We start from the raw sequence: 53821 nt of genomic DNA, 5'->3' as shown, positions 1-53821 counted from the left end.
CCGAGTTCCACACCCACGAGATCGCCGCGCCGAGGGCATCCCATACCGGCTTGATCACTGATTCGTATGCCCACCGGAACGCGTCACCGAGCAGGCCGAGACCTGCCTTCATCATTTCCCAGTACGGCGAGATAACCGAGTCCCACGCCCACGTCACAGCTGCGGAGATCGCATCCCACGCAAGCATGAACGGCACGACCAGCGCAGTGGAAATCACCGCCATCAGCACGCGAGCTGCAGTGCTGATGAAGTTGAACACCGGTGAGATCACCGACGTCCACAGCCAGTTCGCCTTGTCGCCCAACCAGCCGACCGCAGTCGTGATCCCATTGAATGCCGGAACGAGCGCCGAGTTCCACAGCCAGACAGCCTTGTCGCCGACCCACTGGAACGCGCCGACGATCCAATCGATGGTCGGCTTGAGCACGTTGTCCCACGCGGCCGAGGCAGCGTTCTTGATGCCCTCCCAGGCGCCCTGCACGATATTCCGGAACGTCTCAGACTTCTGATACGCGAGCACCAGCGCAGCGCCGAGAGCGACAACACCGGCGATGATGAGCCCCACAGGGTTCGCCTTCATCGCAATGTTCATCGCCCACTGCGCCGCAGTACCCGCCTGCGTCACCGCGGTCCACGCCGCCTGCGCGATCGTGATCGTCTTCGTCACCGCCGCGTACGTCGCGATACCCGCGACGACAGGGGCCAGCACCAGACCGACAGTCTTGAGCGTGTCAGCGTTGCGCATCAGGAACGACGCCATCGTGTTCAATCCATCGAGCAACTCGCCGGTGATCTGACGTTTGAACGTCTCGAACGCCACACCCACACCAGAGTTCAGCGTGTTACCGGCCTCCTCAGCGGAGCCCGCGAATCCGGCCATGTTCTCGCCGGCGCCCGTGAGCCCTTCCAGGAACGCGGGGATCTGGTCGACCGAGAGATCCTCGAGCGGAGTCCCGAACAAGGCGATCGCGGTGTTCGCGCGTTCGGCTGGATCCTCCATGCCGAGCAACGCTTGAGCGGTCGACTGCAGCGCATCCTTCGCGCCTTCGCCGCCCGCTGCGATCTGTGTTGCCATCTGGGTCGCGTCGAGACCGAGGGCCTTGAACGCATCAGTCGACGCAGTCGACATATCGGAACCGCGGATCGTGAATTCCTTCAGCGCATCACCGGTCTTGTCGAGCGCAAACTTGCCCTGCTCCGCGGCCGAGACGAGCAGTGAGAACGACTCCTCGCCGTTCAACCCGAGTGCACGGAAGTTGGTTCCATACTCCTGCAGGATCTCCGGCAACTCCTCACGCATCGCCGCGGGGACACGCTGGAACGACGCGGTCATCAGGTCGAACGCCTCGGTCGAATCCTTCGCCAGCCCATTCGTCACGAGCAGGGACGCGGTCTGGATTGAAGTTCCGACATCCTGGTCGAAGATCGTGGAGAAGTTGAGGGCGCTCTGGGAGATCTCCTCCATCGACTTTTCGCCCTCGAACCCGGCTGTGGTGAATGCCGACGCGACCATGCCGATCGTGTCGGCGGCCTCCTCCATCGACTCACCGAACCCGGCACGGTACAGGGTGCCCGCCTTCACTCCATACTCGGCAGCGAGGTCACCGGTCGCCCCCATCTGGGCGGCAAGCTTGTTGGTGATCTGCTGGTTCTCGATGCCCTGCATCCCCAGCTCGATCGCCGAACCGATACCGACGACCGCGGTCGCGAGGCCGGCCACCTTCCCCGCGGCACCGGACGCAGCCTCCCCGAAGCGACCGAACCCACCCGCCGCCTGATCGGTGGACTCGTCGACGTCGTCGGTCGAGTTCGCCAGATCGGACTGCGCGCGAGACAGATCGTCGACGGACTGTTCACGCCGACGTGTTGCCTGCTCTGCGTCACGCTGAGCCTGCCGCAGGTTCTCCTCGGCACGGATCAGTTGGGATGCTGTCGCGTCTCCGCGAGCTCGCGTTTCGTTGAGTTCCGCCTCTGCGACGCGCGCGCGTCCGGCTGCATCAGCCTCATCTTCGCGGGCCTGCTTCATTCGCTGCGATGCTTGCCGGACCTTACCCTCGGCGCCCTGGACACCGCTGGCTATGTTGTTGCCGACCTGGACGCCGAGCTGCTGCGACTGATTCAGCAGCGGCCGCATCATCTGCTGGAGATTGCCCTGCAGTCCCTGGAGTACAGGGATCACCTGAAGTGACGCGTATCCAACTACCTCAGTCACGGGCTACCCCTCTTCTGTTGAGATTTCCGCATTGCGCGCCATTGCTCGGCGGCGCTTCTCTGCGATCCGCTTGCGTCTGATCTGTGCGCGCCGCGGCGTCTCACGGCGATCGACGCCCTTCTTCGGCTTCGGCCGAGCGGGATGCGGCTTGCCGGACATCACATGAATCAGATCGGCCAGGAGGAACTGTTCGTCATCCCAACGTGGGCGGCCGTCGTTGTACTGCTTGACGATTCGGGAGTCACCCGGAAGGTCTTGGATGTACACCCAAATCTCACGGAGTGTGAGCTTCCGGGTGCCATCGAGGTCGAATCTCCACCGGTCCGAGTAGCGGACCCCGTAGACGCGGCGTAGGTCCGCCTCTACGAGGTCTGCGTGCTCGTCGAGAAGCCGGTAGAGGCTGGTCAGTTTCCCGTCGTACCGAACCCGAACTCTTCGGCGATCTTGTCGCTGAACACGTTGAAGTCACGACGGGTGGGGTTCGTCGACAGGTACATCCCCCACTGGCGCGGGCCGAGCAGATGCTCGATCGCGTCGATGCCGAGGTTCTTCGAGAACGCCTGGATCGCGAGAAGAGGCCAGTCGTCCTGGTCGGCGATGATCTCGAAGGTGCGGCCGGCATGCTCGATGCTGATGAACTCGGCTGCTTCGGCTTCACGCTGCGCGGGCGACTTGTGGTCCTGCGGCTCCGGTGCGTTGTCCATCGCCGGTGCGTTCGTCTTGCGGGTGCGGGGAGTAGTCATGGTGTGCGGGTTCCTTCCGGGGTGCATGCGGGTTACTTGAGGGGGGAGTCAGGGGCGCGGCGAACCCGCACGGCAATACCGCGCCCCTGACGTTTCATTCCTCCGGTGCTTCGGCCGTCACTACTTCGGCCGTCTCCACCTCGGGGGAATCTGTGTGATTCACCCGGCGCGCCACCTTCGATTTCACGAGGTGTTCTGCCGAGTTGTCGTCGTACCAACGGCGTTCCCCCTTGGAGAATCGGCCGTGGTCCTTCGTGAACTGGACCTCGATCACGGCGTCACCGCGGACGCCTGCCGATCGAACACCTCGATGTCGCCACCGACCGGCTTGCCGAAGATGTTCGCGGTGATCTCGGCGCGGGTGATGTCCGACTCGTTGCGGTTGTTCGCCGGCACCGTCAGACGCGACGGCAGGACCGTGAACAAGCGCTCCACGTTGCCGAGATCGGAGGTGGTCTCGAAACCGAGCCACGCATTCACGGGCTTCGGCATCATCAGCTTCGTCGCCGTCGAACCGGGCCACACGACCGCGCGGGTGGCGTCGTTGTCCTCGAGCGCGGACAGCGTTCGGTTCAGCTTGAAGTTCCGGGTGCCGATCTTGATCAGGCCGATACCCCAACCGAAGTGCTCGGTCTCATCGAACGAGCGTTCCTCGCCGAAACCGGCCTCTCCGTCGAGGATGCCGAACTCACCCCAGCCTGTGAGGAAGTCGGTTTCCGTGACCGCCTCGTCAGCAGTCAGCGGAAGTGTCGGACGGGCGGCGGCGAGAGACAGCCACACGCGGGCGTCCTGCCAGATATTGACGTTCTCAGGCGAACGAGCCATGACGAAATCCCCTTCTCGGGTTGGATTGAAAGCTTCGAACTGTGCGGGTTCGATGGCCCACCCCGAGAAGGGGCGGATAGATGGATTCAGACAACAACGGTGCGGGACTTGACCGCCACCGTGAACGACGCCATGACGCCGCCGTTGTCGTCGCGAGCATCAAGGATCGAGGAAGGGTCCCGGACGTGAGCCACGTCCGGGACGTCCAGCGACATCAGCAGGCCGACACATAATGCCGCCAGCTCACGCGCATCCGTACGACCCGATGCCCACACCGTGACGCGGATGCGTGGTTCGGTGAGGATCGGCCACTCCGACGGTCCGCCGTCGTCGAACACGACCACAGCGGGTGGACTCTTCGTCGACCAGGACGACGGCAAAGCGAGCGCGACCGACGGCGCCAACGAGGTGCGGCCGGGAATCTCCTGTTTCAGGAAGTCCCGGACAGCCGACGCTGTATCGTCCGGAACCCGGATCGGCCCCGTCACGGCTTCTGCCTGACCTGCAGTCCGCGCTGTGCCGCGGCACGAGTGAGTGCACCGGACTTCGCCTGCCGCGCCGCCGGAACCTTCACCGACGCAGCAGACCGGTCCGTCGTGTACTCGTCGACCTTCACGCCCTTCGACGAGCCGCCCGCCGCCTGCCCGAGCGCGCGAGCCTCACGGTTCGTCATCTCACGGAACTCAGCAGACTTCAACAGCTTCGCGATACCCGCATGATTCAGGCGAACCCGACCGGGCCGCGGAGGAGTAGCCATACCGATCACCCCACTCTCGAGGTTGCAACGACTTCCATGCCGCCGAATGTGGGATCCCACTGCGGCTTCCACACGCGCACGCGCGCCCGGAACGTGCGTCCACGGATCACGAGTTCGTCGCCGTCGACGACATCCGCCCCGTGTTCGAGGAACACCGTGAACTCCACCTGTTCCCCGTCACGCCCGACAGCGTCCACTTCGTTCGTGGCGCCAGGAGCGATCGCTATCGGGGTGAGGGTGAGTTCGGGTGTGTCAACGACGATCGGGTCGCCGTTTTCATCCCAGCCGCCACCTGTGCGAAGGCGAGTGATGGTTTCCATCACTCCTCCCACAGCGGCTCGCCACCGGTGAGCCACGCTCCGCATGAGCAGTACGTGGCACCAAAGTTCAACGAGCAGATGTCGGCGTGAACGATCCCGCCGCCGGGAATCGTGTCGACCGCGAACGCGCCCGACTTGAGGCTGCACAGTTTCTGCAGTTGCTCGATCTCCGATGGCCAGAACAGCGACTTTCGTGGGTTCGATGTGTCTACGGTCTGCGAGAACGGGCCCGCAGCCTGTGACACGATCGCGCCGGTGCCGGATTCGTTCCAGCGGAGGACTGCGCCGCGGAGGATTGCCTTCGCGGCTCCTGGATTCTCGAATGCTGGATCGAGGATGCACGGTGCGATCACTGCTGCGAGCGCGAGTGCATCCTCGATCATGGCTTCAGCCTTGGCTTCGTCGATGTTCGGGGCGAAGGGAAGGAGGTCGTCGACCGTGATCGTGACAGCGGCCATGGGTCACCTCCTACTCCTCGTCGGGATCAGCGACCTTCTTGCGTGTCGTCCTGCGGGCGGGCTTCGCGTCGGCGGGCTCCCAGTCGCGGCTCAACTTCTCCGCGAGAGCGTCGTCGACGGTCACCACCGCGCCCGTGACCTTGTTCTTCAGACGAGGCATATCAGGCCGCCGCATCCTCGATCACGGCGAAGCGGTCAGCGAAGACGTACCAGCCGTAGACGATTTCCAGGCGCAGCGCGATCTGGTTGCTGCGCTTAAGGTCGCCCTGGCCGTCGGGGTCACCGAAGCGGATGACCTCGAGTGGAATGTCGCGCTGCACACCCCAGCGGATACCGGCGGCGAAGTCGCCGACGATCGCCTTGATGTTGTTGTCGGCCGCTTCCGGCTGCGCCGAGACGGTGTTCGACACCGACGCGTTGATGCCCTGGAAGTTGCTGATGCTCGTACCGAAGCCGAGATCGGGGAACTTCTTGCGTCCGTCCGTGTACCGGGCGGTCGCAAGGGTCCACGCGTACGACGGATCGAGCGCCATACCGTTCACGGACTTCTGGTCGGCGAGCAGGAGACCGACCGCGGTCTCGACGTCGATGTCGGCGCCGGCCGTTCCGATCTCCACGCGCTTCGTGGTGGAGTTCAGGTAGTTGGTCCACCCGGTGATCGCGGTACCGGTGAGCGGATTGATCCGGTAGTACAGGCCCAGATCCAGCGCGCGCGACAGTGCTACCGAGCCCGCGTTCGCGAGTTCGCTGAGGACACCGAGCTGGTAGTCCTCATCAGCCCACTGCACTTCCTCGTTGAATCGCATCGTGACCTGAGCCTTCTTCGGCGTGGCGGTCACGAACCCGAACGAACCGGTCGTGTGCGACTTCTGCGCACCCTCACCGACGAACTCTGCCTTCGGGCTGTCGTTGAACGTGATGATGTCGGTGTTGCCGAAACGCATCGGGGTGCGACCCGACAACGCTGCGACAGTGGAACCGGTGACGGTGTCCTTGACGAGACCGTCAGCGATGTTACGGGGGAGGTTCTTCAGATCTCCTGAACCGAACGTTGCCATGCTGCTTCCCTCCTGGGGGAGTTACTCGCCGCCGAACAGTCCGCGCACGAATTCGCGCTCGTCTGTTTCGGGGCCAGAATTCGGATTGTTGCCCTCACGGGGCACGTGGTTTTTCTTCTGCCGCTTGCCCGACGATTCGACGAGCCGAGTGACCTGCTTGAGCAGGATCTCCGGGTCGTTCGCCGTCAGGAACAGTTCGGCGTCGTCGGCGTCGATATTGTGGAGCGCCACGAGATGAGCCTTCAGTGCGTCCGACACCTTCGCCGGTACACTCGCCGCCTCCGATTCCGCCTTCGCGATACGGTCGGCGGCCTTTTCGGCTTCCGACTTCTGCGCTTCCTCGAGTTCGTCGAGGCGCGACGCCTTCGACTTCAACTCCTTGATCGTCGCCTTCTGCGCCGCCAGAGTCTTCACCAGAGGGTGATCGGAAGGAAGGTCCTGTGACTCCGGCTGCTGCGACTGCTGTTCTGTTCCCTCAGCGCCCGTTTCGGTTGCCTCGGCGTTCTGCTCGGACATGCGGATCCCCCGTTTCGGGTAGGCCCCAACCGTTTCGGCCAGGGAGGTCTATTGGGTTTCGAGCTGCCGCCAAGCGGCCATGATGTCCTTCACGTTCCCTGCGCCAGCCCCGGGCACGGCGCGTGAGGCGTCGATGTACTCCTGCTCGAATCGGAGAACATGATCGGGTGGGTTGTATTCGCGCCCCGGGCGGACCGGGACGACGCGGCAATCGCAGTTGTCGTGGTATGACTTCCCGAGCGCCCGCGACCCACGTGGCCGTGTGCCCTTCGCGATGAACCGTCCCGACGATCGGGTCTCACCGCGCGCGCGGGCACGACGATCCGACGCAGACATCTCCTTGCCGCGGCCAACCACCGATCCGGCGGCTGCCTTCGACGAGTAGTAGGTTCCGGTCGTGACCGCGCGGGTGGATAGCATCTTGCAGAACGGGCACGACGAAGGCCCCGCCTCACGCACCCACCGTGCACCACCCTCCGACTCCGCGTTCTGCGTCATCGTCTCTCGGTCCGCGTCCCACACACCCTTCTGCAGCGCACCTGTCAGCTTCGCGAGAGCCGCCTCCTGATCGTCGAGACCGAGCCCGGACCCGAGAGCCCACGCCGCGTTCTCGCGGTACACAGCAAGCGCCGGCAGTGCCGCAGGGGTGGCAGTGAAGTCCAGCTCCGGTGCCTGCTCCTCGTACCACACCGCCGACATCTCAGCGGCGATCGTCGCGTACTGCGCCGCGATCTCCGGGTACAGATCGAGAACGAACGCGAACGGATCGTCCTCGAGAAGAGCCAACTCCCACAATGCGGCCAAGTCGACGCCGGCGAGCCGCGCCAGCTCCTGCATCAGCTGGTACTGCTCACTCGGCGACGTCATCGTTCACCGCCTCGGGGGCGACCACCTCACCCTGAGGTGGAGCCGTCGCCGGTGCGACCTGCTGGGCGCGCTGCGCTACCAACGCGGACGCCAACTGAGACACGCCCGAGCGACGCTTCTCAGCCATCGCCCGCTTGATCTGAACCTCATCCAGGCCCAGCAGTTCGAGTCCGACCTCAGTCTCGGCGAGCCACGGCACGGTGCCGAGCTGCTTCGACCCGGCATCCGCCTGCGCGGCCCGCGACATGTAGCGCGGATTGCGCCACTTCGTCGTCAACGTCCGCCACTCATCCGGAACCTCATCGAGTTCGTTCGCGATCGCCAGCGCGCGCATCATCGTGCGCCGCACCGCAGGCGACCAATCGTCGGTAGCGCCCTCGGCTTCCGCGACGAGACGGTCCTTCGCGTTGTCTGATCCGTCGATCGTCGTCGTGTTCGTCTCGGCCTGCACACCGAGCGCGGTCACTGGAAGATGTGCCTCTCCGGCGAACAGATTCGCCCACTGCTTCAGCATGTCGATCCCTGGCGCCGGGGACTGTGCAGCGAACTGCTGTACCTGCGCGCGCGGGTTATCCGCCTCGTCGTCGTCCGGGATGCCCTTGATGCGGCCGAGCATCACCTGCCATGACGCCTTCTGTGAACCGTCAGCGTTCTTGAATATCGACTCATCTGCGCCGAGCATCCACAGTTCAGGGAAGGAGTACACGTCCGCGTGACCCTCAAGTCGGATCACCGACCGGACCGCAAGGTCCTGCAGCGACATCAGTGGTCGGGAGATTCGGGATGATCCGAACTCGCGGCCGACCCTATACTTGTAGACCAGGGCCTCTGCGGGTACACCCCACGAATGCTCCTGCAGATCCACTGACCACTTGCCAGCATCACGTTCTGCCGTGATCGTCTTGCCATCCAGGTAGAGAGCCAGGGACGACGGGTGCCCCTCCGCGTCGCGATCTGTGATCGACAGGAGGTTGTCCAGGCGCCGTCTGCGACGGTTCCAATCTCCCGTGGCCGACAACGCGTCCTTCACGTGAATCAGTGACCCCGGCTCGTTACCCACGCCATCGGTGTTCACAAGGAACGAGACGCCGTGAATCAGAGAGGACACAGCAGCGGAGTTCATCTCCGCTCCGAAGAAGTTGTCCTCCCATACCTCTTTCACACCCAGCGAATCGAGGTCGCCGTCCGGCCACACAAAGCCATCGAGGTTGCAGATCCGTGCGAGATCGTCGACAGCCTTCGCTGTCCAGCCGAGAGTGATCCCGAGCCGGTAGTACGTTGGAGGTATCACCGACGTGATCTGCCGCGCCATCCGCTTACCGTCGTAGTACGTGGCACGCAGACGATTCCGTGGGCTCTTCCTCGCGAGCTCATCGAGGAGATGGTTCAGAAGATCGTTCTCGTCGTCTTCGACATCGGGGAGGTAGATCTTCCGCTCGGTCATATCACCACCGCCTCCCTACCTCGACTCGACCGCGAAACGCGACCCGCACTCGAACGACCAGACCGGCCAGCACTCGGAACCTTCTTCGTCACCGTCGCCGCCAACAACGCGAACGTCATGCTCACAATCGGGGAGATGTTCAACGTCTCATCGCTCAAATCCCAACCCCAACCACCAGCAGTACCGATACCGACGCGACGCGCAACAACCATCGCGTCAAACACCGCGCCTTGATTTCCGTGAGTCAACGTCCCCGCCTTGCTGCGGTTCATCAGCAACCCACACGCCTTCGCCATGTCACCGCGCGTGGCCTGATTGACCATCACCTTCCGCGCACGCAACTGGGGGATCAGCGCGGCCGCCGGAGAAGTCCCGTACACCATCACCGGAGTACGACGTCGTGTACGTCCCGCGATCCACGACAGTGCAGCCTGAGAATCGACACCAGCCCACACCTCCTCGACATGCGCGGACTCACCCTCGATCCAGCAGGCGTGCACCGAGATCTCACCATCGGCGGACATGTCCACCGCCAGCGCGTGCGGCCGCACCCCATCCTCCGGTCCGACATCGGACATTGCGTCCCACTGCGCACGACCGAACGCAGCCTTGTGCCGCAACGACTCATCCCACACACCCAACGCTTCGCGGCGGAACGAGTCATCGGACAGGTTCTTCTTCATGCGCAGCATCGCCCGCTCCGAAGTGCGGTGCGGGAAACTCGGGTTCGCCTTACGCCACTGCTCCCGATCGTTCAGATCACCACCGCGATCGGCCGAGAGTTCGATGTACAGCGTCTCGTCCGTCTCGCCGTCCAAGGCCTCTTGCCGCGCGAGGGTGAACACCTCACCCGGATCCTTCGGCCGCGGCGGCGTGCCCGTCAGAATCGTCAGCGGATTTTCAGCGACGTTCTGTGCTGCGATCATGTCCTCGAGTGCGGACTCCGTCAGGATCTGCGCCTCGTCGAAAACGAGGATGTCGACCTTCGTGAAACCACGACCGAAACCCTGCTCGCGTGCACCGAAAAGGATCCGCGAGCCGTTCGCAAACTGGATCGCCTCATCGCCACGCGCACGCACCACGTTCGAGATGTGCGGAGCCACCCGAGGCTGTGCCGCCATCCCCGACATCGACCCGAACGTTTCCTTCGCCGTCTTCACCCGGTGCGCCGTCCAGATCACCGTGAGGTTCGGGAACAGCAGGCACAGTGCGAACACGATCGCACCGAACAGGTACGTCTTTCCGACCTGACGCGGGATAGACACGAGGATCTGATCAGCGGCGTACAGGCCGTCCTTACGTTTCGCCAGGATCAGGCGGCCCGCGCCGTCCTGCCAACCGTCGAATCCCCAACCGAGCCGGGAGCACGTATCGCGCACTGCCGGCCACCCGGTCGACGTGATCTTCTTCGGCGAAATCACATGCCGGGCAACGTCAGATAGCCGAGGAGTCCCACTCTTCGTCGTCACTGTTCGCCACCACCGACTTCTCCTCGCTCTCCGCGAGGTCGATCGCCGCGATCTCATCCGCGATGTCCTGCAACCTGCGTGTCAGTGCCGCCAGATCACGCGGGGGAGTGTCGAGGTTCTCCACGCTCTTCGCCACCCGATCCCGCAGAGCAACGAGCAGTTCACGATGAGTGCCGTTCGCTGCAGCTTGGGATACCGACTTCTTGCGCGGCGGCCGGGCCGGCGTCTCGTTCGGGGCGACCGCGCGGAGGCGTTTCGCTGCCATGAGGCCTCCTCTCGCGGGGGTGGTGGGGGTGGGGGGAAACGTCGGAGGGGGCGGCTGCGTATGCCGGAGGTGGCAAGTCCGCCACCCCCAGGGTCACCTCCCCCTGGGGTCACCAGGTTCGGGCGGTGACGTAGGTGCGGGGCGCGGCGGCAGCGGCCAGTTCCTCGTGGAGCTTGGCGCCTTTGGACTCGTTGCAGGAGCGGTGCGCGGCCTGGATGTTGTCGAGGCTGTCTTCGCCGCCTCGTGCGATGGGGATGATGTGGTCGACGACGTAGGCCATGGGGTTGCGGTAGTGGAGGCTGTAGTCGATCGGTTGGTTGCAGAGTGCGCATGGGGGTTTGGTGCGGCGTAGGTAGCTGCGGTGTTTGTCTCGGGTGGTGGTGTTGCGGGTTGGTCGTGTCACTGGTCGAGTCCGAGGTTTTTCTCGTGTCGGTCAGCGTTTTTGTGTCGTCGTTTGTCCATGCGCGTGTCGTGGTCTGTGCATCCGTTGGCGCGGTCGAGTTCGCGGTCGATGGCTCGTTCGATGATGGTGATGCGTGGGTCGTCGCCTGCGAAGCGTGCGGTGCGGAGTTGGTTTCGGAGGTCGCGGAGGCGGGCTTCGATGCTGGGGTGCAGCATGGTTTTACCTCCGGATGTTGAGTGTGTGGAGGATCCAGGTGAGCCATGGTTTGAGCGCCAATGGTTTCTCCTGTGGAGGTAGGTCGGGCTGCGGCCGCGCGGTCGCTGGGGGGAAGCGGGATCGCGTGGCCGCCCCACTGGGCCGGCAGTCATGGTCGGCTTTGGTGGGTGCCCGATGTACACGAAACGCGACCGTCCGGGGGGTGGACAGTCGCGCTCCGCGTGAGCATATCAAACGGGTGGCTCAGTGCAGGTCACGCACACTCCCCCGGAATCACGCTCATTCACGCTGCATCACGTCTATTCGCGAGATACGCCAGGGCTGACGGTAGCGAGTAGTAGCCGGACGCGATGGTGGTGATGTGGCCGCGTGAGATCCAGTTGTCGAGGTCTTTGCGTGTGACTCGCCTCTTGGTTCGTTCGTAGATCATGATCCGCAGTTCAGTCTTGGTGAGGCCGACCGCTTCGAGGCTCTCGTCTTCGGGTCGTTCGATGGTTTTCTCGCGTGGCCGGTCGACGGATCGTCGTGCGACTCCGATGGCGTAGCGGATTTCGCTGGGTGCTTCTTGGGCGCCTTCGGTGAGGGCGAGGGCGAGGTGCCAGCGGTGGAGCCAGCGGGCGTGGTGGAGGGTGTCGTTGCGGTGGGGTGGTTCGAGGTGTCGTTGTTCGCAGACGGCGCGTACCCATGAGTGGAGGGTGTTGTGGAGGAGGTCTGCGGCGTCGGACGCTTCGGGTGAGAACGGTAGGGGTTGTTCGTCTGTGCCGGTGCGGACTCGGGGCCCGCCGGTGCTGATGCGGTCTTGCTTGGTCAGCGTGATGGCGAGGTCTTCGCAGAGGCTGGGGATTTGTTCGAGGAGTTGCAGCAGCGCGGGGTGGTCGTGTTTGGGGATGTAGAACCCGTCCGAGTCGGTCATGGTCGCCTCCCGAATGCCATGCCGATCGAGATGACTGCGGGCCACGGGATGATCCATCCAAGGGCGACGAACCAGCCGTCGGCGCTGCCGGTTAGTCCGTATGCGGCGCATCCGTATGTGAAGTAGGCGGCGAGTAGTGCCCATGCGGTGAGGTGGAATAGCTTCATGGTCGTTCCTCGTCGTCGGTGTCGTGTGTGGTGGTGAGTTTGTCGGCGATGTCGATGAGCCGGAGTTCCTGCCAGTCGGGGTTGGCGGTGTGCATGCCGTGGATGGCGTCGCGGCGGTCGACGTAGCTTTCGCCGCTGTCGGACACGATTCGGCCGTTCGATGCCTTGCGGTTCCAGCGCCACTCCCCAGCGCGATCGCGATAGAGGGTGAGTGTGTGCTTATGCGGTGCGGTCATGGTGGTCCTCCTCGACGATCCGGTTCAGTGCGTTCGTGAGACCGTGCATCGCGTCCCCGACCTTGGCGAAATGCTTTCGGGTGAGGTCGAGGCCGGTCCGGAATCGGTCGAGGGTCACCTGGAATCCGACGTCCGGCAGCCCGAGGAACCGCCACTGCTCGTCGTAGCTCATGGCGTCCCAGTCGATGCCCCAGTAGTGGCCGCATCGGCATTCGTGGCCGCCGTGGTGGTTGGGTTGGTGGTAGCAGAGGCACCGGTGCGCGGGTGCGCCATCGATCGTCGCCGGGCAGTAGTCGTGGGTCATGGTGTTCTCCCGAGTTCGTGGTAGTTGGGGTCCGCACGAAACAGTGCGATCGTCATACGGGTTTCCTTCGGCAGAACCGACAGGTCCGGCGACTCACAGCTCCAATCCGCCTGCTGTTCGAGCCATCCGAGGAACGTGCGGACCTTGTCGAGATCGACCGCGCGAGGTTCACCGGGGTACTCGACCGGATCTTCCTGGTGCACAAACATCACAGACTTGTTCGACGGAAGGTGCTGGATGTCCCAGTGGTCCGAGCTGAGCGTGAAGTCCCCTGTGTCCTCGTTGTGGAGGATCGCGGGGTGGATGGCGAAGTGCTCGCCTACCTTCTCGGCAGTGACGGTGACATCGCGGACGTTGAGCTGGATGAGGGTCATTCGTTGCTCCCGAGGTGTGTGAGTGCTTGGCCGGCGTAGTCGGTGAGCATCGCCGCGGCCGTCAACCAGCCAGCAGCGCAGAACACGACGAGGCCGAGGACACGGAACGTGGGCTTCACGCCGCGCCTTCTTCCGTGAGGTACTGCTCGGCTGCGGTGTCGAGATCGGTGACGTCGTCGGCTGTGGCGTGAAGTCGCCCGAGCTGGTCGAGCTTGCCGGGCCGGTACCCGGACCAGTGCATGTCACCGGCGGTCACGACGGGCACGGCCTGGTAGCCGAGGAGTTTCACTTCGTCGGCGGCTGCAGGGTCCTGGTCGACGTAGCGGGTCACGTACGGGGTGCTCTGGCGGTCGAGGTGGCGTGCGGTGGCCTTGCACTGCTGGCAGCCGGACGTCTTGGCGTAGAGGGTGATCTGGGTGGGGTTCACTGTGGGTCTCCTGGTCGTCGTCCGGTGATCAGTGCGATGAGGTCGTCGAGGGTCATGAACACGACCTGGTTTCCGGGGTGGGTGGTGCCGCGGCGTTTCGCTGCGACGAGGGCGATGTCGGCATGGTCGTTGTGGCGGGCGGTTTCGGTTTCGCCGAGCCAGGTGCCGACTTCGAAGCGGCCGCCATAGTTTTTGCATTCGACGACGGTGCGCAACCCGTGGACTTTGAGTCCGGTGAGATCACCGCGGTCGTTGATGCCGTTGAGGCGGCGACGTTCGATGCGGTCGTCGATGTGGGTGGCGAGGTAGTCGGCGATGTCGGATTCGAAGCGTTGGCCGGCGGCCTTCGCGGACTTGCGGGTGCGGGTCATTTCAGCCCCTTGAACCAGTAGCCGCCGACGATCGCCTTACGTGGGTCCGCGGTGAGGTGGCGGCGCTCGATCATGCGGCGCCGGAACTCGGTGTCCTGTTCGTCGGTGAGCCGGAACGGTGTTGAGCGGCCGAGCGCGACTCGGCGGGCGAAGCGGTGCGCGTCGGGGGGCGCGATACCCATCTCCTGGAGGATGTGGTTCGCCTCTTCCATGAGCGCGCGGCGATCCTCGGGGAGTGAGTGCAGCTGCTCGAAGTACGCCTCTTTCGCGTGGCGCACGATCGACCCGGGCAGCGGCTTGTATCCGTCGTCGCCTGCTTTGAGGTAGGCGCGGGCTACACCGGCCTCCAGGTCCTCGCAGGCGAGTCCGGACTCGGCGAAGACTTCCGCCCATGCGTGGATGATCGCTTCGCCGCCCTGAGGGAACCAGGGGTCGTTTCCGGCGCACTTGGCGAGAACCTTCCCTGCGGTGTCGATGTAGTAGTCGGTCGTCACATCAGCTCCCGTAGTTCGTTGGTGTTTCGGTTGGCGTTGATTCGTTGTGCGGTGCCGAGGAAGCCGTGGACTTTGGCGTCCTGCTTGGTCATTCCGTTGGGTTCTGAGTTCCGGCCGGGGAGTGGTTCATCGAGCCAGCCGTCTCCGTTGAGCCAGCCCTCCGCGTATTTGGTGAATCGGTCGACGCGGTTCGGGTCTTGGGCGTATCGGATGGCGCCGTCGATGAGTGTTTCGTTGCTGACTCTTCGCACGGCTCGTTTCCATGCTGTGAGTGCTTTTCGCTTCCCGGCCTTGCGTGGGTATTCGTGCCAGAACTCTTCGAAGGTGTCGGGGTAGTCGGTGGGGTCGGGCTGCTCGGATTCGGTGTCGCTCGACGGCGGAGCCGGTGAGCAAATCTCTTCTTCCCCGGTTCCCCTGTTCCCCTGTTCCCCTATTACAGAACCGGAAGTTCCGGCGGCACCAGCGGAATTTCCGCGACTATCCGCGGAAATTCCGCGGGTCTCCGCGAGAGCGTCACCAGCGGACGTCTTCATGGGTGGCGTGTTGAACGAATTACCGCTGGTCACGTCGTAGATTTCACCCTCGGCTGGGAGTGGGTATTTCGACGTGGGGCGGAAATCTTTCGACTGGTGGCGCTTGAAGTTGGGGATCTCGTAGTAGGGGCGTCCGGATACCCGGTAGAACACCACTCCGTAGGCTTCCGAAACCTCTCCGCAGACCTCCGCGAAGCTCCGCCAAGTTCCGGCGGCATCCGCGGAATTTCCGCGACTCTTCCGCGGAAGCTCCGCAACATCGTCATTCGGGAAAACGAACGCCTCCAATTCCTTCATGTTTGCGGTGCCATGACCGGAGTCGTCAGCCCAGTTCCACATGGCCATGAATGTGAGTCGCACCGCCAGATCGGCCTGCGCAGTGCTCGGCGAATCCCAGAACTCAGGCTTGAGTGTCCGAATTCTTGCCATTACTTCACCGCACCCTTCCTGCATTCCCGGCACCATCGGGATCCGGGTGCCGCCGGTTCGCCACACACGCGGCATGCGCGTACCGGCGGCTTGTGGGGGTTGGTGGCGCGCACGATCGCGGCTGCGACCGGGACCGTGCGCACCACCGATGGGTCGGATGTCATGCCGCGTCGTCACCGTCAGGCGACTCGAGGAACGCAATCAGCTGCCCGGCCTGCTCCGCGGTCACATCCGCGGCGGACTTGATGCCCGCACCGAACTGACCCTGCAGGTAGTCCAGCTTCGCGGCCTTCGTTTTCACGCCTTCGGCGTCGAGGAGCTCGGCGATACGCACCTGCTGGTCACGTGTCGCCTTCTCCGGTTCTGCCGTCTTCTTGTCGGGTTCGTCCTGGACAGGTTCGGGGGTGGGTGCCGGGGCGAGCGCAGCCTTCAGGCCGGCGACACCCCGGCGCGGTGGTCGAACCTGCTCGGAGATCACACGGACGGGCTGCTCCAGCTCCAAGTCCTCCACCGAGTGCGCCATACCGAGGAGCACTTCGGGAGCGAGCTTGCGGCACACCTCCGCCGCAGCCTTCGCGTAGAGCATCGCCTGGGGGTCGGTGTCGTACTTCTTGTTCGACGTATACCCGGCCTTCGTGGCCCGGGCGATGTCCCATGTCGAGGTCTCCGCGACGCCGGTACGGGGGTCGTCGCCGGAGACGGTCACCGAGTCGTCGGTGGAGTCCACGGTCCAGATGCGGTAGCCGTGCGACTTGAGGATCGCCACCATCGTGCGAGCGAAGATCGCCGGTGATCCGTGGACGGTGAAGATCTGCTGCATGGACTGGATCGGGGTCAGTCCGATCTCCGCGCCGTACAGGATGGCCGCGGCACCGTCTCCGGGCTTCCCCTTGAAACGCGCGGGGACCATGTCGGTGCCGCAGATGGCGTCGGCGAGTTGCTTGGCTGCGCTCATGGCCTGGGCGTGCTGCATGAGCTGTGCGACTGCGGAGTTCGATGCGGGGGTGGCTGCGAAACTGTCCCCGGCCTGGACTATGTCGTTCTCGGTGAGGGGCTGGATCTCGGTCATGCGTACTCCTCGATGAAGGTGGGTTTGCTGGCGTAGAGGGAGATGGAGTCGCCGCGGCCGTTGCGGCGGTCGGCGATCTTGTGGCCGCGGCACATTGCGAACTGGGCGTTGCCCATGGCGTCGAGCACCCGGGTTTTTAGGCCGCGCAACTCTTTGTCGAGGGTTTTCGACTGGGCGGTGGCGGTGAGGTATTCGACGGCCAGGACTTCGTCGAGTTCCACCTCGAGGTCACGTTCGATGTCCGGATGGAGACGGCGGACGCACTCGTACGTGGTGATCGTGTCGTCCAGATCTGGTGGTGTTCCGGCGCTGATCGACGCAACCCACAGGTAGACGATCTTCAGGATGTCGTCGGCGACCTCTGGGTCCCATTCGATCGGGTAGATGCGTGGTCGCCCGTATTCGGGCCAGAGCACGATGTCGGCCTGGTGGATGCCGGAGATGAGCATCTGCCAGATGACCTGCGCGGTGTAGTCGGCGGGTGCTTCTCCGGATCCGTCGTCGCCCCACTCTTCGAGCGATCGTGCCGACTTGATTTCGACGATCTTCCGGGCGCGGCCGCGTGATGCGCGTCGGTCGACGGTTGCCGCGTTGGGGAACGCGAGATCGTCGAGGTGGAACTGGACTTCGCCGGGGCTGAGTTTCCAGCCGGGGTTGCGGTACTTCCAGTACTCGCCGGCGGCGAGTTCGACGGCGTGCCCGTAGTCGAACATGTCCTGTGACTGGGTGGTGACGGGTGCTGGTTCGACTGCGCCGGCCATCTCGTGCCACAACGCGAATTGACTCTGCCAGCGGGAGATGCCGAGGATGGCGGGCACCTTCGATGCGGTGACCATCCGCTGCCATTCGGGTGAGCCGGGGACGATGGCGGGCATCTTCATTCGTCCCACCCCAGTTCGACTTCGTCGTCGACGAGGTAGCCGCGGATCTGGGATTTGAATTCGCGTCCGTCGATGCGGTCGTTGGCGCATCCGGCGGGTTTGCAGGCGGTGGTGCGGGTGCGGTGGCAGCCTTCGATGTCGCAGATCCAGGTGGGGCCTGGGCCGGTGAACGTCAGTGGGTGTGCGGTGGTGGTGACACCGAGTTCCGAGTCGAGGGCGATCTCGTACGCGCGGTCGTGGTCGATGGCGGTCACTTGCGCACCCCGATCGTGAAATCCCGTCCGTACTGGTAGGCGGGTCCGTCGGGGATCGTCTTTCCCCATTCGGCGCGGTCTTCGTCGCGCTTCGCGAGCACGGCGCGGACGACCGCCCGGTAACAATCCTTTGCCCTGTCGTCAGCACGAGCCCAATTGGTTCCGGACTTGAGGAACACGCCAGCCGCTCGGTACGCCTCCTCGGCGTAGTCGTCGATGCGCTTCTCGTCGGCCTGCTCGCGCTCGATCCGGTCGGCCTCACGGAGCAGCACCCCCGCAGCGGTCACGAGTCCGCAGTCGGTTAGGAGCGCCGCGTTCTGTCGCAGCGATTCGATGCGGTGATCAGTCATTCCACACCGTCCTCGATGACGATCTCGCCGGACTCAGCCAACTTGGTTCCGATGAAGCGCGGTGGCGTCTCGGTGATCAGAGTGAGCTTCACGAACCACAGCGGGTCGTTACCGCTCGGCGGCTCGACGGTCATCTGCTCTCTGGCGATGACACCCGGGAACTTGCGTCCGCCGATCGTGAGTCCATCGCGGGCGATGACGATTTCCTTGCCGAGTTCTTCTTCGATATTCATTCGATTACCTCCACTGGGAGTTCGAGATCGTCGATGGAGCACGGGGTTTCGCCGTGCCACAAACGACCCGGGGTGATGGTGGTGAGGAAGGTGCGTCCTGACTCGACCTCACGGAGTCGGATTCCGGCCTTGAAACGCCACAGGACACGGTCGTCATGAATGACCAGCGGCGGATGAATGGTGGTCATGCTGCGCTCCGATCTCGTTGGACTTGACGCGCGGACGTGCGCAGCCGGATCGCGATGTCCTCCGCAGACAGGCCACGATCTGTGAGATCCCGTACCGCTTCGCGGCGTTCGACCGCACGCCCAACGAAGTCGTCCCGCTTCGTGCGCCGAACCCGATGAGGCTGGGCAGCCGGGTCGTCGATGGATTCCTCGTCCCACTCGAGGGGAAGCGCCCACCCGTACTTGACGGCGAGATTCCGGGCCCGCACCGACGGGCCGCGCTGCATCTGCAGCTCCTCGAACAAGACGCGGATGTCGCGGTCACGACGCACCGTGAGGAAGTCACGCGTCAAATGGGTAGTGGCATACAGGTTGCCTACCGACATACCGAGACGGTTCGCGAGGTACGACTGTGTCCATCCGAGGGCGGTGAGCGCCCGGATGCGGCGGGCCGCGCCGATCGCAGGAACACAGTCGTGGTCGGCGGCCACGAGATGCTTCGCCGCCGGAACCGGAATCGCGAGGATCCGTTCGGCGGTACCACGTCCGATCTTCGTAGCGGTGCGCAGTCGCATCAGTTGGGTTCGATAGATGCCGGCCAACTCTGCGATACGCCGCCACGACGTTCCTGCGGCACGGAGTTTCTGGATGTGCTCGAGGGTTTCGGTGGCGTCGATGAACTCAGGATCGAACCGGCCGTACGCGTGCTGTCGTATGCGCCACTTCTCGTAGCAGGCGTGGCATTTCCCGCGTCGGAGCTGGCCGCCACGGGGGCAGTTGGGGACGCTGCAGATACTCATTCGGCACCACGCTGTGCTGGTCGGATGTAGCAGCCGGCGCACAATCCATTCGCCCCAGGCGAAACAGTGTCGGGGTGCGTCGACAGTGATGTTCGGCGCGGCCGCATCTTCCGGCCACACTCCCTACACCCACCCTCATCGACACCTACGACGGGGATACTGCCCCTTTTCGGCCTGCCGCCTTTCCGGCCGTTCTGGGAGTAGATGCCGTAGATGCGTCGGTCTTCCTCGAACAGATCCCACAGGCGTGGATCGCGCTGCAGAGGCGGCTTGTCGGTGATGGATGCTGCCCACGCGTCGATCACTGCGGAGAGATCACGGTGGTTGAGTAGGTCGGTCATGATGCTTTCCTGGTGAGGTCGACGTAGTGGTCGTGGAGGCGGACGAGCTCGTCGACGACATCGGGGGCGATGATCCGGTCGAGTTCGAGTTGCACGTCTACGGGGCTCAGCAGGTACATGCGGGCCACGGTCAACGCGGGTAGGTTGACGCCTTTTTCGAGTACGTGCTTGCTGCGAGAGATGATGTAGCGGCGCCGGTTGCTGTCACGCTTGGCGTCGAGGCATGCCCGGCATGCGGTTTCGCCGAGTCGGTGGTGGCGTTGATAGCCGGATTCGGTGCCGCATTTCGCGGTTCGCTTCTTCACTTGGCGCCTCCGAGGAAGTCGTCGGCTTCGATGCGGGAGGCGTACTCGTTGGCGCGGTTCGCGATGTTCCACGCCTTCTCTGCCTGCTCGAGCAGTGCCGTGCGGTAGGCGTCGGATTCGGCGGCCTGGATGGTGAGGGTGTCGGCGAGGTACGCGGCGAGGTCAGCGGAGCGGCGTGCTGCGTCGGCGTCGATCTGGCGGACGGGTTCGGAGTGAGGTGTCGGCGTGAGCGTCATGGCAGCATCACCGCGAGGTAGCCGATGGTGCCGAACACGAGCGCGGCGGCGATCCACCAGAAATGCGCCAGGAACACATCCCACCGGGACGGTTCGGGCAGGTCATCGGCGAGGTCGTCACGCCGATCCTGCTGGTAGATGGGGAGAGCACTCATGCCTGCACCGCCTTCGCTGCGGCACGTTCCGCATCCCACGATGCGGCCACCGCTTCGCCGAGCTTGCGGATGTACTTGTACTGCGCGGCCCACCTGCCAACATCAGCCGGATCGCGGTGTGCCCATTCGTCCTTTTCGCGGCGCTTCACTTCAGTCTTGAGTTCGTCGAGGGTTCCGGGTCCCCAGCAGCCGGCTTGGACTTGGTGTCCGTCTGCGGTGCGGTAGAGGGTGACGGTGATGTTTTCGGATCCGACTGGGCCGATGGTGATGTGGTGTTGGGTGTGGGTGAGTTCGGCGTTGCCCCACACGCGGGCGTCGTCCCACACGCTGGCGTCGTCCCACACGCGGGCGTTGCCCCACACGCGGGCGTTGCCCCACACGCGGGCGTTGCCCCACACGCTGGCGTTGCCCCCCACGCTGGCGTTGCCCCCGATCCACGCATCCCCATCCTGAGACAGGTTGGCTTCCTTCTCGATCCAGCCACCCAGATCGCCGGTCTTCACACCGTGACGTGGGATGTCGCGCAGAGCCTTGATGCGGTGCAGGGTGACGCTGTAGTGATCCTTGGTTTCGGTAGTGATCTCGAACTTGGTCATTGCGTTGTCCTTATGCATAGTCGTGCAAAGTTTTTGCGACTTGGAGCCGGTGCGCCCCGCAACCCCTCACGAGGCGCACCGGAGTTTCAGGAGTCGTAGTCGTCGACATCGGCGGCGTAACCGCGCGCGATCTCCGTGGCGACGAACACCCACAGCAGGTGCAGCAACAGTTGGCGGGCGTTCACGACAGCACCGCGAACATGAGAGCAGCGACACCGACCATCACGACCCACAGGACCAGCGCGATCGGCAGGCCGAACACCAGGCCGCGCATCAGTTACCACCGAACTGGGCTTGGAACGCCTCCACCTTCGGTATGTGCTCGTCGCACAAGGCTCCGACCGCAGCGCCCAAGAAGGTGCCGCCGTCCTCCGGGGAGTACTTCTCGAGGGTGACTGCCGCGAGCTGCACCATCGACACACCCGAATCGAGTGCGTCGCACGCCGCATACCCGACCTCGAGGGCCAAGTCCTCGGCACCGCCGTACGGGAAGCGACGCTCATCGAGGACCGCGATGAACAAGGCGTCCTTGTCCGCGGCGGTCGCGGTCGGCGGCGTGTGCGTCGCCGCGACCGGGGAGGCCGGCGCGCTCGCCGGGGCCGACGCGGCGAGCGCGGTGCCCTCCACCTCTGAGCCGGTAGCGGTGCACGCCGCGGCGACCAACGCGCCAGCGAACAGAGACGAGACAACGACGGTGGCGCGGCGCTTGTTCATGCGAGTGAGGTCCTTCAAGTAGTAACGGGCGATCGTGAACTTCGTGGGAGTCACGCGACCTCCGCGTGCTCAGCGACGTAGCGGTCGAGCATGTCGCGGGTCACCTTGCGGCCGCGACCGATTCGAACGAACGGCAAACCGTGATCGCGCCACAGGACGCGCACGGTGCACTCATGGCATCCGAGGTACTCGGCAGCCTCGACGGCGTTGAGGAGCAGCTTCGGGCCGATCGGCGCGGTCATGCCGCACCGCCCTGGATCACACGCAGCGGGCGGCGAAACCGACGCTCCTCGAACTCGATCGGCTTCGATCGGAGCAGCCGCACCTTCGCGCCGTAGCACTCGAGGAGCAGCGCACGATCAACGGCGGCGCTGCGGGAGAGGTAGAAGCGGCGGACGGCCGGCCAGATGAACCGTTCCGTCTTGAACCGCTCGATGTACTCCTCGTCGGGCTCCCAGCCTTCGGGCTTCCAGTCGCCGCGCTTCATGCCTGCGAACCAGGGCTCCGCGTCGTCGGGGTGGTAGCAGTCGGCGGGGTATTCGACGTCGAGCTTCCACACGTACTCGGTCATGCCAACTCCCTCGCTTTTCCGCCTTCGATCGCGAACAGGCCAGCAGAGTTCTCGTTCGCAGACAGACCTTCGTGGGCGAGCTGGTCACGCAACATCAGCTCCCACTCGCCTGGTCGGACGCGCGTGGACTCACGACGCTTACCGCCGTACACGCCACCGGTGTGCAGGTAGAAGAACTTCTTGCCCTTGAATGACGGGTGTCGGTGTTGGGATCCGTCGCGGTGGGTGCCGGCCTTCGGTCCCTCGGTGCGCAGGGAGCCTTTTCCTCGCTGATCGATCAGGTAGCTCTTCAGGTAGAGGTGCTCCATGAAATCCGTCTCGGCGATTGCCGAGAAGTACTTCTTGTGGAAGGCGCGGAGGCTGAGCCCGTCACCGCCTTCGATCGCGCGTTTGAACTTCTCGCCAACCTCCGCCTGGGCCTGCGCTTCGAGAACACGCTTCTCGGCGTCGACGAGTCGGAGTGCGTACTCGAGTGGGGTGAGCGTCTCGATCTGCGCGGGGCGTTCGGTGTCGAGGAGGTAGTCGCGGACTCGGCGGGCGATCTGGGAGTCACGGAGGAGCATCCCGACACGGAGGACGGCGCGCCGCGGGAAGAGTGCGATCCGGCTTGCCGAGGAGGGGACGTTCATATTGAACGTCTCCTCGAATGCCCCCCGCGTAATGACGCGGTATCCGTCGTTATCGAGTTCGTCGCGGTTCCGCTTCACGACGGTCAGGACAGTCTCGCGGTCGACTTCGAAGAAGGTGGCGACCATGTCCGTCGTGCAGTGCATGTCGCCGGGTAGGGACGCAATGATGCCGACCTTGTCGAGTACGTCGGTGCGCGATGCGAGCGAGTCGCGCTGTTCGCGCGCGGCCGGAGCTGTGAGGTCGGTAATCATGCTGGCACCGCCTCGACTGCGAGTTCGCTCACCGGCAGCGAGGTCTTGAGCGGCGATCCGTAGCAGTCGACGATCACGATCGCGTGCGGCACGAGCTCGCCGTCGATCGTCGCCGGGTAGTAGTCGATGACGTCGAGGACGTCGTCGTGCGTCCACTCGTCCGGAGTGGCGGTGCGCAACTTGTATGCTGTGTGTGACACGTGATCTCCAATCTCTTGTCAGTGCCGTCAGCTGTTTGCCCAGCTGGCGGCTTTTTCTATGCGGCTACTGCTGTCTTTCTCTTGACGGTTGGGCGCTCGGTAGTTGACACCTGCTCCTCGAAAAGCACCTCGGTGGGAACACCGAGCGCCTCCGCGATGCGATCGGCCGTCAGCGGCAAGCAGCTGCGCCGGCGCTCGTGAAGTAAGTGATCAACGAAGCTGGGATGAACGTCGACATACCGAGCGAGCTTGCGTCCCGACATGACTTTGTTCTTCTCAGGCCCAACCAGCGCCCGGAGGAGAGCCGCACTGCGGAGTCTCATCCAAGTCCCCTTTGGTCGTCTGCGATAGCGGGTTGCCATCGTGTGCTCCATCCTGCCTAGTAGGCGTCTATCTGTCAAGTACTGAGCAGAACTGTAGCGCCTACCGGTAGGTGGGTGCAAGTGGGACGATGGCGGGAACTTTCCGCAGGCAGGGGTTATGCGGCACGATTGCAGGTGTCAAACGGTAGGCGGTCATCCGTCCGTTCGGCGCCAAGTACCGGTAGGACCCCAGCGAGGAGGAACAGTTGCCAGCCAACGACGAGGTCGGCCAATCTCAGAGCGTGCCCACACTCGCTGACCTCATCCAAGCGCGCCGCGCTGATCGTGGCTGGTCCTACCGCGTCCTTGCGGACCGCGCCAGCCACGTCTTCACCGCGCAGCGGTGGCAGCAGTTGGGTACCGGCGTTCGGATCAAGGAGTTCCCGGAGCCGGCCACCATCCAGGCGATGGCGGATGCACTCGAGGTAGACGTCGCATCCGTCGTCCTGGCCGCGGCCGCATCCATCGGACTCCCAGTCGAACGTCGTCAATCCGAACTGGCCGCGATGCTTCCCAGCACCGCGGACGCCCTAACCCACGAGCAGCGTGACGCTGTCCTCGCGGTGATCCGGGCGATGACACCGAAGGAGACGAAAGATGGACGCACCGAAGAAGTCGCGGAACAGGGGACGCAAGCGCGCGGCCCGGTCGACAGCGGCGAGGCTCGCGGCGATCGCCGCCGGACAGGAGCCCCCATAGGTGGCGACAACGTCGCACCCTTGTCACGTAAGAAGCAAGGCTCAGACCTTGATGCCCAGCCATCCACAATCCCATCCACAGCGAGGGAGTTGGCGGCGATGACCGGCGAGACGGACGAGTTGCGCCGGCGTCGCCTGGAGGGTGAGCCGGGTGAGCATCCGGATCCCGAAGGCCCGGAGTACGGCGCGTAGCACATACCTCCGACAAGTTTCCCATCGGTAACGGTGCGGGGTGTTCGAATTTGTGTTCGAATGCCGTTCATGTGCTCGCTACATCCACCCCACCCGTGGCGGCACCTGCGTGACCATTACCCCCACGTGAACGTGCGGTTCACCGACCTCGCGGCGTGCGGAAAACGCGGGCGCCTCACCGAAGACGGCATCGAGATCGAACAGACTTCGAGCCAAACCGAACGTCGAGAAGCGCTCGTCCACGAGCTCAACCACTACAACCGCGGGCCCGCACCCGATCACCCACACTTCGGGCCACTCGAAGAACGCATCGTCGACAGGCTCACCGCCGAGCACCTCATCGGCCTAGATGACCTCGTCGACGCGCTCCTCTGGTCCGGCGGCCACGTCACCCACGACGTCGCCGAAGCACTCTGGGTCAAACTGGACACACTGCACACGCGCGTCCGCACCCTCACCGAGAAGGAACGCGCCTACATCACCCGCGAGCTGGCCCGACGCCAGCCCTGGAACAACTGAGGTCACGAATGGCCCGACGACAACTACCCCCACAGATCAAGAAGATCGAACTCGACCGCAAGGAGAACGGCAAGCAGGTTGTCCGCTACCAACTGACTGTCGACGTCGGCAACGATCCCGTCACCGGGAAACGGAAGCAGTTCCGCAAGCGGTACGCCAAGCTCGCGGACGCCGAAGACAAGCTGTCCAGCTTGCAGGCCGATGTCGCGAAGGGAGCGCATGCGCACGCATCGTCCCTGACTGTTGAGCAGGCGTGTGCGCAGTGGCTCGCCGGGCGACGCATTCGTCCGTCCACGCTCGCCGCCTACACGCACTCGCTGCAGCCGCTGCGCGACGTGCACGGCAGTCTTCTGGTCCGGAAGCTGACGAAGCTGCACCTCGACGAGCTCGTCGCCGGACTCATGGCCGGCACCATCCCGAAGCCGGATGACACGCCGCGGCGGAAGTGGAAGGCGACGAGCATCAACCCGATGTTGGCGACGCTCGGTCGGATGATGGACGACCTCGTCAAGCAGGGGTCGCTCGTACGGAACGTCGCGGAGCTCGTCGACCGGGTACCGAAGGAACACGTCGAGATGCAGACGTTCACCGAGGCAGAGGTGCGACGTCTGCTCGCCGCGGCCGCCGCAGATCGCAACGAGCACGCGTGGCATCTGGCACTGTCCGGGTTGCGTCGCGGCGAGATATGCGGCTTGCGATGGTCCGACGTCGATCTGAAGAAGGGCACTCTGCAGGTCTCGAACAACCGGGTGTCGGTGAACGGTAAGCCGTCGGAGGGTGCGCCGAAGAGCGACCGCTCGGGACGCACCCTGCCGCTGACCCCCGCGTTGAAGGACGCGTTGAAGCGGGCGCGGAAGCGTCAGGCCGAGGAGAAGCTCGCGCTCGGTGAAGCGTATGACGCCGGAATTCACGTTGTGTGCGACCCAGCCGGGCAGCCGTTCCACCCGGACACGATCTCCGACTACTGGCGGTCGATGTGCAAGACGGCGAAGGTGTCGGAGATCCGGTTGCACGATGCGCGGCATACCTGCGGGACGCTGATGCATCTGCAGGGTGTCCCGATCGTGGTGATCGCGGCGTGGCTCGGGCACGCCGATGCGGCGTTCACGATGCGCACCTATATGCACTCCCAGGATGACGCGTTGAAGGACGCTGCCGCGAGCTGGGATCGCGTTGTGACAACTCGTGACAATTCTGGGTCCGGATAGCAAAAAGACGGGACCCCGATCAGCATTAATGCTGGTCAGAGTCCCGTCACCGGAGCCCCCTGTCAGGATTGAACTGACGACCGCTCGCTTACAAGGCGAGTGCTCTACCACTGAGCTAAGGAGGCATTTTCAAGCGCGGCCCATCATATAGTGCGTCACACTCACGACGCACACCCACCTGGTTTGGCTACCGTAGAACTCATGCGTTTCACCCCTGCCTGCCACGGATTCGTAGTGGACGGTCGCCGGTGAACTTCCTCAATGGCGCCGCCAACCTGATCTTCGGCAAGCGACGCGCGACCATCGACGCGGTCACCTCCGCACCGGCGCCGCTCCAGCCGATCGACCTGACGGACGACGCAGTGGTCGCCGAGGCCCTGGATGTCGCAGTTCGCGTGGGTGAAGTTCTGCTCGCAGCGGGCACCGGCGCGATCGACACTTCCGAGCAGGTACGGTTCGTCGCCGCCACCTACGGTCTGGCCCAGTGCGATGTCGACGTCACCTACAACTCGATCGTGCTGTCGGCCTATCGCGGGCAGACGATGCCCCCGGCCAGCACCATGCGCGTGGTGCAGTACCGATCGATGGACTTCACTCGACTGGCAGCGGTCGATCGCCTCACCCGGAGGATCCGGCGCGACGCAATCTCACCGGCACAGGCCCACGAGGAACTCATGGCGCTCACCAGCGCCCCCCACCCCTACAACCGCTGGGTTGCGACAGTCGCGTGGTCGGGCATGGCTGCGGCGATCTCCGTGCTGCTCGGCGGCGGGTTCCTCGTCGCATTGGTGGCCTTCGGATCGACGTTCGTGATCGACCGCGCCAACCGGCTGCTCAACGCGGCGGGGTTGCCCTTCTTCTTCCAGCACGTGGTGGGCGGCATCATCGCGACGGCCCCGGCCATCACGCTGTACGGGTTCCGCGAAACGCTCGGCTTCGAGATCTCGCCGGGACTGATCATCGCGGCGGGTGTCACCGTGCTGCTGTCCGGCCTCTCCCTGGTGGGTTCGGTGCAGGACGCCATCACGGGCGCGCCGATCACTGCGTCGGCGCGGTTCTTCGAATTGCTGATGATGACCGGCGGGATCATCGCGGGTGTCGCGACGACGCTGCGCATCGCCGAGGTGTTCGGGGCCGAACTCCCTCTGATCACCTATGCCCCGCTACCCGACCTGGCGCAGCTGCCGACGAAGGTCACTGCGGGTGCGGCGGCCGCGCTGTTCTATGCACTGGCCTGCTACGCGGAGCGCAGGGCCTTGACGGTGGCCGCTCTTGCCGGTGCGGCGGGCGCCCTCGTCTATCAGTTGTCTCTGGGTCTGAGCCTCGGGCCGATCGTGTCGTCCGCGATCGCCGCGACGGTGATCGGCTTCGCCGGTGGTCTGATGGCCCGCCGCGCTCTGATCCCACCACTCGTCGTTGCCGTCGCCGGTATCACCCCCCTCTTGCCGGGTCTGGCTCTGTACCGGGGTCTGTACGCGATGCTGCGCAACGAGGTCACCAGCGGTATGACAGCTCTGTTCTCGGCATTCGGCATCGGATGTGCCCTTGCCGCCGGTGTGACCCTCGGTGAGTGGCTCGCCCGGACGACGCGTCATCCTCGTGTCCTCCTCGGGGGCGCCGCGAGCGGGCTGCGCCGCCCGCAGATGCGCCGGACCGGGTCCCGCACCGCGATGGAGGAAGCCGAAGATCGACCGAGTGCCACCGCGACGACCGGACCGATTCCGGTCATCGACAGCACCGGGCCCCTGCCCATCATCGAGGGCACCGGGCCACTTCCGACGTCACCGATCTCCACCACCGCACCGATACCTACACAAAAGGCGAGAGTCACGCAGCGATTTCGTCGGCTGCGTGACTCTCGTCGGATGTAGTAGAAGTTTCTAGGCGCTACCCTGGCGTGCCTTTTCGTCGGCCTCCATCGCGTCGCGCAGGCTCTTGGGACGCATATCGGTCCAGTTCTGCTCGACGTACTCGACGCAAGCGGCGCGCGACTCTTCGCCGAATACCACCCGCCACCCCTGCGGGACCTCGGCGAAGGTCGGCCACAGCGAGTACTGCTCCTCGTCGTTCACGAGAACGTAGAAGCGGCCGTCTTCGTCGTCAAATGGATTCGTGCTCATCTCGCCTCACTTGTTGCGTAGGTGTGCTGGTTCGGTATTCTATCAAGCTCACCGGTCCCTGCGTGCTCCACCGATTGCTCAGCCCGCTCCACCGATTGCTTCCGTAGTCGGCGTTCGAGGACCGACGAGAGAACCTCTCCTGCCCGAACGGCCGCGTTCGACAATAGCGACGCAGTCAAACCGTGAGTCTTCTCCGTCCCTCCCAGCAGGTACACGTCGGCCGCGACATCGGCCGGCAGATCCAGACGATAGTCGCGTGCCACCGGCGGCACCGGGGTGTCCCATGCGAGGTCTCCGAGTATGGAGCCGAGCGATGCCGGCTCGAAGCCGGTCGCGAGGACGACGGCGTCGCACTTCAGAGTGTCGGACAGGCCGTCCAGGTTGTTACGAATCTCCACGTCGATGCCCGCGGAGGTCTCCTCGGTGGCGAGGACCTCGGATGCACGACGCATGAACAGGCGGCGCGGCCCGCGCACCCGTTCGCGGTATTCGGCTGCGTACAGCGCTTCGATCAGTTCGGGCGCGACGACCGTGTAGTTGGTGCTCTTGTGCAGTGCGAGGAGACGCTCGCGCTCCTCGAGCGGGGCGGCGTGCAGTTCGTCGACCACTGCGGGGTCGAAGATCCGGTTGGCGTAGGGGCTGTCGTCGGCGGGGCTGTAGCCGAACCGGCCGAAGACGTTGTGGACCTCGGCCTGCGGGTAGTTGGTGTGCAGGTACTGCACCACCTCGGCAGCGCTCTGACCGGCGCCGACCACGACGAACCGCTGGTGAACCGGGGAGGGCATCTCCTCGAGATGGAACAGGAAGTCATGGTTGTGGAAGCAGCGCGCAGACTCGGTCGCCCAGCCGGGAACGCGAGCCCGGAGGCCGACACCCATCACGACCGTCCGAGCATGGACGACGCTGCCGTCCGCAGAGCGGATCGCAAACAGGTCGGCGCTCCCCCGCGCGTTGTGCAACGCCTCGACGGACACGATGTCGGTGCCGTAGCGCACGTCGGTGCCGACCCGTCGGGCAGCCCACTGCAGGTAGTCCTGGAACTCGAGCCTGGTGGGGAAGAACGTCTGATGATTGACGAAGTCGACGAGCCGGTCGTGCTCATGAAGATAGGAGAAGAAGCTGTAACTGCTGGTCGGATTACGGAAGGTGACCAGGTCCTTGGGGAAGGCGATCTGCATGGTCGAGCCTTCGAGGAGCATTCCGGGATGCCACCCGAACTCGGTACGACGCTCGAGGAAACAGGCGCGAACCTCGTTGCCCGGAGAGGTTTCGTTGTGTTCCTCGATCGCGATGGCCAACGCCAGATTCGCGGGTCCGAAACCGATACCGACGAGGTCGAAGACTTCCCCGTGCGGGTCGCCCTGCACCTCCGATTGACCGGTGAATGTGCTGGATCGGTCGATCATCACTCAACTTCCGTAGTCGGGGGCAGATGCCCGCAGCCGGCTCGCCTCAACACCCCTGAACAAAGCTCAGGCTAACCTTGGTTTGGGGAGCGTACCAAGCGAAGTCCCCTCTGTGGGGATCCTCGTTCGGCCGCGTCCACCGCCTCTTCCGAAATGCCCGAAAGGCCCGAAACAGCACGAGCGCGGCGGAACCCCAGGGGATTCCGCCGCGCTCGCACCTCGCCGTCGGGGCGCTACTACGCCCTAGTCGGCCAGGAAGTCCACCAGGAGCTTGTTCACTGCTTCCGGACGCTCGAGGTATCCGTAATGCCCGGCATCCGGGACCTCCTCGTATCGGGCGTTCGGGATCGCATCGGCGACCTCACGCGTCAGGTACGACGGAATCATCCGGTCGTCGGCGAACCCGACCGACAGGCACGGCACCCGCACTGCCCGGTAGGCGGCACGACGGTCGAACTCGCGATCCATGCCCAGCTGAGCCCGCACACCGGGCGACACGCGACCACCACTGAACTCGAATACGTCGAGCCAGTCGCGGGCGGTGTTCTCGTCGGCCAGCGACGCAGGCGACAGGTTCATCACCGCGGTGAGCGCGGCCTTGTACTTCGCAGGCAGTTCCACTCCGCTGTCGTACAGCTGACGTTCCCCCTCGGTCAGCGTGATCTGGAAGCGGTCCATCCGAGCATGCCCCGCGAGGAAGATGGCCTTCCGCACCAGATCCGGCCGGGCAAGTGCGAGTTCCTGCGCTACGCGCGAACCCATGGACGTTCCGACGATGTGCGCCGGGCCACCGAGCAGCTCGATCAGACCCGCAGTGTCCTTGACCATGTCGTCGATGGTGATGCCGGCGAGACTCTCCCCCGACGGTGCAATACCGCGATTGTCGAACGTCGCGACCCGGTATCCCTCCTTCACCAGCGCGGGAACCTGATGCAGATCCCACACGCGACCCGGGCTGCCGGTCCCCATGATCAGGACGACCAGGTCACCGGAACCCTTGACCTGGTAATTCAGCGGGATTCCGTTGATCGTGGCGATGGGCATGAACACCTTCCTCGACGAATTGCACACAGCGCCACACGTCGAAACACGGCGGCGCGACCCCCGGTACACCGTACCGTGGTGCCTCGTAGCCCCGTCGGGTCCACACGCCTGACTCGATCCAGCAGAAGGCGGGTGGCGGCGACGTGTCCGATTCTCATAGAGTCGGGTAGAGCGCCTGCTCACAGCAGTCACCCCGGGAGGACAATCATGGCCGCGGAACCCACGGCGAAAGACATCGTCGACGAGGATCTCGAACCCCTCGCCGACGAAACCGCACGCCAGGCGCAGCGCGTCGTCGCCGCGTACGCCGAGGATGCGGACGAGTGCCGCATGCTCCTGTCGATGCTCGGCATCGGCCCGTTCGAAAAGAACTGAACCAACGACCGGTAGACCGAGAGGACATGATGTGACGACCGGCGAGGCACCACCGCGCCAAGATCCCGACACGTTCACCGCATCGGACTTCGTGGTCGTCGCGAACCGCCTCCCGGTCGACCTCGAACGGCTACCGGACGGCACGACCCGCTGGAAGCGCAGTCCCGGCGGTCTCGTCACGGCGCTCGAGCCGATCCTGCGCAGCAACCGCGGCGCATGGGTCGGCTGGGCCGGTGTCGCGGATGCGGATGTCGATCCGATCGTCGAAGACGACATAGTCCTGCATCCCGTGCCGCTCAGCGCCGACGAGATCGCCGACTATTACGAAGGTTTCTCCAACGCGACCCTCTGGCCGCTCTACCACGATGTCATCGTGCGCCCGGAGTATCGGCGCGAGTGGTGGAACTCCTACGTCGAGGTGAATCGGCGATTCGCCGAAGCAACGGCGAAGGCTTCCGCGCCCGGCGCCACGGTGTGGATCCAGGACTATCAGCTCCAGCTGGTCCCGAAGATGCTCCGCATGCTGCGGCCCGATCTCACCATCGGGTTCTTCCTCCACATCCCGTTCCCGCCGGTCGAACTGTTCATGCAGATGCCGTGGCGTACCGAGATCGTCGAAGGCCTTCTCGGCGCCGATCTCATCGGGTTCCACCTCGCGGGTGGTGCCACCAACTTCCTCTACCTCGCCCGCCGCCTCGCCGGACACCAAACGTCCCGCGGGACGGTCGGTGTGCGTTCCAAGCTCGGTGTGGTGCAGGTCGGATTCCGCACCGTCCGTGTGGGAGCGTTCCCGATCTCGATCGCATCCGGAGCGTTGGACGAGCAGTCCCGAAGCAGATCGATCCGGGCCCGCGCCAGGGCCATCCGTAAGGAGCTCGGCAACCCGGCGAAGATCCTGCTGGGCGTCGACCGGCTCGATTACACCAAGGGAATCGACCTGCGGCTCGATGCGCTTCGAGAACTCATCGCCGAAGGCCGCGTAGACCCGACCGATACTGTCATGGTGCAGCTCGCGACACCGAGCCGTGAACGAGTCGAGTCCTACGTACAGATGCGCGGCGAGATCGAGATGGTCGTCAGTCGCATCAACGGCGAGTACGCCGAAGTCGGCCGCCCGGTAGTGCATTACATCCACCGCCCGGTCCCCCGCGACGAGCTGATCGCGTTCTTCGTCGCGGCCGACGCGATGCTCGTGACTCCCCTGCGCGACGGAATGAACCTCGTCGCCAAGGAATACGTCGCGTGCCGCAGCGACCTGGGCGGAGCGCTTGTTCTCAGCGAATTCACCGGTGCCGCTGAGGAGTTGAAGCAGGCATACCAGTGCAACCCGCACGACCTCGAAGACGTCAAGGACAAGCTCGAGGCCGCGCTGACGCAGACTCGCGAGGAGGGCCGCAAGCGGATGCGGGCCCTCCGTCGCCAGGTTCTGACCCACGACGTGGATCGGTGGGCTCGTGCGTTCCTCGACGCGCTCGCGCACGAGGGCGCCGCCGGTCCCGCGCTGGTCGCCCCTGCGGAGACCGGCGAGCCGAACTGACCGCGCGTTCTAGATGGGAGTCAACCGGTTCACGAGCCAGCGCCCGTCCTGGTTCTCGAGTTCCACACGTACCCGGCTCCCGCTGCTCACGGCTTCCGGGTTCTCGGAACTGGTGGTGATCTGGTTCAGGAACAGCAGCGTCACTGCGTGATCGGCGTCGGCCGACACCACCGACGATGCCTGCACACTCACCTGCACGCTGATCGACTTCTCTTTCGCTCCGGGCGCGATGATGTTCTGCATCAGGTTCATGTACTCATCGCGGAAGTCGCCGGTGAGTCCGTCCGCCGCCGCTGCGGTCTGCTCATCGACGTTGTCGAAGTCGTAGGCGAGCATCGCAACGGCCTGTTCCTCGGCCGCGGCCACCGCCTCGGTTCTGGCCGATTCGGCAGCGGCGTCCTGCATCTTGCCGTACCCGAGCCATCCGACGAGGACCGCGAACACCAGTACGACCACACCGAGTGCACCTGCGATGAGCGGCAGCCGCGACGTCGACGACTCGATATCGTTCACTGCCGGTGTGGTGTTCCCGGCATCCGCCTTGTTCTCGACATCCGTGTCGACAGCTGTCACGGGTTCATCCTTCCGATCATCGCTCACGGCACGAACTCCACCTTCGACGCCAGCAAGCGGCCTTCCTCGTCACAGACCGTGACGCGGAGGCGGAAATCGCGGGGCTCCGGTTCGGACTGTTCTGCGTTGCTCACCATCGCGCGGGACGCGACCAGCGACGCCGTGCATGAACCGTCCTCGTTCTGGATGCCCGCCTCGAGCACTTCACCCGTGGTGGTGACGCCCGCCTGCTGTACGACCTCGACGAACGGCCCTTCACGCCCTTCGAACTCGGCCTTGAAGTCGCCGGTTGCGCCCTCCATGAGTCGCTTGACGTCGGCGTCGGCGGTATCGGCCTGAATGTTCGTCAGATTCAGCACGGTCTGTCGCGCGGCCTGCAGATGCTCTTCGCGACGGTCGTTGCGGTCGGCCGCGGACTGTCGTTCGAACAGCAACCACGCCCCCGCTGCGATGAGCCCGACGACCAGTACCGATGCGACGACGGTGACGAGTCTCGCCCACCGGGGGGCCGCAACAGGGTCCGGACGCTTCTCGGGTTCACTGTCCTTGCTCTGCGCACCCGTGCTCGACCCGGCTTTGCTCAGGTCGACCTTGCTCGCATCGTCGCTGCCCGCTTCAGGGTTCTCGTTCTCGTCAGCCATCAGCCCTGTTGTGCCTTCATATAGGTTTCCAAACTCGTCCCATCTCCGAGGTCGGTGTGCCGGAACACAGTGCCGTCCGGTCCAATGTACGTGCCCGTTTCCGGATCGATCCGGCGCGCAGTCACGCCTGCGGGCGCCGCATCGGTACTGCCCTCGGTGTGCGACGCCGGCGTCGGCATGTCGTTCTCCGACTCGACCGGCGTGGGGGCACCGCGCCACGGGTTGTCCGAATAGCCCGGCGTGTAGCCCGTACGGCACATCTCGGGGGTCGGTGCCCGCCGACCGGGGTACTCCATGCACGGTACATTCCGCGCTCCACGTACCGCATTCGGATCCGATTGCGGCAGTTGACAGAAGATGTTGTCGGGGGTCTCCACCATCGAGGTGTCGGCCGGGCTGCGCCACTGGTCGGGCGGCACGAAACCGGACAGGCACGGCGGTGGGTCGTGCAACTGCAGATGGAAGTCGACCACCGCACCGTCTTCCGCCGGACCGCCACCGGCAGCAGTGATCAGCGCGGTTGTCATCGGCGGGTACAGCACCAGGATCTGTTCGATGCCCGCGTTGTAGATGACACCGACTTCACCGACGCTCACCAGGTTGGCGAGGAGCAGCGGCAGTGTCGGGCGCAGATCCTGCAGGAGTGTTTCCGCCTCGGCCGCGGCCGCGGGCCCCTTCTCCATGAGTGCTCGCAGGTCCGGGTCGCTCTCGCGGAGCTGATCGGTGAAGGTCACCATGTCGCGGGTCCACGATCGGATCGACTCACTGGTGACCACCTGGGTGTCCAGGAGCGGCCCGATTTCGTCCAGGAGCCTGCGTGTTTCGCCCGAGTTCGCCGATGCCTCCTGCACGAACAGGCGCGTCGAGTCGATCAGCTGCTGCAGTTCCGGACCCGTCCCGTTGAACGCATCGAATGCCTCGTCGACGACGGTCTGCAACCGTGTGTCGGAGATGCTGGCGAGCAGGACATCCGCCTGATCGAGCAGTGCACCGACCTCCTGGGGCACCGTCGTCCGGTCGAGGGGAATCACGTCGCCGTCGCCGAGGTGCTCATCTGCCGACCCATTCTCGTGCGGCACAAGATCGACATACTGTTCACCGACCGCAGACACGCTGCGCACTGCGGCGTCGACGTCGGCGGGGATCTTCTGGCCTGAATCGATGGACAGCACCGCGTCGACGCCCACCGGCGACAACGTCACGCTCTTGACGGTGCCGACGGTGTTCCCGCGGTACGTCACGTTCGAATGCGGATAGAGACCACCGGTGGATGCCAATTCGACGGTGACGTTGTACTGACCGATACCCACCAGCTGTGGAAGACGCACGTACATCAGCGACATCACCACAAGCCCGATCACGGTGAGTACTGCGAAGATCGAGAGCTGGATGCGGACGAACCTGGTGAGCATCATGGCGCTGGTACCTCCCACGGCAGACCCGGGATCTTGATCTCGCCGATACCCGGGATCGTCACTGTCCCTTCCGGTCCCTGTGGGGCCGGGGGCGGCGGTGCCAGCGGCGCCTGGAAGGGATCGACCGCCTGCGCCGCGAGACCGGCATCCGTACCGAGGACGCCTTCGGGACCCGCCAGTCGCCCGGCCAGTGGAGTTCCGGTCAGGAAGTTCAGGTCGAGCCGGTCGAGTGTCAGGTCGATCGTCATCGCGAGATTTGCATAGTCGCCCCGGATGACCTGGTCGATGCCCGCCTGCGGGAACGGATAGGTCAGCAGCACACCGAGCACCTCGGTCAACGCGCTCCCCGAGTCGGCGAGCGCGCGCAGCGTCGGCGACAGTGCCTGCAGGTTCGTCTTCAGATCGTCGCCGCTGTTCTCGACGAGCCGGCTCGCAACGGTACTCATCTCGCCCAGCGAGGTCAGGGCCGACGTAAGGTTCTCTCGCTGATCGGCAAGCACTTCGAGAGCCGGGGGCAGTTCCTCCAACGCCCGTACGAGCGTCTCGTTCTGATTGTTGACCGTGGACGCGAGTCGATCCATCCCCTCGAGCGCCGACACGATGTCCTCGCGTTGGGTGTCGAGGGTGGAGACGAGCTCGTCGAGACGCGGCAGCAGATTGCGGATCGAATCCTCCCGGCCGACGAGGGCCGCATTGAGTTCGGTGGTGATGTCGTTGATCTGCGCGAGGCCGCCACCATTGAGCACGACCGACAGCGAGGACAGGGTCTGCTCCGTCGTGGGATACGCACCCGCGCGCTCGATCGGGATGATGTCTCCCGGTTCCAGCCTCCCCTCGGGAGGTTCTGTGGTCGGTGCCGCAAGTTCGAGATGTTGCGACCCGAGAAGCGACGTCTGACCGATGCGGGCGGTCGCGTTGGCGGGCAACGCGACGTCGCCCTCGAGCGACACCGTCACCAGTGCATGCCAGTTCTCGACCTCGATGTTCTCGATGGAACCGACCGTCACGTCGTCGATCCGGACCGGCGAATTCTGCGTCAATGTCGTGACATTCGGCATTCGTATCTGAACCTGGTACGCGTCGTCGCCACGTCCCGCAGCCCCGGGCATCGGGACGGAATTGAGGCCGTTCCACTCGCACCCGGACAGCGTGGCAGCCGCGACCACCGTCGTTGCCGCTGCGACGAACCGCGCGGCTCTGCTCCGCATTCTCATCGTCCGCCTCCCGGCTGTAGCAACGACCCCAGGTCGCCCGGAACGCTGATGTCGGGCATCCCCTGGATCAGCCCGTCCAGCGGCGACGCCGGTATCGCGGGCTGCTCCGGAGCGGTTCCGCGCCCGGCCGACGCCTCTTCGAGCCCCGGCTCGGAGTACTCGATCTGGTCGGGGAACGCCTGGACACCGGCCAGTGGATTGGAGAGCACCGGAAGGTAATTGGCCTGGATCGACGACAGGACCGGACCGAGTTGCTGTCGACACAGTTCCTCACTGCGCTCGGATGTCGCATTCGCAGCGGCACCCACAGATCCACACATCCACTCGATCGGGTTGGCAGCGTTGTTGATCGCGAGAGCACCGGTGAGCGAGCCCTGGGCGGGCTTGTAGATGTTGTAGAAGTTCGACAGCGCGGTCGGGCCGGAATGCAGCACCCGTTCGATCTCGGGACGCTTACGGGCGAGCACCTCTGTCGCGTCGGCCAGTCGCTGCACCGATTCGGTCAGGCCCGCACGGTTGTCCTGTACGAACCGTTGCACATCTCCGACCGCCACATTGAGGTCGGTGAGCGAGACACCCAGTTGATCGGAGCTTTCGGCGAGAACATTCGACACGGATGCCAAGCGGCCGCCGAACTGCACGATCTGCTCGTTGCTCTGCGAGAGCACCGAGACGAAGGTCTGCAGGTTGCGGACGGTGCCGAACAGATCGGTTCGCCCTTCCGACAGCGTGTTCATCGTGTCGGAGAGTTCCCGAAGTGTGCTGTTGATGGTCGCGCCGTTGCCGTCGAGATTCTCGGCGGCGGTGTCGATGAACTGCCCGAGAGAACCCTGCGGATCGAGTTCTTCGGGCCCGAGCGCTTCCGACAGCCGCATCAACTCGGCCTTGATCTCATCCCATTCGACGGGAGATGCGGTGCGCTCCACCGGAATTATCGCATCATCGGCAATCTCGTCTCCACCGGAGTAGACCGGTGTGAGCTGAACGAACCGCGCCGACACGAGGCTCTGGGCGATGATCACGGCCTTGGCGTCTGCAGGTACATCGACCGAATTGTCGACCTGCATGGTCACGCGCACGACCTCGTCGCCTGGGTCGATGTCGGTGATCTTCCCGACCGACACCCCCAGAACCCGCACGTCGTCGCCCTCGTACAGGCCACTCGTGGAGAGGAATTCGGCATGGATCGTACGTTTTCCCAGGCCGGAGAACACCGCGAGCCCGACAGCGACAAGCGCGATGATCACAAGTCCGGCGATCGCAGGCAGCAGCCATGTCGGGCGGCCTCGGGCCGCGCTCTCGGTGGGTGTGGTGTGGGCGTTCATTCGCCATCCCTCGTGATCGACGGCGGGTCTTTCGGAATTATGTCCTGCAGATCCTGCGGAAGCAGGTCGGGTGCCAATTGACTGTCCACGATGGCCTTCCACCACGGCGCCGGGAGGATGTTCGACACGTAGGCGTTGAAGAACGGTCCGCTCGCGACGGATTCGCCGAGAGCACTGATGTAGGGTCCGAGCCCGTCGAGCGCACCGGCGATGTTCTCTTTGTTGGCCTGCAGGTTCTCGGTGACCCTGTTGAGCACCTCGAGTGTCGGGCCCATCTGCGCCTGGTTGTCCTGGACGAGGCCGGTCAGCTCCCGTGACACCGCCGAGATGTTCGCGATGAGTTCGGTGATGGCGTCACGTCGGAAGCTCAACTCACCGAAGAGCGCGTTCGCGTCGACGATCAGTTCGTTGACCTGGTCGCTGCGCTCGGCCAGGATCCCGGTGACGCCCTCTGCACGCTCGAGTAGTTCCGACAGCGATTCGTCGCGAGCGTTGATCGACTGCGACAGGCGGGTCATGCCGTCGAGGGCACCGCGGATCTCGGGCGGTGTGTCCTGCAGCGAATCCGACAACGCTTCGAGCGATTCGTTTATCTGGTCGGTGTCGAGTTCGGACGTGGTGGTCGTGAGGTCGCCGAGAGCGTCGGTCAGCGAATACGGCGAGTTGGTGCGATCGAGGGCGATTACCGACCCCGGTCGCATCACCCCCTGCCCACCGGGGCGGACAGCGAGGGACTTGGCACCGAGCACGGTGTTGGTCTTGATGTCTGCACCGGTGGCGTCGCCGAGGCCGATTCCGTCACGGATGGAAAAGGTCACGAGCACGGCATCACCGTCGAGGGCGACGTCGGTGACGGATCCGACGTCGACTCCGGAGAGGGTGACGTCGTCACCCGGTATGAGACCGCCTGCGTCTGCGAACCGCGCCGAGTAGGTCAGTCCACCGGAAAGGAACTGAAGTTGGTCGTATTGCAGGCCTGCCACCACGATCGCGACGGACACCGCAAGGCCCACAGCGCCGATCCGGAGGGTATCGGGTTCTCGGATTCCACTCATTCGAGTATCGCGCACCTTCCGGTCGTCTGTGCGGCGGACGTGAAACGGATAGTCGTTCCGTCCGGACCCGACACCTTGAAGGTGTTGGCACACAGGAAGAATTGGAAGAAGTTTCCGTATGCACCGACTCGGATCAGCTTCTTGTAGTCCGACGGCAACCGTTCGAGGGTGGCGTTGATGTCGTCCTCGCCGAGGTCCAGTTGTGTCATGGTGCGGTTGGTTTCGGCGATCACAGACTGCAGATCGGGCCTGGTGTTCTGCAGCAGCGAGGCGAGATCCGCGGTGCCGGCTGCGATCTGCGGGATGGCGGCACCGATCGGGTCTCGGTCCTCGGCGAGCCCACCGACCAGGGCATGCAGCTGATCGATCGTCTCGGTGAACTCGCGATCGTGGTCGTCGATGGTCCCGAGGACACCGTTGAGATTGTCGATGACATCCCCGATCAACTGATCGCGGTCGGCAATCGAATTGGTGAACGAGTTCGTCGAGCCGAGCAACGAGACCAATGTGTCGCCCTGCCCCTGGAAGACCTGCAGCAACGCGCCCGAGAGATCGTTGACCTGCTTCGAATCAAGGCCCTTGAGCAGGGGTTTGAACCCCCCGAGCAGAAGGTCGAGGTCGAGGGCAGGCTCGGTCTGCTCGACGGGAATGGTGCCACCTGCGCCGAGAATATCGATGCTGCCCGGACCCTCGAGGAGTTCGAGGTAGCGGTCACCGACCAGATTCTCGTAACGGACGGTCGCGCGGGTACTCGCGAACAGCGTGTGATGGGAGTCGACGTCGAAATCGACTTCAGCGTGGTTGCCGTCTCCGATGCCGATGCCCGTGACCGATCCGACCTGGACCCCTGCGATCCGCACCTTGTCGCCCGCTTCGAGGCCCGATGCATCGGTGAACGTGGCGTGATAGTCCTCGGTTCCGGTGAAACGCGCCTGACTGAACACCACAGCGAGCCCCGCGAACACGAGCACCATGACGAGAGCGAAGATCGAGAACTTGATCGTGGATTCTCTCATCGTCACTGCCCTGCCGGAAGGTAGTCGCCGAACAGGAAACCGAAGATCGTCGGGTACCGGATCCACGCCTCGGTCGCCGGCTTGTACGGAACGGTCGCGGTGTCGGTCACCACGAACGAAGCATTCCCGTCGCGCACCGGATCGAAATTCGGCAGACCGTGGCAGTTGGGGCCGCCCGACGCACCGACCACCGGAAGGTCCTCCTCGTGGTTGTAGGGGGTCGCTCCGCCCATGAAACTGGTGCTGAGCATGAGGGCCGGGTACTTCCCGGTTCCCGCCATCGGTTCGAACGCGACGCGAGCATCGTTGAGACCGACGATGAAGCACGTGAGTTCGGGCGAGTACTCGCCGAGCAGCGTAGTCGTGTCGGTCAGGAGATCGAGTGCGGTGGTGAGCTGACCTTCGTTCTCCCCCAGCACGTCCCGCCCGGTGTTGGCGAGCCCGGTGAGATTCATCAGCAACAGGTCGAGTTGCTCCTGCTCGTCGACGATGGTGTTGCCCACATCCGTTGCGTTCCCGATCGTGGTCATGAGATCCGGCGCGACATCGGCATACAGCTGCGCGACCGTCGCTCCGACCTCGAGATCGTATTCCAGCTGGGGCAGCGACGGGTTCATCTCGGCGAGGTAGTCATCCGCCTCGACCAGAGTGGCGCCCAGTTCGTCACCGCGCCCGTTGAGCGCTTCGGACAGCGCTCCGAGTGTCGCATTGAGTTTCTCCGGCTGGATCTGCGCCAGCACGTCGGAGAGGTGTTCGAACACGGTGTTGAATTCGACGGTGACGCTGTCTGCCGCGATCACCGCCCCCTCCTGCAACGGCGTGGACGACGGATCGTCGGGGACGATGATGTTGACGAACTTCGCGCCGAACACGGTGGTCGACTCGATCGCGACGTGCGCGTTCGACGGGATGAGGTCCATCTGCCCCGGCTGCATGGCGAGTTCGAGGACGGCGCCGTCGGGGCTGTGCTCGATCGACGCGACCCTGCCCACCTCGACGCCGCGCAGTTTCACCTTGGCGTCGGTCTCCATCACCAGGCCGGAGCGGGCCGAGGTGACGGTGATCGGTGTGGTCGACGTGAATCCACCGACGAACAGTGTCAGCGCCACCGCGATGATCGCCACGAGTCCGCCGACCAATCCGGCGGCGGCGAGTTTCTTCTTCCATGAAGGGGTATCCATGCGCGCCCTATCCCGACAGGTTGAAGTTGCCGGAGGTGCCGTACACCGCAAGGGAAATCAGAAGGGTCACCGTAACGACGGCGATCAACGAGGCCCGCACCGCGTTACCGACCGCGACACCGACGCCGACAGGGCCTCCACTTGCGTTGAATCCGTAGTAGGTGTGGATGAGCATCACCGCGACCGCCATCACGATGGCCTGCACGAACGACCACAGGATGTCGGTGGGTATGAGGAACGTCGAGAAGTAGTGGTCGTACACGCCGGCGGACTGTCCGTAGAGGACGACGGTCGCGAACCTGCTGGCGATGAACGACGCGATGACCGCGAGCGAGTACAACGGGATGATCGCGATCATCCCGGCCATCACGCGGGTCGAGACGAGGTACGGGATGGACGGGATCGCCATGGTTTCGAGGGCGTCGATCTCTTCGGACACGCGCATCGCGCCGAGTTGCGCGGTGGAACCCGCACCGATCGTCGCCGCCAGCCCGATACCGGCGATGGTCGGCGCCGCGATGCGCACGTTGATGAATGCGGCGAAGAAGCCCGTGAGCGCCTCGACGCCGATGTTGCCGAGCGAACTGAATCCCTGCACCGCGATGATGCCGCCGGTGAACAGGGTCAGGAAGCCGACGATCACCACGGTGCCGCCGATCACCGCGAGCGCGCCTGTGCCCATACTGATCTCCGCGATCAGCCGCACGGTTTCCTTCGGGTAGTGCATCACCGCACGCGGCATCGTGCCGAGAGCGCGGGCGAAGAAAAGTGCCTGTTCTCCGAGTTTGTCTATCGATTTCGACGTCTTGCCGAGTCGTCGCGCGGTTCTGGGGAACCGACCTGTCATCAGTGCCATCGTGCGTCCCCCCTCATCCGCCGGTCAGCTTGATGCCGACAGCGGTGACGAGGAGATTGACGACGAAGAGCGCCATGAAGGCGAACACCACCGTCTGATTGACGGCGTCACCGACGCTCTTCGCGCCGCCCCGCACGTTCAGACCGAGGTATGAGGCAACGAGTCCGGCGATCATGCCGAACAGGCCGGCCTTGACCTGGGAGATCATGAGTTCTCCGAATCCGGTGAGCAGCGTGATGCCGTTGATGAAGGCTCCCGGGTTCACGCCTTGGAAGAAGACCGAGAACCCGAAACCGCCGAGGATGCCGATGGTGCAGACGAGTCCGTTGAGCAGCAATGCGACGACGGTGGACGCGAGGACCCGCGGTACGACGAGGCGCTGGATCGGATTGATACCGAGCACCTTCATCGCGTCGATCTCTTCGCGGATGGTCCGCGCGGCCAGGTCTGCGCAGATCGCGGTCGCTCCGGCACCGGCGACGATGAGCACGGTGACCATGGGACCGACCTGAGTGACAGCCCCCAGTGCCGCTCCCGCGCCGCTGAGGTCGGCGGCGCCGATCTCCCTCAGCAGGATGTTCAACGTGAAGCTGACGAGCACGGTGAAGGGAACCGCGACGAGGATGGTCGGCATCAGAGAGACCCTGGCGACGAACCATGCCTGGTCGATGAATTCGCGTCGCTGGAACGGGCGGACGAAGGCGGCGCGCGCGGTTTCGCCCGTCATGGCGAACAATCCGCCGACGGCGCGAAGGGGGACTTCGAAGAGGTCTACCACCGCACTCCCCCTTCGTTCACTGATTGGCCTGCACCACGCCACAACAGCAGTGATGCTGTGACCCGCGTCATATTAACTAGAACGTGTTCACGTGTCAAAGATGCACCGCTTCCACGGTTGAAATACCGGATACACAGACGGGAAAACATGATCGATTCCACTGACCGGGACGGCGCGTAAGGCGGTTTACGCTGGGACTTCAAAGAGAATACAGACCATCACGTACTCTTCACGCATTGCCGATACCGTTCGGCCACGGCAGCAAGACCAGACTTGATCCAGCGGCAGAACTAGAACAGATTCTCATTTATTTCGGCATCGAGAAGTCTGCATTTCTCGCCACCGGAACCCGGGCTCCGACACCCGGAGGGCGCCCGGATTGCACAGTAACCGACACCGCCAGTTGCAGTAAAACCCGATCCGGACGGACGTCCGGATCGACCCTTGTTACGAAGCTTAGAGGTGAATCACAGATTGAGAGCCGCTGATGCCGAGAACGTTCTGGCCGGATCCCGGTCGGAGAAGTACCCGCCCAGCTCGGACGCGAGCGCGGCCGGAGTCCACTGCCCGACGGCATCGAAGCGCTGCTCGACGGTCGGCGCTGCCATCAGCGCAACCATCGGGCCGTAGACGATGAAGACCTGGCCGTTGATCTTCTCAGCCGCGGGCGAGGCCAGGTAGGACACCAGCGATGCGACATGGTCGGGAGATAGAGGGTCGATCTCCCCGTCGGGTGCGTCGCCGAAGACCGCTTCGGTCATCGCGGTCCGGGCCCGCGGGCAGATCGCATTGGCGCGGACGCCGTAGCGCGACAGGCCACGCGCCGCCGATACGGTCAGCGACGTGATCCCCGCCTTCGCAGCACCGTAGTTGGCCTGACCCTCGGGGCCGAGGAGCCCGGCTTCGGACGAGGTGTTCACGATCCGCGCGTACACGGGACCTCCGACCTCCTTCGACTTGCCGCGCCAGAAGGCGGCAGCGTTGCGGCAGAGGAGGAAGTGACCGCGCAGGTGCACCGAAACGACGGTGTCCCATTCCTCGTCCGACATGTTCGGAAGCATCCGGTCGCGGACGACACCGGCATTGTTGACGACGATGTCGAGCCCGCCGAATCGATCCACAGCGGTGGCGACCATTGCATCGGCGGTCTCTCGCTCGGCGACACTGCCGGGCACGAACTCGGCGTCGACCCCCAGCGCCCGGATCTGTGCGAGGGTGTCGTCCACCGCGTCACCGGGAGCGAGATCGTTGACGATCACCCTCGCGCCCGCGCGGGCGAGACCGAGCGCCTCGGCGCGTCCGAGTCCCGCACCGGCACCGGTCACCACCGCAACCTTGCCTTCGAGCGACACATCCTCGTCGCGACCGTTGCCGACAGCACTCATTCACGCACTCCCTTGCGAAGTCGGGCGGGACATCCGACATGCCCTCACCCGTGGCCCACCCCGGAGATCCGAAGCCGACCAGGAATCTAGAACTTGTTCCTGTTTATGACAAGACCCCCGGCGGACTCCCCGTGGGCCCGTCGCTAGCGAACCTCGGACAGCGCCGCACGCGGGCACTGCGCGATCGCGTCGCGAACGAGATCCTCACTCCCTGCCGGAGTGGGGTGCACGACGATCAGTTCGTCGTCGTCGTTCAGATCGAAGACCTCGGGTGCGATGCCCACGCACACACCATTGGCCTCACAACGGTCGAAGTCGACCTCGACATCCATTTCCGGACCTCATTCCCTCGCCGTACGAGTCGTTCGAACTCACACTAGAACGCGTTACAATTCTGTGCAATGATTCGTCGGATCCTATGACGACGAAGGAGCGTTCGTGGACATCAACTACACCCCCGAGCAGCAACGGCTACGTGAGGAACTGCGCGAGTACTTCGGCGCCCTGATGACGGAAGAACGGCGCGAGGCGCTCGCCGCCACGACCGGCGAGTACGGGTCGGGCAACGTGTACCGCGAGGTCGTCCAGCAGATGGGCAAGGACGGGTGGCTCACGCTCGGCTGGCCGGAAGAATTCGGCGGCCAGAACCGTCCGGCGATGGATCAGCTCATCTTCAGCGACGAGGCTGCGATCGCCGGCGCGCCCGTTCCATTCCTGACGATCGACTCGGTGGCGCCGACGATCATGCACTACGGCACCGACGAGCAGAAGGCATACTTCCTCCCGCGCATCTCTGCCGGTGAACTCCACTTCTCCATCGGATACTCCGAACCGGAGGCAGGCACCGACCTCGCGTCGCTGCGCACCAGCGCCGTCCGCGACGGCGACGAGTGGGTGATCAACGGCCAGAAGATGTGGACGAGCCTGATCGCCTACGCCGACTACGTGTGGCTCGCCGTCCGCACCGACCCTGATGCCAAGAAGCACAAGGGAATCAGCATTCTCATCGTCCCCACCGACGCCGAAGGCTTCTCCTACACGCCCGTGCACACCATGGCCGGCCCGGACACCAGCGCCACCTACTACCAGGACGTCCGCGTTCCGGCCTCTGCACTCGTCGGCGAGGAGAACGGCGGCTGGGCCCTGATCACCAATCAGCTCAATCACGAACGGGTCGCGCTGACCTCCGCCGGCCCCATCCTCAGCGCACTGCGCGAAGTCCGGACCTGGGCCCAGCAGACGCAACTTCCCGACGGACGGCGCGTCATCGACCAGGAATGGGTCCAGATCAACCTGGCCCGCGTGTACGCCAAGGCCGAGTACCTCCAACTCATGAACTGGGACATCGCCTCCGGTACCGGACCACTCGGCCCCGCCCCGGCCTCCGCCAACAAGGTCTTCGGGACGGAATTCGCCACCGAGGCCTACCGACTGCTCATGGAGATCCTCGGCCCCGCGGCGACGGTGCGGCAGAACTCGCCCGGCGCACTGCTGCGCGGACGCATCGAACGGATGCATCGCAGTTCGCTCATTCTCACCTTCGGCGGCGGCACCAACGAAGTGCAACGCGACATCATCGCGATGACCGCACTCGGCCTGCCGCCTTCCAAGCGCTAGAAAGGACATCCATCGTGGATTTCACTCTCACCGAAGCGCAGCAGGACCTCTCGGAACTCACGCGCAGCATCGTCACCGACATCGTCACCAACGAACATCAGCGCGGCCTCGATGCCGCAGACGACCGCACCGACCACGCCCTGTGGGACGCACTTGCGTCGTCGGGCGTGCTCGGCGCGGCACTGCCGGATTCGGTCGGTGGCGACGGCTTCGGCCCGCTCGAACAGGCCAGCATCCTCATCGAACTCGGACGCGGCGCTGCAACGGTCCCCTATCTCACCTCCATCGTCGTATCTGCTGCCGCTATAGCGGAATTCGGAACAGAGGCACAGCGCACGGAATGGGGTGAACCCGCCGGGTCAGGCGAGACGATCCTGACGGCCGCGCTGGCCGAAGAGGTCAACGACGACCCCCTGCACCCCAGCACCTCGGCCACAGCGTCCGGTTCCGGCCACGTGCTGAACGGCACCAAGATCGTCGTCGACACCGGACCCGCCGCCGACGGCTTCCTCGTGCCCGCGGCAACCGAGAACGGTGTCGCGGTGTTCCTGGTCCGCGCAGACGATCCCGGCGTGAGCGTCGCACCACAGCAGACCACCGGTCTCGGATCCACCGGCATCGTCACTCTGGACGGAGTCGTCCTCGGACCTGATCGCATTCTCGGTTCCGACGGCGCGGCCGTCGCGACCTCGCTGCGCGACCGCCTGCTCCTCGGGTCGGCCGCCTACCAGTGCGGAGCCCTGGACCGAAGCCTCGAACTCACCGCCGAATACGCACGCGAGCGAGTCCAGTTCGATCGACCCATCGGCAGTTTCCAGGCCGTCGCGCAACGCCTCGCCGACGCGTACATCGACGTCAGAGGTGTTCGCCTGACGTTGTGGCAGGCGGCCTTCCGCATAGCCCAGGGCGACCCCCACGAGGAAGACCTGCGCACCGCCGCGTTCTGGGCGGCTGATGCGGGGCATCGGGTGGCACACACCGTCGTGCACGTCCACGGTGGTGTCGGCCTCGACGAGGACCATCCCGTTCACCGGTACTTCCTCGTTGCGAAGCATCACGAATTCCTGCTGGGATCCGCCACGACGCAGTTGCGTGCACTCGGCAGGGAACTCGCCGGCGCTCCTGCCTGACGTTCGGAGGCTGTCACGATGATCGACACCGTTGCCGCTCTACTCGGCCGCCTGGCCGAGGTCGACGACCGCGGCATGCGGTTCGGGGATGTCTTCGTCTCGTGGGGCGAGCACGTCGCACTCTCCCACGATCGGGCAGCGCTGCTGCGCGACATTCTCGATTCGTCGCGTCCGCCGCACGTCGGTGTGCTCCTCGACAACGTGCCGGAGTTCTCGCTGCTGCTCGGGGCTGCCGCGTTCTCGGGATCCGTGGTGGCGGGTCTCAACACCACCCGGCGAGGTGAGGCACTGGCCCGCGACATCCTGCTCGCGGATTGTCAGGTGGTGTTCACCGAGACCGCGCACATCGGACTTCTCGGCGGGCTCGATCTCCCCGGTGTACGCGTGATCGATATCGATTCCGACGAGTGGCGTGCCACGACCGTCTCGTACTCCGGCTCCGAACACATCGTCGACGCCACCGAACCGGACGACCTCTTCATGCTGATCTTCACCTCCGGTACCAGCGGCGATCCGAAGGCCGTGCGGTGTACCCACGCGAAGATCACCGGACCTGGGAGCATGTTGGCCGAGAGGTTCGGGCTGGGGCCGGCCGACACCGTCTATCTCGCGATGCCGATGTTCCATTCGAACGCGATGATGGCCGGGTGGGGTGTCGCGTTGGCCGCCGAGAGCTCGATCGCGCTGCGCCGCCGGTTCTCGGCATCGGGATTCCTGACCGACCTGCGCAAATTCTCGGTGACATACGCGAACTACGTGGGTAAACCGTTGTCGTACATCGTGGCGACACCCGAGCTCCCCGACGACGCGGACAATCCGCTGCGGATCATGTATGGCAACGAGGGCAGCGCACCCGCGGTCGCCGAGTTCGCCCGCCGCTTCGATGCGGTCGTGGTGGACGGCTTCGGGTCCACCGAAGGTGGTGTGTCGATCGCCGCGACACCCGGCGCACCGCCCGGAGCGCTGGGCCGGCTTCCGGACAATATCGTGATCCTCCATCCCGATACCGGGCTCGAATGTCCGGCTGCGGAGTTCGACGCGGACGGCCGCCTCGTCAACGCCGACGACGCCACCGGAGAGCTCGTCAACTACGAAGGCGCCGGCGCGTTCTCCGGCTACTACAAGAATCCGCAGGCCGATGCCGAACGAATCCGCGACGGCAGGTACCACAGCGGCGACCTCGCATATCAGGATGCCGACGGCTTCGTGTACTTCGCGGGCCGCAGTTCCGGATGGTTACGCGTCGATGGGGAGAATCTCGGCGCAGCTCCCATCGAACGCACGCTGGTGCGTTATCCGGGCTTCGCGCAGGTAACGGTCTACGGCGTACCCGATCGATACGTGGGCGACCGGGTCATGGCCGCTGTCGTTCCCACCGTGGACGGCGAGTTCGACCCGATCGCATTCGCCGAGTTCCTCGATGCTCAGGCCGATCTCGGACCCAAGCAGCTCCCGACATTCATCAGGGTGGCGCGAAGTCTCCCCCGTACCGCGACGTTCAAGATCCTCACGCGCTCACTCTCCGCCGAGCGGTGGAATTGCACGGATCCGGTCTGGGTCCGCGAGCGCCACGAGAGCAAGTTTCGTGTGCTGACACCCGAACTGACCCAGTCCATGGAACCACACCCGGCACACACCTGATATCGGCGCACAGCTGATTCAAGGCAGAGCAGCGGACGCGCCCCGACGTAATCGCACCCTCCGTGGGATCCGGGGATGCATGGGCGGATAGATCAGGCTCAAGGTCGAACCGAGCGTGAAGTAGCTGCGTAGCAATCGGAAACCCAAATACATCGGTATGTACTTGATCGAACTGGGACGCCAGATGAGACAGACGATGACGGTCATGATCATCGACATTCCGAGCAGTGTTGCGACGATGGGTTGCCATCGCATCGCGGTGAAAGTGGAGTGAAAGGCCACACCGGCGACTACGGCATACATGATCAATGGGGCCAGCATGGCGCGACGGGCCGCATTGACGAGGTTGAAGGGGAGAACGAAGGTACCGACCATGGTCTGCCGATCGAACAGCATCGCTCGGTTGCGCGCAGTGAGGTGATAAATGCTGCGAAACCACCGTGTGCGCTGTTCGAGAAGATGCGCGTAAGAAGCGGGGGTCTCGCTGTAGTACACGGCGTTCGGGTCAGCGACGCTTCGATACCCGGCCGCGGTGAGGCGCATACAGATGTCGGTGTCTTCGCCGTTCATGCCTTGGACCATGCCGCCGACTTCGAGAAGTTGGCTACGCCGGTAGACGGCGAACATACCCGGTATCCCCATCACCCCGTCGTATCCGTCAAGAGAGACCTGAAAGAAGCCGTGTCGCATATAGACCTCGATGAGGCGGCACTTGTCCATCCAGGTCTTCTCTTCCGCGGGCATCGGGATCCCGCCGACACAACCGACGTCGGGTTCGGCAAAGTGACGAATCGCGTGCTCCAGGCAACCGGGCCCGATCACGGTATCGGCATCGATGCGGACGATGAATTCCTCACGAATGGTGTCGATGCCCAGGTTCAAGGCGATCGCCTTACCCGGGGTGGGACAGTCCAGCACTTCGCCTGTGATGTGGCTGCAGTCCCGCAGGGCCTCCTCGGCGACTTCACGGGTGGTGTCGCTCGAAGCATTATCCACCACGTACAGGTGGATTCGCCCAGGATATGTGGCTGCCCCTTCGTCGACCGACGAGATGGTGGCGCCGATACTGTGTGCTTCGTTGTGCGCCGGCACCAGAATGGCGGCAGGTGGCGAGAAATGGAGTTCGCGGGATTTCTCGAGCGCACGAAAACCGAGTACCGCAGTGGTGGAAGCCAGAATCTGTTGCATCAGGAACACTCCGGCTCCGATGCCGCCCAGGATCGCCCAGCTCTTCAGAACGTCGACTACGGGGAAGAAGACCTGAATCGCCAGTGCAGCACCGACCATCGAGATGATCAGACAGCACGAGAGCTTGAGAAACGAGGAGAGGGGGATCCGGGCCGCGGTGCCCGGTAGTGGTCCTTGCGGGGGTAACTGCGCCTGCCGGAGCAATGTGTGCGGGAAGATCGCCAAAGCCGCGAGTCCGGAGATCATCTGCCCGGCGAACATCGAGATCGAGACGACACCGACCTCATGCAGTAGACCAGCGATGAAGTCGACAACCAGACAGAACACAGCGAACTTCCCGAGCAGACTCGCCCCGATGAACAATCGGCGCCAGCCATTGGAATACGCGAACAGGGCGTAAGTGAGAAAGAACAGCGCGATGAACATGCGCAGTGGAAATTCGACGTTGCCTCGTCCACCGGGAAACAACACGAGATCGCGGGGCACGTACGCGAGCCCGGAGTGGATCAGGAAAGTCCGCACGCACATCACGAGAATGGAAAGGGCGACGAATGTGATCAGGAATCCGTTGGTACCACTGGCAGGTCGGTTGACTGCGTAGTCGGCAGGAGCGCTGTCGACCGACCGGAAATGATCTGCAATGGCCGTGTGGTCACTGTCCCCGGTCGACGGACGACCCTCCGACACATGGGTCATCGTGGGAGATCCTGCCGCGGCGGCGTATCGGTCCCCACTGTGCCGTCGCCGTTGATCGTGAAGCTGCCTTGCGGAGTGATCACCTGCGCTGTCTCGGGCCCGAAGTCGGGCAGTTCTGTCTGTCCGATAGTGCCTCGAGACTGGATCATCACGCCGCCTGACCCGGCGGCGCTGGTCACCGTCTCGACGAGGAGCCCGTTGTCGAACGCCGGAATATCGAGTGCGGCGTTGTCCGGGCCTGCGACGATCCGACCGTCGGTCATGCCGACGAGCGGAATGACGTCGGGCGCCGTGCCGACGAGAACGAACGGCTGCCCGGCTGCCGGCTCTTCGTTCCACCGGAAGTCGGGATTCTCGTCTGCGGGCGTGAACTTGGTGAGCGTGGGGATGATCGCGTTGAGCTGTTCGACGACATTCTCGCCGGACTCGCCGGGAAGGTAGACGGCGAATCCGGGTGCCAGAGTCCGGGATACTGAGGTGAAGCCGGCTCCGGGGTCGGCACCCAGGTCGAGGGTGGAGTCGGCCTGTAATTGGATGGGATAGCTGGTCACGCGTACGTCGCAGCCGCCGAGATCACGGTCGCGTTCGATAGACAGCGTCAGTGTGTTCTCGAGCAGTTGGCGCTCCGGCGGCAGCGGAACCGTCGCCCTTCCCGCGGTGTCGTTGAGGTTTCGACTGGCGACCAGAGTTCCGTTGAGGTCGACGTTGAGAATCCATCTCAGGTCGTCGGGCGAAGCCGGGAGCTGAAAGTTGGCGGAAACCGACTGCGGTAAACGGCCTTCCGGGAGGTCGGCGAGGGAGTAACCGGCCCTCCAGCGACGGGTCTCGGTGATCTGACCGACGGACGTGTCGGTACCCAGAGCCTCGAGGGGCACCCGATCGCCCCCGAGAGGTGGAGTCGTTATCGCTGTAGGATCTGCATCTGCACCATCAGCGGTTGTGACAGCGGGGCTTGTGAGATAGCGCGAAATCTGCCCGCCGTCCGGCGTCGTGACCCCCAATACGGGGGAATCGGAGAGCCTGCCGACGACAATTCCTTCGGCCGCGTCGTCCGGCCCTGCCCACCCCTCCTCACGCAGGGCGCCGTCCGGACCGACCAGGATGGTGCTGCGTCCATCCGATTCGGGCACGTCCGACGCGAAGGTGACCTCGTGGCCTGCCCGGGTGAGCGCGATACCCATTTGCGCGGCAGCAGTGCGCCATTCGACGTCCTGATCGGCCAGGACGATGGTCACGTTGCGATCCCACGACACCACCGCGTCACGCACCGTGTGGATCGGTTCGTCGAGCGCCGCCTCTACCATCGAGTCGGGATCGAGGTGAATCTGCAGACCGGCGGAATGATCCGGAGTGCAGGTCTCGTCATGCCGGGTGCCATCGGCGCGGATCTGAACACGAACCTGGCCGTCGGCCGCAATCTGTTCGGGCACGTCGATGTAGGTCTCGATCTCGTTGTCTCCGGCGGCAAGCTTATTGTTGAACACCTGCTGCCCATCCATCGACACCGACAGGAACACAGTGCTGTTGTCAGGTATCTGGGAGGTACCAGCGAGATGGAGACGCGTCTGGCTGCGCCCCGAATCGGCAGGCAATGTCACCAGATAACTGGTCGAGGGCGAATCGTCGGTCAGCCAGACGCCGTCGGCATGGCCGGATCCGGCGAGGGTCTTGACGAAGTGGCGATCTGCAGGCACCTGCAAACTGTGGTCGTCCGCGTCACGAGTGAACCACGCCGGCCTGACCAGGAAGAATGCCAGTAAGATCACCAGTGCCACCGCAAGTACCCACCACGCAGCCTTGGGAACCGTACGCCCTTTCTCACCGGTGAAGTACTCAGCGCGCTCGGAGTCTGCCTTGCCCTCCGGATTCGGATCCGGTCCATCCGAAGCAGATGGTGTGCCGTGGTTCTGCTCGTCGTCACTCATCGCCACCCTCGACAGATCCGAATTCGGTGTTGTCGGGCCCAACCCTAATCGCCACGGCCTGTCGTTGCGGTCCGAAATCCTATATCGCAAGCCCATCTGTACGGCCGCGCACACGTGCGCGGACACCCTTGTCGCCTCCCGTACCCTGGAGTATGGTCACCGGAACCCGTAGTTCGGGTGGCTGATCCGTGGGGGGAGGCAGAAAACACCGATGGTTTCGATTTCCCGAAACACGGCACCGCAGGATGTTGCACGCGCACTCGGCGGTTTCTATTCGCTGTCCCTCGACGCGTTCACCGGGCTGTTCCGCGCACCGTTCCAGTGGCGTGAATTCCTCACTCAGTTCTGGTTCATCGCGAGAGTGTCGCTGGTCCCCACCGTGTTGATGTCGATCCCGTTCACCGTGCTCGTGGTGTTCACCCTCAATTCGCTGCTGCTCGAGATCGGGGCCGGCGACCTCAGCGGGGCCGGGGCGGGCCTCGGGGCGATCACCCAGATCGGACCTCTCGTCACCGTTCTCGTGGTCGCCGGGGCAGGCGCCACAGCCATTGCCGCTGATCTCGGATCCCGCACCATCCGCGACGAGATCGCCGCACTCGAAGTACTCGGAATCGACCCCGCCGCACGACTCGTGCTGCCCCGGGCTCTCGCCTCGACCGCCGTTGCGGTCACGCTCAACGGCGCGGTGTGCGCGATCGGCCTGACCGGCGGATTCTTCTTCTCCGTCATGCTGCAGAACGTCGACCCCGGCGCCTACGCCGCAGGCGTCACTCTGCTCGTGGGGCCCGGGGAGCTCCTGCTCTCCGAGGTCAAGGCCGCCGTGTTCGGTCTCCTTGCCGGTCTCATCGCGTGCTATCGCGGCCTGTCGGTGACCGGCGGAGCGAAGAGCGTCGGCGAGGCCGTCAACGAAACCGTCGTATTCGCGTTCGTCGCACTGTTCCTCGCCAATATGCTGCTCACCGCCGTCGGGATCGCGGTGATGGGTCGATGAGCCTCGTCGGGCTCAGCATGAGCCGCGGGGCGCTCGCGGGAAAGCGCGCGGCCAGGTCCGTGTCGCGGGGGATCGACACCGTCGGCCGCCAGGTCATATTCTTCGTCGGCGCTCTTGCGTCGACCGGCCGCGCCGCACGCCACTACCCACGCGAAACCCTGCGCGTGGTCTCCGAGATC

Annotated in this window: 73 protein-coding genes and 1 tRNA gene (2 of these 74 cut by a window edge); 11 read left to right on the top strand and 63 right to left on the bottom strand. The window is 64.4% G+C overall.

The features are described 5' to 3' along the window. The 45 genes from Q7514_RS15780 to Q7514_RS15560 all read right to left on the bottom strand — a co-directional run. Window positions 1–2212, bottom strand: the 5' portion of a protein-coding gene (locus Q7514_RS15780; protein WP_330134206.1) for an aggregation-promoting factor C-terminal-like domain-containing protein. 2102 nt of this gene lie to the left of the window's left edge; only the first 2212 of its 4314 coding nucleotides appear in the window; it begins with the start codon at window positions 2210–2212; its stop codon lies off the left edge, out of view. 3 nt (window positions 2213–2215) lie between these two features. Further along, a complete protein-coding gene (locus Q7514_RS15775) occupies window positions 2216–2479 on the bottom strand; it encodes a hypothetical protein (RefSeq protein ID WP_330134205.1) in 264 nt (87 codons plus the stop codon). A 137-nt stretch (window positions 2480–2616) separates the two neighbouring features. Beyond that, window positions 2617–2955: a hypothetical protein gene (locus Q7514_RS15770; RefSeq protein ID WP_330134204.1), complete on the bottom strand. Its 339-nt coding sequence runs from the start codon at window positions 2953–2955 to the stop codon at window positions 2617–2619. Window positions 2956–3049: 94 nt separating this feature from the next. After that, entirely contained in the window at window positions 3050–3229 is a 180-nt protein-coding gene (locus Q7514_RS15765) for a hypothetical protein (protein ID WP_330134203.1), read from the bottom strand. Next, the gene (locus tag Q7514_RS15760; RefSeq protein WP_330134201.1) at window positions 3226–3780 is read right to left on the bottom strand and encodes a hypothetical protein; all 555 of its coding nucleotides are present in this window, start codon (window positions 3778–3780) and stop codon (window positions 3226–3228) included. Before Q7514_RS15760 ends, Q7514_RS15765 begins: the two co-directional genes overlap by 4 nt. 86 nt (window positions 3781–3866) lie before the next feature. Then, complete coding sequence (locus Q7514_RS15755; protein ID WP_330134200.1) at window positions 3867–4268, bottom strand: hypothetical protein; 402 nt, start codon at window positions 4266–4268, stop codon at window positions 3867–3869. Further along, complete coding sequence (locus Q7514_RS15750) at window positions 4265–4537, bottom strand: hypothetical protein (RefSeq protein ID WP_330134199.1); 273 nt, start codon at window positions 4535–4537, stop codon at window positions 4265–4267. Before Q7514_RS15750 ends, Q7514_RS15755 begins: the two co-directional genes overlap by 4 nt. 5 nt (window positions 4538–4542) lie before the next feature. Continuing rightward, entirely contained in the window at window positions 4543–4857 is a 315-nt protein-coding gene (locus tag Q7514_RS15745) for a hypothetical protein (protein WP_330134198.1), read from the bottom strand. Then, window positions 4857–5315 (bottom strand): hypothetical protein, encoded by a 459-nt coding sequence (locus Q7514_RS15740; RefSeq protein ID WP_330134197.1) that lies wholly within the window; start codon window positions 5313–5315, stop codon window positions 4857–4859. Before Q7514_RS15740 ends, Q7514_RS15745 begins: the two co-directional genes overlap by 1 nt. 10 nt (window positions 5316–5325) lie before the next feature. Beyond that, a complete protein-coding gene (locus Q7514_RS15735) occupies window positions 5326–5475 on the bottom strand; it encodes a DUF7302 family protein (protein WP_330134196.1) in 150 nt (49 codons plus the stop codon). Between the two features lies 1 nt (window position 5476). Beyond that, on the bottom strand, window positions 5477–6373 hold the full coding sequence (locus Q7514_RS15730) for a phage major capsid protein (protein ID WP_330134195.1): 897 nt from the start codon (window positions 6371–6373) through the stop codon (window positions 5477–5479). A gap of 21 nt (window positions 6374–6394) precedes the next feature. After that, a complete protein-coding gene (locus Q7514_RS15725) occupies window positions 6395–6889 on the bottom strand; it encodes a hypothetical protein (protein ID WP_330134194.1) in 495 nt (164 codons plus the stop codon). Window positions 6890–6937: 48 nt separating this feature from the next. Continuing rightward, window positions 6938–7756 (bottom strand): VG15 protein, encoded by an 819-nt coding sequence (locus Q7514_RS15720; protein ID WP_330134193.1) that lies wholly within the window; start codon window positions 7754–7756, stop codon window positions 6938–6940. Continuing rightward, the gene (locus Q7514_RS15715; protein ID WP_330134192.1) at window positions 7740–9200 is read right to left on the bottom strand and encodes a phage portal protein; all 1461 of its coding nucleotides are present in this window, start codon (window positions 9198–9200) and stop codon (window positions 7740–7742) included. The genes Q7514_RS15720 and Q7514_RS15715 overlap by 17 nt, the downstream gene beginning before the upstream one ends. After that, complete coding sequence (locus tag Q7514_RS15710; protein ID WP_330134191.1) at window positions 9197–10579, bottom strand: terminase large subunit domain-containing protein; 1383 nt, start codon at window positions 10577–10579, stop codon at window positions 9197–9199. The genes Q7514_RS15715 and Q7514_RS15710 overlap by 4 nt, the downstream gene beginning before the upstream one ends. Before the next feature lie 55 nt (window positions 10580–10634). Beyond that, the gene (locus Q7514_RS15705) at window positions 10635–10934 is read right to left on the bottom strand and encodes a hypothetical protein (RefSeq protein ID WP_330134190.1); all 300 of its coding nucleotides are present in this window, start codon (window positions 10932–10934) and stop codon (window positions 10635–10637) included. Between the two features lie 109 nt (window positions 10935–11043). Then, a complete protein-coding gene (locus tag Q7514_RS15700; RefSeq protein WP_330134189.1) occupies window positions 11044–11337 on the bottom strand; it encodes an HNH endonuclease in 294 nt (97 codons plus the stop codon). After that, the gene (locus Q7514_RS15695) at window positions 11334–11552 is read right to left on the bottom strand and encodes a hypothetical protein (RefSeq protein ID WP_330134188.1); all 219 of its coding nucleotides are present in this window, start codon (window positions 11550–11552) and stop codon (window positions 11334–11336) included. Before Q7514_RS15695 ends, Q7514_RS15700 begins: the two co-directional genes overlap by 4 nt. A 284-nt stretch (window positions 11553–11836) precedes the next feature. Next, complete coding sequence (locus Q7514_RS15690; RefSeq protein WP_330134187.1) at window positions 11837–12466, bottom strand: hypothetical protein; 630 nt, start codon at window positions 12464–12466, stop codon at window positions 11837–11839. Further along, window positions 12463–12633 carry a hypothetical protein gene (locus Q7514_RS15685; RefSeq protein WP_330134186.1) on the bottom strand — a complete coding sequence of 57 codons (171 nt, stop codon included), beginning with the start codon at window positions 12631–12633 and terminating at the stop codon, window positions 12463–12465. The genes Q7514_RS15690 and Q7514_RS15685 overlap by 4 nt, the downstream gene beginning before the upstream one ends. Continuing rightward, window positions 12630–12869 (bottom strand): YegP family protein, encoded by a 240-nt coding sequence (locus tag Q7514_RS15680; RefSeq protein ID WP_330134185.1) that lies wholly within the window; start codon window positions 12867–12869, stop codon window positions 12630–12632. The genes Q7514_RS15685 and Q7514_RS15680 overlap by 4 nt, the downstream gene beginning before the upstream one ends. Beyond that, window positions 12853–13173 carry a hypothetical protein gene (locus Q7514_RS15675; protein ID WP_330134184.1) on the bottom strand — a complete coding sequence of 107 codons (321 nt, stop codon included), beginning with the start codon at window positions 13171–13173 and terminating at the stop codon, window positions 12853–12855. The genes Q7514_RS15680 and Q7514_RS15675 overlap by 17 nt, the downstream gene beginning before the upstream one ends. Next, on the bottom strand, window positions 13170–13547 hold the full coding sequence (locus Q7514_RS15670; RefSeq protein ID WP_330134183.1) for a hypothetical protein: 378 nt from the start codon (window positions 13545–13547) through the stop codon (window positions 13170–13172). The genes Q7514_RS15675 and Q7514_RS15670 overlap by 4 nt, the downstream gene beginning before the upstream one ends. Then, a complete protein-coding gene (locus Q7514_RS15665; protein WP_330134182.1) occupies window positions 13544–13666 on the bottom strand; it encodes a hypothetical protein in 123 nt (40 codons plus the stop codon). Before Q7514_RS15665 ends, Q7514_RS15670 begins: the two co-directional genes overlap by 4 nt. Then, on the bottom strand, window positions 13663–13974 hold the full coding sequence (locus tag Q7514_RS15660) for a glutaredoxin family protein (RefSeq protein WP_330134181.1): 312 nt from the start codon (window positions 13972–13974) through the stop codon (window positions 13663–13665). Before Q7514_RS15660 ends, Q7514_RS15665 begins: the two co-directional genes overlap by 4 nt. Further along, the gene (locus Q7514_RS15655) at window positions 13971–14345 is read right to left on the bottom strand and encodes a hypothetical protein (RefSeq protein WP_330134180.1); all 375 of its coding nucleotides are present in this window, start codon (window positions 14343–14345) and stop codon (window positions 13971–13973) included. The genes Q7514_RS15660 and Q7514_RS15655 overlap by 4 nt, the downstream gene beginning before the upstream one ends. Further along, window positions 14342–14839, bottom strand: coding sequence for a hypothetical protein (locus Q7514_RS15650; RefSeq protein WP_330134179.1), 498 nt, complete (start codon window positions 14837–14839; stop codon window positions 14342–14344). Before Q7514_RS15650 ends, Q7514_RS15655 begins: the two co-directional genes overlap by 4 nt. Next, window positions 14836–15801 (bottom strand): hypothetical protein, encoded by a 966-nt coding sequence (locus tag Q7514_RS15645; RefSeq protein WP_330134178.1) that lies wholly within the window; start codon window positions 15799–15801, stop codon window positions 14836–14838. Before Q7514_RS15645 ends, Q7514_RS15650 begins: the two co-directional genes overlap by 4 nt. Before the next feature lie 160 nt (window positions 15802–15961). Next, a complete protein-coding gene (locus tag Q7514_RS15640) occupies window positions 15962–16870 on the bottom strand; it encodes a hypothetical protein (RefSeq protein ID WP_330134177.1) in 909 nt (302 codons plus the stop codon). After that, on the bottom strand, window positions 16867–17751 hold the full coding sequence (locus Q7514_RS15635; RefSeq protein ID WP_330134176.1) for a YqaJ viral recombinase family protein: 885 nt from the start codon (window positions 17749–17751) through the stop codon (window positions 16867–16869). Before Q7514_RS15635 ends, Q7514_RS15640 begins: the two co-directional genes overlap by 4 nt. Then, window positions 17748–18005 carry a hypothetical protein gene (locus Q7514_RS15630; protein ID WP_330134175.1) on the bottom strand — a complete coding sequence of 86 codons (258 nt, stop codon included), beginning with the start codon at window positions 18003–18005 and terminating at the stop codon, window positions 17748–17750. Before Q7514_RS15630 ends, Q7514_RS15635 begins: the two co-directional genes overlap by 4 nt. Then, window positions 18002–18355 (bottom strand): hypothetical protein, encoded by a 354-nt coding sequence (locus Q7514_RS15625; RefSeq protein WP_330134174.1) that lies wholly within the window; start codon window positions 18353–18355, stop codon window positions 18002–18004. The genes Q7514_RS15630 and Q7514_RS15625 overlap by 4 nt, the downstream gene beginning before the upstream one ends. Next, window positions 18352–18588, bottom strand: a complete 237-nt coding sequence (locus Q7514_RS15620; RefSeq protein ID WP_330134173.1) for a hypothetical protein — start codon at window positions 18586–18588, stop codon at window positions 18352–18354. Before Q7514_RS15620 ends, Q7514_RS15625 begins: the two co-directional genes overlap by 4 nt. Beyond that, entirely contained in the window at window positions 18585–18776 is a 192-nt protein-coding gene (locus Q7514_RS15615) for a hypothetical protein (RefSeq protein WP_330134172.1), read from the bottom strand. The genes Q7514_RS15620 and Q7514_RS15615 overlap by 4 nt, the downstream gene beginning before the upstream one ends. Next, entirely contained in the window at window positions 18773–19555 is a 783-nt protein-coding gene (locus tag Q7514_RS15610) for a DNA-binding protein (protein WP_330134171.1), read from the bottom strand. The genes Q7514_RS15615 and Q7514_RS15610 overlap by 4 nt, the downstream gene beginning before the upstream one ends. Beyond that, window positions 19552–19896: a hypothetical protein gene (locus tag Q7514_RS15605; protein WP_330134170.1), complete on the bottom strand. Its 345-nt coding sequence runs from the start codon at window positions 19894–19896 to the stop codon at window positions 19552–19554. The genes Q7514_RS15610 and Q7514_RS15605 overlap by 4 nt, the downstream gene beginning before the upstream one ends. Then, complete coding sequence (locus tag Q7514_RS15600) at window positions 19893–20201, bottom strand: hypothetical protein (RefSeq protein WP_330134169.1); 309 nt, start codon at window positions 20199–20201, stop codon at window positions 19893–19895. The genes Q7514_RS15605 and Q7514_RS15600 overlap by 4 nt, the downstream gene beginning before the upstream one ends. Next, the gene (locus Q7514_RS15595) at window positions 20198–20437 is read right to left on the bottom strand and encodes a hypothetical protein (RefSeq protein ID WP_330134168.1); all 240 of its coding nucleotides are present in this window, start codon (window positions 20435–20437) and stop codon (window positions 20198–20200) included. The genes Q7514_RS15600 and Q7514_RS15595 overlap by 4 nt, the downstream gene beginning before the upstream one ends. After that, the gene (locus Q7514_RS15590) at window positions 20434–20592 is read right to left on the bottom strand and encodes a hypothetical protein (protein WP_330134167.1); all 159 of its coding nucleotides are present in this window, start codon (window positions 20590–20592) and stop codon (window positions 20434–20436) included. Before Q7514_RS15590 ends, Q7514_RS15595 begins: the two co-directional genes overlap by 4 nt. Continuing rightward, on the bottom strand, window positions 20589–21188 hold the full coding sequence (locus Q7514_RS15585) for a hypothetical protein (RefSeq protein WP_330134166.1): 600 nt from the start codon (window positions 21186–21188) through the stop codon (window positions 20589–20591). The genes Q7514_RS15590 and Q7514_RS15585 overlap by 4 nt, the downstream gene beginning before the upstream one ends. 273 nt (window positions 21189–21461) lie before the next feature. Further along, window positions 21462–21956 (bottom strand): DUF732 domain-containing protein, encoded by a 495-nt coding sequence (locus tag Q7514_RS15580; protein ID WP_330134165.1) that lies wholly within the window; start codon window positions 21954–21956, stop codon window positions 21462–21464. Next, window positions 21953–22144 (bottom strand): excisionase, encoded by a 192-nt coding sequence (locus Q7514_RS15575; RefSeq protein WP_330134164.1) that lies wholly within the window; start codon window positions 22142–22144, stop codon window positions 21953–21955. Before Q7514_RS15575 ends, Q7514_RS15580 begins: the two co-directional genes overlap by 4 nt. After that, on the bottom strand, window positions 22141–22473 hold the full coding sequence (locus tag Q7514_RS15570) for a hypothetical protein (protein WP_330134163.1): 333 nt from the start codon (window positions 22471–22473) through the stop codon (window positions 22141–22143). Before Q7514_RS15570 ends, Q7514_RS15575 begins: the two co-directional genes overlap by 4 nt. Then, window positions 22470–23354 carry a hypothetical protein gene (locus tag Q7514_RS15565; RefSeq protein WP_330134162.1) on the bottom strand — a complete coding sequence of 295 codons (885 nt, stop codon included), beginning with the start codon at window positions 23352–23354 and terminating at the stop codon, window positions 22470–22472. The genes Q7514_RS15570 and Q7514_RS15565 overlap by 4 nt, the downstream gene beginning before the upstream one ends. Beyond that, on the bottom strand, window positions 23351–23554 hold the full coding sequence (locus Q7514_RS15560; RefSeq protein WP_330134161.1) for a hypothetical protein: 204 nt from the start codon (window positions 23552–23554) through the stop codon (window positions 23351–23353). The genes Q7514_RS15565 and Q7514_RS15560 overlap by 4 nt, the downstream gene beginning before the upstream one ends. Window positions 23555–24158: 604 nt before the next feature. Here Q7514_RS15560 and Q7514_RS15555 point away from each other — a divergent pair. The 3 genes from Q7514_RS15555 to Q7514_RS15545 all read left to right on the top strand — a co-directional run bounded on the left by Q7514_RS15555 (window position 24159) and on the right by Q7514_RS15545 (window position 26533). After that, a complete protein-coding gene (locus Q7514_RS15555; RefSeq protein WP_330134160.1) occupies window positions 24159–24806 on the top strand; it encodes a hypothetical protein in 648 nt (215 codons plus the stop codon). Window positions 24807–24932: 126 nt separating this feature from the next. After that, window positions 24933–25325, top strand: coding sequence for a hypothetical protein (locus Q7514_RS15550; protein WP_330134159.1), 393 nt, complete (start codon window positions 24933–24935; stop codon window positions 25323–25325). An 8-nt stretch (window positions 25326–25333) separates the two neighbouring features. Further along, the gene (locus tag Q7514_RS15545; protein ID WP_330134158.1) at window positions 25334–26533 is read left to right on the top strand and encodes a tyrosine-type recombinase/integrase; all 1200 of its coding nucleotides are present in this window, start codon (window positions 25334–25336) and stop codon (window positions 26531–26533) included. Window positions 26534–26586: 53 nt separating this feature from the next. Here the strand turns inward: Q7514_RS15545 and Q7514_RS15540 are convergent. After that, a tRNA-Thr gene (locus Q7514_RS15540) sits at window positions 26587–26658 on the bottom strand. A gap of 123 nt (window positions 26659–26781) precedes the next feature. Between Q7514_RS15540 and Q7514_RS15535 the strand changes: the two genes are divergently transcribed. Beyond that, window positions 26782–28404 carry a threonine/serine exporter family protein gene (locus Q7514_RS15535; RefSeq protein ID WP_330134157.1) on the top strand — a complete coding sequence of 541 codons (1623 nt, stop codon included), beginning with the start codon at window positions 26782–26784 and terminating at the stop codon, window positions 28402–28404. Between the two features lie 9 nt (window positions 28405–28413). On the opposite strand, the gene Q7514_RS15530 is transcribed toward Q7514_RS15535, so the two are convergent. The 3 genes from Q7514_RS15530 to Q7514_RS15520 all read right to left on the bottom strand — a co-directional run bounded on the left by Q7514_RS15530 (window position 28414) and on the right by Q7514_RS15520 (window position 31103). After that, window positions 28414–28653 carry an MbtH family protein gene (locus tag Q7514_RS15530; protein ID WP_054805259.1) on the bottom strand — a complete coding sequence of 80 codons (240 nt, stop codon included), beginning with the start codon at window positions 28651–28653 and terminating at the stop codon, window positions 28414–28416. Beyond that, window positions 28650–30059: a lysine N(6)-hydroxylase/L-ornithine N(5)-oxygenase family protein gene (locus tag Q7514_RS15525; protein ID WP_330134156.1), complete on the bottom strand. Its 1410-nt coding sequence runs from the start codon at window positions 30057–30059 to the stop codon at window positions 28650–28652. Before Q7514_RS15525 ends, Q7514_RS15530 begins: the two co-directional genes overlap by 4 nt. A gap of 243 nt (window positions 30060–30302) precedes the next feature. Then, a complete protein-coding gene (locus tag Q7514_RS15520; RefSeq protein ID WP_330134155.1) occupies window positions 30303–31103 on the bottom strand; it encodes an alpha/beta fold hydrolase in 801 nt (266 codons plus the stop codon). Between the two features lie 207 nt (window positions 31104–31310). Between Q7514_RS15520 and Q7514_RS15515 the strand changes: the two genes are divergently transcribed. Both Q7514_RS15515 and Q7514_RS15510 read left to right on the top strand, forming a co-directional pair. Beyond that, window positions 31311–31478 (top strand): hypothetical protein, encoded by a 168-nt coding sequence (locus Q7514_RS15515; RefSeq protein ID WP_330134154.1) that lies wholly within the window; start codon window positions 31311–31313, stop codon window positions 31476–31478. A gap of 31 nt (window positions 31479–31509) precedes the next feature. Beyond that, window positions 31510–33015 (top strand): alpha,alpha-trehalose-phosphate synthase (UDP-forming), encoded by a 1506-nt coding sequence (locus Q7514_RS15510; RefSeq protein ID WP_330134153.1) that lies wholly within the window; start codon window positions 31510–31512, stop codon window positions 33013–33015. Window positions 33016–33024: 9 nt separating this feature from the next. On the opposite strand, the gene Q7514_RS15505 is transcribed toward Q7514_RS15510, so the two are convergent. The 12 genes from Q7514_RS15505 to Q7514_RS15450 all read right to left on the bottom strand — a co-directional run bounded on the left by Q7514_RS15505 (window position 33025) and on the right by Q7514_RS15450 (window position 44786). Then, window positions 33025–33519, bottom strand: a complete 495-nt coding sequence (locus Q7514_RS15505) for a twin-arginine translocation pathway signal (RefSeq protein WP_330134268.1) — start codon at window positions 33517–33519, stop codon at window positions 33025–33027. Window positions 33520–33611: 92 nt separating this feature from the next. Next, window positions 33612–34229 (bottom strand): hypothetical protein, encoded by a 618-nt coding sequence (locus Q7514_RS15500; RefSeq protein WP_330134152.1) that lies wholly within the window; start codon window positions 34227–34229, stop codon window positions 33612–33614. Beyond that, complete coding sequence (locus Q7514_RS15495) at window positions 34229–35644, bottom strand: MlaD family protein (protein ID WP_330134151.1); 1416 nt, start codon at window positions 35642–35644, stop codon at window positions 34229–34231. Before Q7514_RS15495 ends, Q7514_RS15500 begins: the two co-directional genes overlap by 1 nt. Next, window positions 35641–36858 (bottom strand): MCE family protein, encoded by a 1218-nt coding sequence (locus Q7514_RS15490; protein WP_408016101.1) that lies wholly within the window; start codon window positions 36856–36858, stop codon window positions 35641–35643. The genes Q7514_RS15495 and Q7514_RS15490 overlap by 4 nt, the downstream gene beginning before the upstream one ends. Continuing rightward, window positions 36855–38183 (bottom strand): MCE family protein, encoded by a 1329-nt coding sequence (locus Q7514_RS15485; RefSeq protein WP_330134150.1) that lies wholly within the window; start codon window positions 38181–38183, stop codon window positions 36855–36857. The genes Q7514_RS15490 and Q7514_RS15485 overlap by 4 nt, the downstream gene beginning before the upstream one ends. Then, window positions 38180–39238 (bottom strand): MCE family protein, encoded by a 1059-nt coding sequence (locus Q7514_RS15480; protein WP_330134149.1) that lies wholly within the window; start codon window positions 39236–39238, stop codon window positions 38180–38182. Before Q7514_RS15480 ends, Q7514_RS15485 begins: the two co-directional genes overlap by 4 nt. After that, window positions 39235–40254 (bottom strand): MCE family protein, encoded by a 1020-nt coding sequence (locus tag Q7514_RS15475; RefSeq protein ID WP_330134148.1) that lies wholly within the window; start codon window positions 40252–40254, stop codon window positions 39235–39237. The genes Q7514_RS15480 and Q7514_RS15475 overlap by 4 nt, the downstream gene beginning before the upstream one ends. A 2-nt stretch (window positions 40255–40256) precedes the next feature. After that, a complete protein-coding gene (locus Q7514_RS15470; protein ID WP_330134147.1) occupies window positions 40257–41435 on the bottom strand; it encodes an MCE family protein in 1179 nt (392 codons plus the stop codon). Window positions 41436–41442: 7 nt separating this feature from the next. After that, window positions 41443–42291: an MlaE family ABC transporter permease gene (locus Q7514_RS15465; protein ID WP_330134146.1), complete on the bottom strand. Its 849-nt coding sequence runs from the start codon at window positions 42289–42291 to the stop codon at window positions 41443–41445. A 13-nt stretch (window positions 42292–42304) separates the two neighbouring features. Continuing rightward, window positions 42305–43069, bottom strand: a complete 765-nt coding sequence (locus tag Q7514_RS15460) for an MlaE family ABC transporter permease (protein ID WP_132476421.1) — start codon at window positions 43067–43069, stop codon at window positions 42305–42307. 467 nt (window positions 43070–43536) lie between these two features. Further along, window positions 43537–44454 (bottom strand): 3-oxoacyl-ACP reductase, encoded by a 918-nt coding sequence (locus Q7514_RS15455; protein ID WP_330134145.1) that lies wholly within the window; start codon window positions 44452–44454, stop codon window positions 43537–43539. A 143-nt stretch (window positions 44455–44597) separates the two neighbouring features. Then, window positions 44598–44786 carry a ferredoxin gene (locus tag Q7514_RS15450; protein WP_054714149.1) on the bottom strand — a complete coding sequence of 63 codons (189 nt, stop codon included), beginning with the start codon at window positions 44784–44786 and terminating at the stop codon, window positions 44598–44600. A gap of 106 nt (window positions 44787–44892) precedes the next feature. Here Q7514_RS15450 and Q7514_RS15445 point away from each other — a divergent pair, with 106 nt between their 5' ends. Genes Q7514_RS15445 through Q7514_RS15435 form a run of 3 tightly spaced genes read left to right on the top strand, consistent with a single transcriptional unit; the run spans window position 44893 to window position 48842 of the window. Beyond that, window positions 44893–46071: an acyl-CoA dehydrogenase family protein gene (locus tag Q7514_RS15445; RefSeq protein ID WP_330134144.1), complete on the top strand. Its 1179-nt coding sequence runs from the start codon at window positions 44893–44895 to the stop codon at window positions 46069–46071. A 14-nt stretch (window positions 46072–46085) separates the two neighbouring features. Next, window positions 46086–47201 carry an acyl-CoA dehydrogenase family protein gene (locus tag Q7514_RS15440; protein ID WP_330134143.1) on the top strand — a complete coding sequence of 372 codons (1116 nt, stop codon included), beginning with the start codon at window positions 46086–46088 and terminating at the stop codon, window positions 47199–47201. Between the two features lie 18 nt (window positions 47202–47219). Continuing rightward, window positions 47220–48842: a long-chain-fatty-acid--CoA ligase gene (locus Q7514_RS15435; protein WP_330134142.1), complete on the top strand. Its 1623-nt coding sequence runs from the start codon at window positions 47220–47222 to the stop codon at window positions 48840–48842. Window positions 48843–48860: 18 nt separating this feature from the next. Here the strand turns inward: Q7514_RS15435 and Q7514_RS15430 are convergent, their stop codons facing one another. Both Q7514_RS15430 and Q7514_RS15425 read right to left on the bottom strand, forming a co-directional pair. Further along, entirely contained in the window at window positions 48861–50726 is a 1866-nt protein-coding gene (locus tag Q7514_RS15430; protein ID WP_330134141.1) for a glycosyltransferase, read from the bottom strand. After that, complete coding sequence (locus Q7514_RS15425; protein WP_330134140.1) at window positions 50723–52651, bottom strand: ML domain-containing protein; 1929 nt, start codon at window positions 52649–52651, stop codon at window positions 50723–50725. The genes Q7514_RS15430 and Q7514_RS15425 overlap by 4 nt, the downstream gene beginning before the upstream one ends. 211 nt (window positions 52652–52862) lie before the next feature. Here Q7514_RS15425 and Q7514_RS15420 point away from each other — a divergent pair, with 211 nt between their 5' ends. Beyond that, a complete protein-coding gene (locus tag Q7514_RS15420; protein WP_330134139.1) occupies window positions 52863–53642 on the top strand; it encodes an MlaE family ABC transporter permease in 780 nt (259 codons plus the stop codon). Further along, on the top strand, window positions 53639–53821 hold the 5' end (the start) of the coding sequence (locus Q7514_RS15415) for an MlaE family ABC transporter permease (protein ID WP_408016100.1). The gene runs 678 nt beyond the window's last position; 183 of the gene's 861 nt are visible here — the first part of the coding sequence; the start codon lies at window positions 53639–53641; the stop codon falls past the right edge of the window. Before Q7514_RS15420 ends, Q7514_RS15415 begins: the two co-directional genes overlap by 4 nt.

The organism is Rhodococcus artemisiae, from assembly GCF_036327795.1.
GTDB lineage: Bacteria > Actinomycetota > Actinomycetes > Mycobacteriales > Mycobacteriaceae > Rhodococcus > Rhodococcus artemisiae.
The sequence above is the reverse complement of the archived record's forward strand: the minus strand, read 5'-3'. Positions and strand labels throughout refer to the sequence as shown.

Coding starts and splice junctions, on each gene's coding strand:
- Q7514_RS15770 (WP_330134204.1), bottom strand. CDS start 2,955: ATGACTACTCCCCGCACCCGCAAGACGAACGCACCGGCGATGGACAAC.
- Q7514_RS15760 (WP_330134201.1), bottom strand. CDS start 3,780: ATGGCTCGTTCGCCTGAGAACGTCAATATCTGGCAGGACGCCCGCGTG.
- Q7514_RS15750 (WP_330134199.1), bottom strand. CDS start 4,537: ATGGCTACTCCTCCGCGGCCCGGTCGGGTTCGCCTGAATCATGCGGGT.
- Q7514_RS15745 (WP_330134198.1), bottom strand. CDS start 4,857: ATGGAAACCATCACTCGCCTTCGCACAGGTGGCGGCTGGGATGAAAAC.
- Q7514_RS15740 (WP_330134197.1), bottom strand. CDS start 5,315: ATGGCCGCTGTCACGATCACGGTCGACGACCTCCTTCCCTTCGCCCCG.
- Q7514_RS15735 (WP_330134196.1), bottom strand. CDS start 5,475: ATGCCTCGTCTGAAGAACAAGGTCACGGGCGCGGTGGTGACCGTCGAC.
- Q7514_RS15730 (WP_330134195.1), bottom strand. CDS start 6,373: ATGGCAACGTTCGGTTCAGGAGATCTGAAGAACCTCCCCCGTAACATC.
- Q7514_RS15725 (WP_330134194.1), bottom strand. CDS start 6,889: ATGTCCGAGCAGAACGCCGAGGCAACCGAAACGGGCGCTGAGGGAACA.
- Q7514_RS15720 (WP_330134193.1), bottom strand. CDS start 7,756: ATGACGTCGCCGAGTGAGCAGTACCAGCTGATGCAGGAGCTGGCGCGG.
- Q7514_RS15715 (WP_330134192.1), bottom strand. CDS start 9,200: ATGACCGAGCGGAAGATCTACCTCCCCGATGTCGAAGACGACGAGAAC.
- Q7514_RS15705 (WP_330134190.1), bottom strand. CDS start 10,934: ATGGCAGCGAAACGCCTCCGCGCGGTCGCCCCGAACGAGACGCCGGCC.
- Q7514_RS15695 (WP_330134188.1), bottom strand. CDS start 11,552: ATGCTGCACCCCAGCATCGAAGCCCGCCTCCGCGACCTCCGAAACCAA.
- Q7514_RS15690 (WP_330134187.1), bottom strand. CDS start 12,466: ATGACCGACTCGGACGGGTTCTACATCCCCAAACACGACCACCCCGCG.
- Q7514_RS15685 (WP_330134186.1), bottom strand. CDS start 12,633: ATGAAGCTATTCCACCTCACCGCATGGGCACTACTCGCCGCCTACTTC.
- Q7514_RS15680 (WP_330134185.1), bottom strand. CDS start 12,869: ATGACCGCACCGCATAAGCACACACTCACCCTCTATCGCGATCGCGCT.
- Q7514_RS15675 (WP_330134184.1), bottom strand. CDS start 13,173: ATGACCCACGACTACTGCCCGGCGACGATCGATGGCGCACCCGCGCAC.
- Q7514_RS15670 (WP_330134183.1), bottom strand. CDS start 13,547: ATGACCCTCATCCAGCTCAACGTCCGCGATGTCACCGTCACTGCCGAG.
- Q7514_RS15655 (WP_330134180.1), bottom strand. CDS start 14,345: ATGACCCGCACCCGCAAGTCCGCGAAGGCCGCCGGCCAACGCTTCGAA.
- Q7514_RS15645 (WP_330134178.1), bottom strand. CDS start 15,801: ATGGCAAGAATTCGGACACTCAAGCCTGAGTTCTGGGATTCGCCGAGC.
- Q7514_RS15640 (WP_330134177.1), bottom strand. CDS start 16,870: ATGACCGAGATCCAGCCCCTCACCGAGAACGACATAGTCCAGGCCGGG.
- Q7514_RS15635 (WP_330134176.1), bottom strand. CDS start 17,751: ATGAAGATGCCCGCCATCGTCCCCGGCTCACCCGAATGGCAGCGGATG.
- Q7514_RS15625 (WP_330134174.1), bottom strand. CDS start 18,355: ATGACTGATCACCGCATCGAATCGCTGCGACAGAACGCGGCGCTCCTA.
- Q7514_RS15620 (WP_330134173.1), bottom strand. CDS start 18,588: ATGAATATCGAAGAAGAACTCGGCAAGGAAATCGTCATCGCCCGCGAT.
- Q7514_RS15615 (WP_330134172.1), bottom strand. CDS start 18,776: ATGACCACCATTCATCCGCCGCTGGTCATTCATGACGACCGTGTCCTG.
- Q7514_RS15610 (WP_330134171.1), bottom strand. CDS start 19,555: ATGAGTATCTGCAGCGTCCCCAACTGCCCCCGTGGCGGCCAGCTCCGA.
- Q7514_RS15605 (WP_330134170.1), bottom strand. CDS start 19,896: ATGACCGACCTACTCAACCACCGTGATCTCTCCGCAGTGATCGACGCG.
- Q7514_RS15595 (WP_330134168.1), bottom strand. CDS start 20,437: ATGACGCTCACGCCGACACCTCACTCCGAACCCGTCCGCCAGATCGAC.
- Q7514_RS15590 (WP_330134167.1), bottom strand. CDS start 20,592: ATGAGTGCTCTCCCCATCTACCAGCAGGATCGGCGTGACGACCTCGCC.
- Q7514_RS15585 (WP_330134166.1), bottom strand. CDS start 21,188: ATGACCAAGTTCGAGATCACTACCGAAACCAAGGATCACTACAGCGTC.
- Q7514_RS15575 (WP_330134164.1), bottom strand. CDS start 22,144: ATGACCGCGCCGATCGGCCCGAAGCTGCTCCTCAACGCCGTCGAGGCT.
- Q7514_RS15570 (WP_330134163.1), bottom strand. CDS start 22,473: ATGACCGAGTACGTGTGGAAGCTCGACGTCGAATACCCCGCCGACTGC.
- Q7514_RS15565 (WP_330134162.1), bottom strand. CDS start 23,354: ATGATTACCGACCTCACAGCTCCGGCCGCGCGCGAACAGCGCGACTCG.
- Q7514_RS15545 (WP_330134158.1), top strand. CDS start 25,334: ATGGCCCGACGACAACTACCCCCACAGATCAAGAAGATCGAACTCGAC.
- Q7514_RS15530 (WP_054805259.1), bottom strand. CDS start 28,653: ATGAGCACGAATCCATTTGACGACGAAGACGGCCGCTTCTACGTTCTC.
- Q7514_RS15525 (WP_330134156.1), bottom strand. CDS start 30,059: ATGATCGACCGATCCAGCACATTCACCGGTCAATCGGAGGTGCAGGGC.
- Q7514_RS15520 (WP_330134155.1), bottom strand. CDS start 31,103: ATGCCCATCGCCACGATCAACGGAATCCCGCTGAATTACCAGGTCAAG.
- Q7514_RS15515 (WP_330134154.1), top strand. CDS start 31,311: ATGGCCGCGGAACCCACGGCGAAAGACATCGTCGACGAGGATCTCGAA.
- Q7514_RS15500 (WP_330134152.1), bottom strand. CDS start 34,229: ATGGCTGACGAGAACGAGAACCCTGAAGCGGGCAGCGACGATGCGAGC.
- Q7514_RS15495 (WP_330134151.1), bottom strand. CDS start 35,644: ATGATGCTCACCAGGTTCGTCCGCATCCAGCTCTCGATCTTCGCAGTA.
- Q7514_RS15490 (WP_408016101.1), bottom strand. CDS start 36,858: ATGAGAATGCGGAGCAGAGCCGCGCGGTTCGTCGCAGCGGCAACGACG.
- Q7514_RS15485 (WP_330134150.1), bottom strand. CDS start 38,183: ATGAACGCCCACACCACACCCACCGAGAGCGCGGCCCGAGGCCGCCCG.
- Q7514_RS15480 (WP_330134149.1), bottom strand. CDS start 39,238: ATGAGTGGAATCCGAGAACCCGATACCCTCCGGATCGGCGCTGTGGGC.
- Q7514_RS15475 (WP_330134148.1), bottom strand. CDS start 40,254: ATGAGAGAATCCACGATCAAGTTCTCGATCTTCGCTCTCGTCATGGTG.
- Q7514_RS15470 (WP_330134147.1), bottom strand. CDS start 41,435: ATGGATACCCCTTCATGGAAGAAGAAACTCGCCGCCGCCGGATTGGTC.
- Q7514_RS15465 (WP_330134146.1), bottom strand. CDS start 42,291: ATGGCACTGATGACAGGTCGGTTCCCCAGAACCGCGCGACGACTCGGC.
- Q7514_RS15455 (WP_330134145.1), bottom strand. CDS start 44,454: ATGAGTGCTGTCGGCAACGGTCGCGACGAGGATGTGTCGCTCGAAGGC.
- Q7514_RS15450 (WP_054714149.1), bottom strand. CDS start 44,786: ATGGATGTCGAGGTCGACTTCGACCGTTGTGAGGCCAATGGTGTGTGC.
- Q7514_RS15435 (WP_330134142.1), top strand. CDS start 47,220: ATGATCGACACCGTTGCCGCTCTACTCGGCCGCCTGGCCGAGGTCGAC.
- Q7514_RS15430 (WP_330134141.1), bottom strand. CDS start 50,726: ATGACCCATGTGTCGGAGGGTCGTCCGTCGACCGGGGACAGTGACCAC.
- Q7514_RS15425 (WP_330134140.1), bottom strand. CDS start 52,651: ATGAGTGACGACGAGCAGAACCACGGCACACCATCTGCTTCGGATGGA.
- Q7514_RS15420 (WP_330134139.1), top strand. CDS start 52,863: ATGGTTTCGATTTCCCGAAACACGGCACCGCAGGATGTTGCACGCGCA.